Origin of the sequence: Arthrobacter sp. NPDC057388 (genome assembly GCF_042668165.1) — a bacterium.
In the GTDB taxonomy this organism is placed as follows: domain Bacteria; phylum Actinomycetota; class Actinomycetes; order Actinomycetales; family Micrococcaceae; genus Arthrobacter.
This window is the reverse complement of record NZ_JBHVBL010000039.1, coordinates 1-44,031: the sequence shown is the minus strand read 5'-3', so window position 1 is coordinate 44,031 and position 44,031 is coordinate 1. Positions and strand designations below refer to the sequence as shown.

The following is a 44,031-nucleotide window of genomic DNA, read 5'->3' as shown; positions in this document are numbered from 1 at the left end:
CCGGGGGTTCCGGCTCTCGTATGTTCCGCATAACTGTACGAGGGCGTTCCCGGATCCGGGAACGCCCTCTTCTCCTGTTCAGCTACAGCTGCAGCGTCAGCGGCCGCGGGAGCCCATTGACTTCGGTGGCCGGCCACCGCGCATCCAGTGTCAGGACGATCTTGCCGGCCGTGGTCAGCTGCACCGTGTCCTCGATTTTGACGCCCGGGCCGGACGGATTCCAGGTGAAGGTCTGGCGGGGCACCACCGAGTCGTCGGTGGCGGGGGTGGCCCGGGGATCACGGCCTGCGTAGCCGGCCGGCCCGCCCTGGTGGTGCCGCGTCCACTGGTCGGCCCCGAATCCGTGGCGGGCGTAGGCTGCCTGGATCTCGGCGAAGATGCCGCTGAGCCGGGCGCCCGGCACCGTGGCCGCGAAAATGTCTGCCTCAACGGCCGCGATGCGGGCCTCGGCGTCCCGCTCTTCAGGGGTGCCGGCGTCGAACCGCACCCACCTGGTCAGGTTGGCCACCAGACCGTGCCGCCGGGCGCAGACCACGGCCATCGCCCGCCGCCCCAGGGGTGCGTGCGTGGCAAGGGGGTGCCGAAATGTGCTGCGCGCACTGCCGCTGCACAGCAGGACCAGCGGCTCGGCCCCGGCCGCGACGATCCGTGCCGCCAGGGCGGATGCGACCTCGAACTCCGTGGTGTCCGGCGTGGCCCGGGACAGGACCTCGGTCATTGCGCCGGCGGCATCGGCGCACAGCCGCGCATACCGCGCACTCTCGCCGGGCAGCATGGACTGCCGCGCCGCCCGCAGCTCGGCCGCCACGGACTTCTCCGCCAGCGGTACGCCGGCTCCTGCCAGTGCACCGGCGGCGTCGGCCAGCTGTCCGTGCCAGGGAACCGTGTGAAGTTCGACGCCGGGCGGCAGCTCCTCGGCGGCGAGGCGTTCCGCCTCGTTATTGAAGGTGATGAGGTGGTCGCCTGTGCGGTCCACGAGAAGGGCGGCGATCGGGTCTCCGGCCAGGCTGATGTGCACGCGGCTGCCGTCGAGGTACCAGGTAAGGGCGGTGTGGCTGGTCAGGAGCACGGAATCGTTGCCCTTGATGTCCAGTATGTCGAGGACGCGTTGCCGTTTGGCGGCCCGGTCGTCCGGGTTTCCGGGCTGGCTGATGTTCGCAGGTGCCGCCGGTGCCGTGATACCGGGCAGCGCGGTTTCATCCAGGGCGGTTGCAGGAACGTTCATGCGGTTTCCCCCAAAGAGTCAGTGAGCCGTGAGACGTCTGCGGTGCCCAGGATGCCGTCGGCGATCAGGACCGTGACGGTGCGCCGGACCGGCTTGTCCCGGCTTGTGAGGACAGGCCTGTCCCAGGCGAGCGACAGCCCGACGCCCGGGTAGCCGGCCAGCCGCACGAACCATGGATCCGGTGCCTGCGGAGCGGCGAGGAAAACGAGGGTGGCTGCCCCGTCTGTTCCGGACATTCCGGCTGGCCCGAACACGCCGCTGCATGCCAGCCACGGCGCCGCACTTCCGTGCACGTCGTCCTCGCCTTCGGCCGCAGCCGTCCAGACGCGTGCGCCGGTAACAGGCGGCAGGCGCCAGAAGAAGCCGCCGTAGCCGCCATTTTCCCGGCCGTTGGAGCCCGGGCTGCCAAGCGGCACCGGGCCCGGTCCTGCGGGCGACAGTTCAAAGTCGAGGCGCAGCCGCCACACGGACGGGCCGACGGCGTCATACCGCCAGCGCCGCTGTTCGGTCACCAGCGGCGTGCCGTCGGGGCCGAACCAGCGCAGTGACTGAGCCAGGGCCCCGGGGGCCTCGGTTGTATCCGTTATTTCGATGCGCCCGTGGTCGTCCCGCCACACGTAGGCGCCGGCCTCGCGGGTATAGGTCCGCCCGCCCCAGAAGTTCACGCCGGCAACGTCCTGGATGGCCACGCCGGCGCCAAGATGCCATACATGATCGGCGGGCTGGTGGTCGGTCACCACGGTGCCGGCAAGAGTCCGGACCGGATGCAGGTAAGGCCGCGGGGATGAGCTGGGGCGGATGAGGCTGCCGTCCTGATGGCCTGCTACTTCGCGTCCTCCCACGCTGCAAGTGGCTGCCGGCTCCAGCGGCCTGGCCCATGGTGCGCCCAGTTCGGAGAACGTTGCCTGGGCGAGGAGGGCCCGGTCTGTCAGTTCAGCGATTCCCTCGACGACCGCATGGGCGTCATCACCGCTGCCTTCCCACGTGATGTACCGGTCGTCGATCTGCCGGGGTGCGGGTGCCGTGCGGATTGCTTCGAGCACAGCCATGAAGGCTCCGGAGCCGGACAGCGGGCTGAGCAGCTCTCCGCCTGAGGCGCGCACTTCCAGCAGATTCTCCAGCAGGTCCGTGCGGGCGAATACGTCCCGGCGCTCGCCGTGGGCAGTGCGCACCACCAGTTCATCCTCGGTGTAGAAGAGCTCTGCCTTGCCTGCCGTGCCGAAAACAGTCACGGATGGACGTGTCTGCCGGGCGGCGCAAAGGGTCAGCGCGCACGTGAGAACCTGTCCCGCGGACGTGCGCACCCTGACCACCGACGTGTCGTCGCTTTCAGTGGGGTGGGCGCGGTAGAGATCGGTGTCCACATCGGCCACATCCTCCACGGTCCGGGCAGCGGCGATGCTCAGACCCGTCACCACGGCGTGTGCCAGCGCGTTGGTGGCGACGCCGTCAACAACATCGGTTCCATTGATCGCCCGCTTGCCGGCCCACCGTGAGCGCTTGAAGTAGCCCCGCGTCCTGAGCCAGGTTCCTTTGGCGCCGAGTCCCAGCACGTCACCGATGTCCCCGTTCGCGATGAGCCGCCGGAGGGCGGGCAGCGCATCAGATCCCAGGCTTTGGAAGCCAACCTGGACGAGGCGCCCTGCTGACTCGGCGGCGTGCAGCAGTTCCCGGAACTGGTGCAGGGACGCGGCCGGGGGCTTCTCAACATACACGTCCGCGCCGGCGGCTATGGCAGCCATGGCGAGGGGAACATGCGTCTGGATGGGGGTGGCCAGGATGACCACATCCGGAGCAGTGCCGGCCCGAAGGAGATGATCGAGTGTCTCGAAGACGGCTACGGATTCCTTCAGGACCCCCTCTCCGGGAGGGCGGGGGTCCGCTACAGCCACGAAGTCGAGGACTCCGGCGGCCTGCAGCCGAGCCAGGTTGGCCAGGTGCCGGGCGCCGAAACCGTGCACGCCGACGAGGGCGATCCGGGGCACCGGGTTCTGTGGCCTTGGCGGTGCGTCGGTAGGGGAGGGGGCGTAGGCGGAAGATGGCGACATGCGGTTGATCCTTGCCGTTGGGTAACTGCTGGACAGGGAGGAAACGGAAGCACTAGCATCGTACCCGAGAAAACGTTTTCTAACTTCTGTTTCGCGATTCTTTTGCTTGCAGCCCGTCGGGTTCGCGTTGACGGGGAAAGCGTTTTCCAAAAGTTGCGAAATATTCTGTACATCGCCTTGGAAAGCGTTTACCGTTGTACCGACCGCTCCGCAAAAGTGACGAAGGGCACAAAGCCCTCCACCCGACCGAAGCACAAACCGCGGCAAAGAGCGGCCCTGGGACTTTCCGGGACGGACCGCCCCCGCGGGAATGGCCACGATGACCAAAGGAGACCGCATGGCCGCTCAAAACATACCCAAGCCGCAGCGAGCGAGGTGCGCCCCGTGAGTGCCATCACCGAGCTCACGTCCCTCTCACGCCGAAAGGGGCCGAAGACTGCCGAAGAGAAGAAGGCAAACGGCCGCGACAACAAGGCTGCCTATATCTTCCTGCTGCCGTGGCTGGTGGGACTGGTGGCCATCACGGTCGGTCCCATGCTTATGTCGCTCTATCTCTCTTTCACTGACTACAACCTGATTCAGGCCCCGGAGTGGGTAGGCCTGGAGAACTTTCAGCGGATGTTCACCGATGCGAGGCTGCACAATTCGCTCGGTGTGACGTTTACGTACGTGCTCGTCGGTGTTCCGCTGCAACTGGCAGTTGCCCTGCTGATCGCACTGGTGCTCGACAAAGGCCTGCGCGGCCTGCCGTTCTACCGCTCGATCTTCTACTTGCCGTCGCTGCTGGGCGGCTCGGTGGCCATCGCGATCCTGTGGAAGCAGATCTTCGGTACCACGGGCCTGGTGAACCAAGTGCTTGCCCTTGCCGGCGTCGAGGGGCCGGGGTGGATCTCGGACCCGAGCACGGCGCTGGGGTCGATCATCCTGCTCCACGTCTGGACGTTCGGTGCTCCGATGATCATCTTCCTGGCCGGCCTGCGCCAGATACCCAACATGTACTACGAAGCCGCCGAGGTGGACGGGGCCACCAAGCTCCAGCGGTTCTGGCGCATCACGCTTCCGCTCCTGAGCCCCATCATCTTCTTCAACCTTGTGCTGCAGATCATCGGATCCTTCCAGTCGTTCACCCAGGCGTTCATCGTCTCCGGCGGCAACGGCGGCCCTTCGGATTCGACCATGTTCTTCACGCTCTACCTCTACCAAAAGGGCTTCGGCCAGTTCGATATGGGATACGCCTCCGCCATGGCCTGGTTCCTGCTGGTCATCATCGGTGCCTTCACCGCCATCAACTTCATCGCTGCAAAGTATTGGGTTTTCTATGACGACTAAGCTGGAGACGCTGCCCGCACCGAGCAAGAAAGCTCCGGCCGGCAAGCCAACGAACCCCCGACGGCCACGCAAAAACCGTGAATCGCCCGGCACCCTGGCCTTTAGCCGCCAGGCGCGGTCAAAGGCACTGTTCAAGCACGCGATCCTGATCGTCACCGGCGGAGTCATGATCTATCCGCTGCTGTGGATGGTTGTTTCCTCGCTGCGTTCCAATGAGCTCATCTTCCGCGAGCCCGGCCTGTGGCTCAACAGCCTCGAAATGGGCAACTACACCGACGGGTGGTCGGCGCTGACCCACCCGTTCGGCCACTACATGATCAATTCCGCGGTGGTTGTGCTCGGATCCATCCTGGGCAACCTGATCTCCTGCTCCATGGCTGCTTACGCATTCGCGAGGCTCCAGTTCACAGGGCAGAAGATCTTCTTCGGCATCATGCTGCTCACCATCATGCTGCCGTTCCACGTGGTGATTGTCCCGCAGTACATCCTGTTCTCGCAGATCGGCTGGGTGAACACCTTCTGGCCGCTCATCGTGCCGAAACTCCTGGCAACAGACGCGTTCTTCGTGTTCCTCATGGTCCAGTTCATCCGCGGCATTCCCAGGGAACTGGATGAGGCCGCAAGGATCGACGGCGCCGGCCATCCGCGGATCTTCCTGCGCGTGATTCTGCCGCTGATGGTCCCCGCGCTGGCCACCACCACCATCTTTACCTTCATCTGGACCTGGAACGACTTCTTTGGGGCTCTCATCTACCTGACGGACCCCGACATGTTCACGGTTCCCGTGGCGCTGCGGGCGTTCGTGGATTCGCAGTCCGCCACCAGTTGGGGCTCACTGTTCGCCATGTCCATCGTTTCCCTTCTGCCCGTGTTCCTGGTTTTCCTCTTTGGGCAGAGGTTCCTCATCAAGGGAATTGCGACGACGGGCATCAAGTAGGTGCGAACCAATGACTTGCCTGGATTCCGGTAAGTAACCACCCGCAAGTACTTGTAACACAAGATAGCTACTTATATTATTAGTTGGAAAGCGTTTTCCTCATCCTTCAAGATCAAAGAAGATCGGAGTGAACTGTGCAACTGTTCTCCACCAGGCCCGCCCCTGAGGCCGAGCCCGGCCGTCCCAAGGCATCCAAAACCCCGCGAAGGCTGCGCAAGGGGGGAGCCGTTGCTGCCGCAGCCGCCGTCGTCCTTGCACTCAGCGCCTGCGGCGGTGGATCTGGCGCCCAGAGCGCCGATGGAACGGTTGAGCTCCGCTTCTCCTGGTGGGGCAGTGACAAGAGGGCGCAGGTGACCCAGGAAGCCATTAAGGCCTTTGAAGCCGAAAACCCAAACATAAAGATCAAACCGGAGTACGGCGACTGGAGCGGTTACTGGGACAAGCTGGCTACTCAGGTGGCTGCCAATGACGCCCCCGACATCATCCAGATGGACGAGAAGTACATCACCGAGTACTCCAGCCGCGGAGCGCTGCTTGACCTCTCGAAGTACGACATCGACACGTCCAAGCTCGACGAGGCCACTCTCAAGGCGGGGCAGAGCGACGACGGCCTGACGGGTGTCCCGGCCGGCATCAATGCGGCCACCATCCTGGCAAACCCGGCGGTGTTCAAGGCTGCAGGCGTGGCATTGCCCGACGACGCGACCTGGACCTGGGAGGACTTCGAACGGATCTCGGCCGAAGTGACGGCGAAGTCCCCGAAGGGCACCTACGGGGCGGCCGCCTACGGGACCGATGAGGCGTCCCTCGGAGTGTGGCTGCGGCAGAACGGAAAGTCCCTCTACACGGACGATGGCAAGCTCGGCTTCGAACCGGCGGATATCGCCGCTTGGTGGGCGTTCCTCAAGCAGATGAGCGAGGGCAAGGCAGTTCCCTCGGCGTCGGAGGTCGTTGAAGCTGAAGCAGCGCCTCTGGACCAGAGCGGTCTCGCTACGGGTAAGAATGGACTCGCCTTCTGGTGGTCCAACCAGCTTCCCGCCCTGGAAAAGGCCGCAGGCTCCGAACTGAAGATCCTGAGGTTCCCCACAAAGACCGGCTCCGCGGCCGACGCCCAGCTCTGGTACAAGGCCTCGCAGTTCTGGTCGGCATCCGCCAGAACCAAACACCCGGAGGAGGTCGCCAAGTTCATCAACTTCCTGGCGAACGACGACAAGGCAGGCCAGGCACTCCTGGCCGACCGCGGTGTCTACCCGAACACCGATGTGCGCAAGGCGATCTCCGCCAAGCTGACGCCTGCGGACGTCAAGGTTGTGAAGTTCATCGACCAGATCAAGAACGAACTGGGCGAGGCTCCTGCGCCGCCGCCGAAGGGCGCAGGTGCCATCCAGGAAATCATCAAGCGCTACACCTCGGAGGTGCTGTTCAACAGGCTCTCGCCAGATGAAGCCGGCAAGAAAGCGGTGGATGAGATGAGTTCCGCGATCAGCAGCTAGCTCCACCACGGAAATGAAAACCCCGGGCAGTCTCCCAAAGGAGGCTGCCCGGGGTTTTCTGCGCGACGGGATTTTCTCCGCGCAGGCGTGGAGTTTTTGTCCATTTGTCACGACTTCGGGCCCCTTTTGCGGCCATTATCTGTACAAAAACTCGCCAACGGTCAGTCCTCCGCGACCACTGCCACCCCTCCGCCGGGAACGACGCCCGCGAAACGCCCGCCCCCCAGCAGTTCCTCGCCGTCGGCCTTGACTGCCGCGTCCGCCCGGCCGTGGTTGATGGCGAACAGGAAGCGGCGCCCGTCGGCGGTGACCCGCCGGGTGAGTTCGACGCCGGCAGCCGCCTCCGCGGTGGCCGCCACTCCCGCTTCGGCCAGGAGCTTGTCCAGGAGGTTTTCGATGCCGTCGCGGTCCGGAAGCGTTGCCAGGTACCAGGCCGAGCCGCGGCCGGCGCCCCGCCGGGTCAGTGCCGGCACCCCGGTGAGCGGATAGCCGGTGAAGGTTGCCAGCGCCTCGGCCCCGGCAAGGTGGACGTGCTCGCTCCAGACCCTGCCGGTGGTGCCGTCGCTCAGGGCAACCTGGTAGTCCTCGAGCAGCGGGTGGAACTCCTCCGTCCGGATCCCCAGCAGTTCCCGGAAGGCGCCCGGGTAGCCGCCCAGCCGGACGTGGTCGCGCTCATCCACAATCCCACTGAAGTAGCTGACCAGCACCGTGGCGCCGGCTTCCGCCGCGGCGGCGATGTTGGCCGCAGCGGCATCGGTGACGCAGTACAGCGTGCACACCAGGACCAGGCTGTAGCCCGTCAGGTCCGCGGCGGGATGGACGAAGTCCACGCCGACGCCGCGCAGGAACAGGGAACGGTGGAATTCACGCATCAGGTCGAGGTACTTCACATCGACGCTCGGGTGCGAGTCCAGTTCGCTGGCCCACCAGGCCTCGTAGTCGAACACGATGGCCACGCGGGATTCGACGGTGGAACCCTTGACCGGGCCGAGTTTCCCGAGGGCTTCGCCCAGGGCCACCACTTCGCGCCACACCCGGGTGTCGCGGCCGCCGTGCGGCACCATGGCCGAGTGGAACTTCTCGGCGCCGGCAACGCTCTGCCGCCACTGGAAGAACATGACGGCGTCGGCGCCGCGGGCCACGTGCGCCAGGGAATTGCGGAGCATCTCGCCGGGCATCTTCGGCTGGTTGCGCGGCTGCCAGTTCACGGCCGACGTCGAGTGCTCCATCAGGATCCAGGGCCGGTTGCCCGCCACGCCGCGCGTGAGGTCCGCGCTGAACGCCAGTTCGATTTCCCGCTCCGGGTCGGCGGCCACCAGGTAGTGGTCGTTGGCCACCACGTCCAGGTTCTGCGCCCAGTCGAAGTAGTCCAGGGGCTTGGTGGCACTGGAAACCATGAGGTTGGTGGTGGCCGGAACGTCCGGGGTCACCTCCCGGATGACGGCGAGGAGGCTGCGGCAGTAGTCCATCAGCGCCCAGGAGCTGAACCGCTGGAAGTCCAGCCGCTGCGTCGGGTTGAGCGTGGTGGGGGCGGACCGCGGCGGGATGATCTCCTCGAAGGAGGCATAGTGCTGGGACCAGAATGCCGTGCCCCACGCCTCGTTCAGCGCCTCGATGCTGCCGTAGCGCTGTTCCAGCCAGCGCCGGAACGCCGCGGCGTCCTCCTCGCCATAGAATTCTGACACGTGGCAGCCCAGTTCGTTGTCCACGTGCCACAGGGCCAGGGCCGGGTGGTCCTTGTACCGTTCGGCCAGCTTCCGGGTGATGCCCGCCGCATACCGGCGGTAAACAGCGGACGACGGCGAGTAGTGCCGCCGGGAGCCCCGTTCCAGGACGGTGCCCTCCGCCGTGACCGGCAGGATTTCCGGATGCTTCCGCACGAGCCAGGCTGGGGGAGCGGCCGTTGCCGTGGCGAGGGCAACCCTGATGCCGGCGCCGGCCAGGTTGTCCAGCACCTCATCCAGCCAGCCGAACTCGTATTTGCCCTCCCGCGGCTCCAGCAGCGCCCAGGAAAAGATGGCCACGCTCAGCAGGGTGACGCCGGCCTCCTTCATGAGCCCGATGTCCTCCAGCCGCACCTCCGCCGGCCACTGTTCGGGGTTGTAGTCGCCGCCGAACGCCAGACCGGCGCCGCTGTTCCAGGCAGGAAGTTGGGAAGGGGCTTGGTGCTCGGGCATGGGCGCTCCTTTGTGGGGACGGTGGTCAGCCTAGTCCTTGTGCCGGGAGGCCACCAGCGATTCGACGGCGGCCGGCGACAGTTCGCCGTCGCACACCCACACGCTCAGGCTCCGTCGGAGGGTTTCTCCGGCGACCAGTGCCACCGGCCTGTCCCACGCCAGGGCGGAACCGACGCCCGGGTAGCCGGAGGACCGGACGAACCACGGATCATCCGCCTCGGCCGGGGCACTGAAGACAAGGGTCGCAGCCTGCCCGGAGCGGATCCCCGGGACTTCGCCGAAGGAGGCGGTCCATGCCAGCCACGGCGCGACGGAACCATGGACGGCCGGTTCGCCCTCGGCGTCGGACGTAAAAATCCGGGCACCGCTGCAGGCCGGCAGGCGCCAGAAGAAGCCGCCATATCCGCTGCCGGCGGCTCCGTTGGAGCCGGGACTGCCCAAGGAAACGTCGACGACGGCGGCCAGCTCGCTGCGCAGGTCCAGGCGCCACACGCGCTCGCCCAGGATCTCACGGCTGACGGTGCGCTGTTCGGTCAGCAGCGGCTGTCCGCCGGCGCCGAGCCAGCGGAGCTGCCGGGTCTTCGGCCCATCGGGTGCCGGGTCTTCCGACGCCGGCCCGTCCGACGCCGGGTCTTCGGCGTTGGCGGCCGGCTCGATCCGGCCGTGGTCCTGCCGGGAGACATATGCCCCGGCGTCGCGCACATACGTCCTGCCGCCCCAGAAGTTGGTCCCGTTGACGTCCTGGAGCGCGAAGCCTGCACCCAGATGCCAGGGGTGGTCGGCGGGCAGGTGGTCCGTCACCACGGTTCCGCCCAACGTGGTGACGGGGTGCAGGTAGGGGCGCGGGGAGAGGCTCTGCTGAAGCATGGCGCCGGTGCGCTCGACCGCCAGCGGCCTGCCGCCTGCGTCGAACAGGACGCCGGTCCCGGCGTCGGAGCGCCGCGCCCACGGCAGGGCCAGCTCGCTGAAGGTGGCGTGGGCACCGATCGCCCGCTCCAGCGCGTCCTCGATGCCGGGAACCACGGCCCGGGCGGCGTCACCGGCTCCCTCCCAGAGCACGTGGGCGGGGCCGATCAGCGCCGGCGGCCCGGCCGTCCGGACAGCCTCGAGAACCGTCATGAACGCTCCGGAGTCGTTGAGGGCACTGGCCAGTTCCCGGCGTCCGGCCAGATGCTCCAGCAGGTTTTCAGTCAGGTCGTCGCGGCCGAACTCCAGAGACTCCTCTCCGTCGGCGGTGCTGATATGCAGCCGGTCCTCCGTGTAGTGGAAGACGGCCGTTCCTTCCGAACCCTGAAGCGTGATGTAGGGCTCCACGGACTCCGAGGCGCAGAGCGTCAGGGCGCAGGTAATTGGCGGGCCCCCGGCAGTGCGGATCCGGATGACCGACGTGTCGTCGGATTCAATGTCGTTCACCCGGTACAGGTCCGTCTCCACGGAGGCCACATCCTCCACGGTTCGGGCACCGGCGATCCGCAGGGCGGTGGCGATGGCATGCGCCAGGGGATTGGTGGCCACGCCGTCCACCACGTCAACGCCGTCGAGGCTGCGCTTCCCGGCCCAGCGTGAGCGCTTGTAGTAGGCGCGGTCCCGCACCCAGCGACCGGTTGCGCCGATTCCCTGAAGGGTGCCGATGGTGCTGTCCCGGATGAGCTTGTCGATGGCGGCCAGCGCCTGCGAACCCAGGCTCTGGAAGCCGATCTGCACGCTGCGCCCGGATGCCTCGGCTGCCTCCTGCAGCCGCCGGAAGTCGGCCAGGGATGCCACCGGCGGCTTTTCCAGGTAGAGGTCAGCGCCGGAGGCAAGGGTGGCGAGCGCCAGCGGAGCGTGGGTCTGGATGGGGGTGGCCACGATGACCACATCCGGTCTGTGGCCGCCCGCCAGGAGCGACTGCAGGTCGGGGTGAATTGCGGCGGTGCCGGCCAGCGCGCCGGGGGCCGGGGGAGTCGGGTCCGCCACGGCAACGAGCTCCACCTTGCCGTCCTGCTGCAGCCGTTCGAGGTTCTTCAGATGGATGGCGCCGAAGCCGTGGACGCCGACCAGGGCCACCCGCGCGGGACCGGTGCGGTCAGCGGACGGCTCGTCCTGCGGCCGGATGTTCGCTGCCTGCGCTTGGGGCGAGGTCTCCATCGTGCTCCTGTCCGGCGCTGCGGGCTGCGGCGACGCCATCGTCAAACGGTGCCAGGGAAGCGGATGCAGGGCAGAATCAGCAAGCGCTTTCCTTGGCTGTTCTGGCCAGTGTACTCCTTCAAAGGCACCTTATGGAACGTTTCAAAATCCCGGGCCCGCAAAATCCCGGGCCCACGGGCGGTGTTGCTCCTAGGCGGGGGCTGCAGCGCCCGCTGTGCTCTGCCGGACCACCAGCTCCGGTGTGAACACGACGGCGCGGTGCCGCGGGTGCTGGGCGTCCAGTTCCTCCGTCAGCAGTTCGACGGCCGTCCTGCCGATTGCTTCGGTTGGCTGGCGGATGGAGGAGAGCGGAACGACGGCGGACACTGCGAAGTCGATATCGTCATAGCCGATCAGGGCCACGTCGTCGGGGATGCGAACGCCGTTCATCATGGTCAGCGACTGCATGACGCCGAGGGCCAGCAGGTCGTTGGCGCAAAAGATGCCGTCCGGCATCTTCCCGGCTTCCCGCTCCACGAGGCTGTCGCCCACGCCGCGGCCGGCCAGCACGGACTGGCCGTCGGAGTCCAGTACTTCCAGCGCCGCGCCGTCCACTTCGGCCACCGCGCGCCGGGCACCGCCTAGGCGGTCGGACACCTGGCGGATGGACAGTGGCCCGCCCACGAAGGCCAGCCTCCTGCGCCCAAGATCAAGGAGGTGCCGGGCAGCAAGGTACCCGCCGGCGTCGTCATCCACTGAAACGGAACTGAAGCGGTCCTCCTCAGCCAGCCGGTCTACCAGGACCGTCGGGACCCCGCGCTGCCGCAGTGCATCGAGCCTGTCGGCGACGTCCCCGACGGGGGAGATGAGCAGGCCCTGGACCCGCTGTTCCTGGAAGAGGTCGATGTAGTGCGATTCGCGTTTGGCGTCGTGGCCGCTGTCGCCCAGCAGCACGGCGCTGCCGTTCACGGCAGCCGCATCCTCTGCCGCACGTACCAGCGAGGTGAAGAACGGGTTGCCGACGTCCAGGACCACGACGCCGATGGTGCGGCTGTGCCCGGCGCGCAGCTGCCGTGCGGCGTCGTTGCGCACAAAGCCGAGTTCGTCGATGGCTTTCAGCACCCTGTCCTTGGTCCGCGCGGAGACGCGGTCAGGATTGTTGAGGACGTTGGAGACCGTTCCCACCGCAACCTGCGCATGGTTGGCCACATCCTTGATGCTGGCTGCCCTCGACATTCTGCTGTCCTCCGAAAGGTCGGTCGCTTGGGGGATGTGGCGCTGCGATCCTCCTAGGGCCAGCGTACTTCGCATCGCGTTGATTAACGATTCAAAACGGTGTGAACTGCACCGGAGCGGCCTTGATCCGGGGATCCTCGCACGCTCTTGACACGATTCACGGCATCCCCTAGCGTGTGAGGAGATTCACAAATGAATCGATTCATACAAAGGAGTATAGGCCATGGACGACTACGACGTCGGCCTCCGGAGCAGCCCTGACAGCGCAGCCAACAGTGTTCCTGTGCTGGAGCTGCGGGATATCCATAAGTCTTTTGGTGCCGTTAAGGCCCTGCAAGGAGCGAACCTCAGCCTGCACAAGGGCCAGGTCACGGCACTGGTCGGTGAAAACGGCGCCGGCAAGTCCACCATGGTCAAGACCCTCGCCGGCCTGCACCAGCAGGACCGCGGGCAGGTCTTCCTGGACGGTGAAGAAGTGTCCTTCCGCGACCCCCTTCACGCCCGCGAGGCAGGGATCGCGGTGATCTACCAGGAGCCCACCATGTTCCCCGACCTGACGGTCGCGGAGAACATTTTCATGGGCCGCCAGCCGGTCCGGTCACTGAGGCGCATCGACCGGAAGGCCATGCGCCAGCAGGCCCTTGAGCTCTTCCGCCAGCTCGGCGTGAAAATCGATCCCGACCGGGCTGCCCAGGGCCTCTCCATCGCCGACCAGCAGGTGGTGGAGATCGCCAAGGCCATCAGCCTCAACGCGCGCGTGCTCATTATGGATGAGCCCACGGCGGCGCTCTCCGGAGTGGAGGTTGACCGACTGTTCGCGGTGACGCGCACCCTGCAGGAACGCGGCGCGGCCGTTCTCTTCATTTCGCACCGCTTCGAGGAGGTGTTTGCGCTGGCCGACTGGATCACGGTGATGCGTGACGGGGCGCATGTTGCAACGTCGCCTGCCGCCAGCCTCGCTGTCGATGAGGTGATCCGGCAGATGGTCGGCCGCGACGTCGCCTCGCTCTTCCCCAAACAGGAAACCGTCATCGGTGATATCGCCCTGGATGTCAGGGGACTCAGCCGGAAGGGCGTGTTCTCTGACATCTCCTTCAACGTTAAGGCAGGCGAGATCGTGGGACTGAGCGGCCTCGTCGGAGCAGGGCGGTCTGAGGTTGCCCGGGCAATCTTCGGCATCGACAAGTACGACTCCGGCACAGTCCAGGTCCGCGGCAAGGGATTGAAACCCCTCTCCCCGCGCGACTCCATGGCGGCGGGCCTGGGCTTCGTCCCCGAAGACCGCCGCAAACAGGGTCTGGTCATGGAACTGAACGTCAGCCGCAACCTGACCCTGACGCTGCGCAGGAAACTCAGCCGCTTCGGGCTATTGACCAACCAGGCAGAGGCCCAGTCCACCAAGGAATGGGCCAGGAAGCTGCAGATCAAAGCCGGCGCACCGACGTCGCCCATTTCCACCCTCTCCGGTGGCAACCAGCAGAAGGTCGTCCTCGGCAAGTGGCTGGCCACCGGCCCCAAGGTCCTGATCATCGACGAGCCCACCCGGGGCATCGACGTCGGCACGAAATCCGAAGTGCACCGGCTCATCTCCGAACTCGCCGGGACTGGCCTGGCCGTTCTGATGATTTCCTCCGAACTACCGGAGATCCTGGGCATGTCCGACCGCGTCCTGGTCATGCACGAAGGCAGGATCACGGCCGAACTCAGCCGCAGCGAAGCGACCGAGGAAACCGTGATGACGGCAGCCACCGGTGCTGATCCATCCACCCAGGAGACTCCAGCGTGACAACACTAGCCCTCAACCGCCAGCCGTCCGCGGCATGGCTGGGAACACTGACCCGTTCGCGCGAATTCAGCGTCTTCCTGGCCCTGGCGATCCTGGTCGCTGCAACCGTGGCAGCCAACCCGAGGTTCCTCAGCGCCCAAAGCACCAAGGACCTGCTCCTGAATTCCTCGATCCTGGTGATCCTCGCCGTCGGCCAGGCCGTCGTCATCGTCACCAAGAACGTGGACCTGTCCGTCGGATCTGTCCTGGGGCTGACAGCCTTCGCCACCGGCAAGATCTTCATCGCACTGCCCCAGCTGCCCGTCATCGCCATGCTGGCCATTGGCATCGGTCTCGGGGTCATCCTCGGCGCCGTCAACGGGGCACTGATTGCGGTAGCCAAGGTCCCCTCGCTGGTGGTCACGCTCGGTACCCTATACATCTTCCGGGGCGTCGATTTCGCCTGGGCGCAGGGCCAGCAGATCAGCCCCTCGAATCTGTCCCCGTCCTTCCTGGACTTCGGCAGCGGGGCCGTCCTCGGTCTGCCCTACCTGGCCCTCATCGCCCTGGCTGTCGTCATTGCCTTCGGCCTCTACCTGCGGAACTACCGCTCAGGGCGCGAGTTCTACGCCATCGGCTCGGACGTCCTGGCCGCACGGCTGTACGGAATCGGCGTCGGGCGGAAGGTTTTCACCGCGTTCGCCATCTCCGGAGCGCTCGCCGGCCTGGCCGGCGTCATCTACGCAGCCAAATACGGCAACCTCGACGCGACCGCGGGGCAGGGCCTCGAGCTGAACGTCGTGGCCGCCGCCGTCGTCGGCGGTGTCGCCATCGCCGGCGGCGTGGGCACTGTGTACGGGGCGGCCATTGGCGCCGTCCTCCTGACCACCATCACCTCGGCGCTGCCTGTCCTGGGAGTCTCGCCGTTCTGGCAGCGGGCCATGATTGGCGCCCTCATCCTGGCGTCCATTGCCCTCGACCGTTACCTGGCCCTGCGCACCGAGCGCCGCCTGAGAGGACACGACAAACATGCTGGCTGAAACAACACGGCCCGCGCCCGTGCGTGACACGGCCCCGCGCCTTGGTTTTCTCCGCAGCTGGGACACCGCGATCATCGCCGCAGTCCTCCTCAGCATCGCCGTCGCCGCGGCAACGGTGACGGGCTTCGCCTCACCGCGCAACACCGGATTCCTGCTCATCGACCTGATCCCCATCCTCCTGCTCGCCCTCCCCATGACCCTGATCATCCTCACCGGGGAAATCGACCTGTCGGTGGCCAGCGTTGCCGGATTTATCAGCTGCGTCTTCGGGGCACTTTGGAGCGCGGGCATGTCCCTGGAGCTCATTGTTCCCCTGTGCCTGGTCCTGGGCGCGGTCTCGGGCGCGGTCAACGGCGTCCTGGTTTCCGTGCTGGGGCTGCCTTCGCTCGCCGTCACGATCGGTACCCTGGCGCTGTACCGCGGACTGGCCTTCGTGGTTCTCGGCGACCAGGCCGTCACCAGCTTCCCCAGGGCCATCACCAGCGGCCTGCAGGCCAAGATCGGCGCCTCCGGCATCCCGGTATGGATCATCCCCGTGATCATCCTCGCCATTATCTTCGGGGTGATCCTGCACTTCACCGGCTTCGGGCGGTCCCTGTTCGCCATCGGCTACAGCGAGGAGGCTGCCCGGTTCGCCGGCATCCGCGTGGCGCAGACCAAGTTCTGGCTCTTCATTGTGTCCGGTGCGATGGCTGCCCTGGTGGGTGTCTGGTGGACCCTGCGCTACGGCAGCGCCCGCGGTGACAACGCCACAGGCCTCGAACTCTCAGTCATCGCAGCCGTCCTGCTCGGCGGGGTGTCAATCTTCGGCGGCAAGGGCAACCTTCCCGGCGTCATCGCCGGGGTGGTCCTCCTGGGCATCCTGCGCAACGCCCTCCAGCTGGCCCGCGTTCCCGAGGACACGCTGTCCATGCTCACCGGCGGGCTGCTGATCCTTGCCGTGGTGGCCCCGAACGCCATTGCCTGGAGCCGAAGCCTGGCCCGTACACGGCGAAGTTCCTAGCCCCCTCTTTTTATAGCAACAACAGTGAAGTTGAGTTGAAAGGCAAACCCATGAAATTCCGTTCCAAGGCGGGCCACCGTCAGGCTGCACCGCTCCTCATCACCCTCGTGACGGGCCTGACCCTGGCGCTCACCGCCTGTGGTGGCACCACCGTCAATTCAGGATCCACCGCGGGGAGCGGCGGATCCAGCCCGTCCGCCTCCGCCAACCCGGATGCACCGCTGAAGGAGGGCCTTAAGGTGGCGTTTTTGCCCAAGCAGCTGAACAACTCCTACTTCACCGTCACCGACCGTGGCGGCAAGACGGCGGTTGAGGAATTCAAGGGCTCCTTCTCGGAAGTGGGGCCGTCGGAGGCCAGCGCCTCCAGCCAGGTCAGCTACATCAACACACTCACCCAGCAGGGTGCGGACGTCATCGCGACGTCGGCCAACGATCCGAAGGCCATCTGTTCGGCACTGGACGAGGCGCGCACCGGCGGGGCCAAGATTGTCACCTTCGACTCCGACACTGACCCGGAATGCCGTGACATCTACATCAACCAGGCCACGGCCGAAGGCATCGCCGCCACCCAGATCAAGCTGATCTCCGAGGCCATCGGAACCGACGGCGGCGACATCGCCATCCTGTCGGCCACGGCCAACGCCACCAACCAGAACGCCTGGATCGCGCTCATGAAGAAGGAACTGGAGAAGCCCGAATACTCCAAGCTAAAGCTGGTGGCCACCGTCTACGGCGACGACAACGCCCAGAAGTCGCAGCAGGAAGTCCAGGCCCTCCTGCAGCAGCACCCCACGCTCAAGGGCATCATCTCCCCGACCACCGTGGGTGTCGCGGCCGCGGCCCAGTACCTGGCCGGCTCCGAGTACAAGGGGAAGGTCCAGCTCACCGGCCTCGGCTTCCCGAGCCAGCTCAAGGAATTCGTCAAGAACGGCACCATGAAGTCGTTCGCGCTGTGGGATGTCGAGAAGCTCGGCTACCTCACCGCCTACGCCGGCGCAGCGCTCGCCTCCGGCCAGATCACCGGGGCCGAAGGCGAGAAGTTCAAGGCCGGCGACATGGGCGAATTCACCGTGGGGGCCGACGGCGTCGTCCTGCTCGGCGACCCGACGGTGTTCACCGCAGACAACGTGGACAAGTTCAACTTCTAAACCACCCGGCGTCGAACCGACTGGGGACGCTCGGGCCGGGGCCTCTTCCGGGGCTCCGGCTTGAGCCTGTTTCTAGCCCGGTCCCGTTTTCCAACGGGTGCAGCCCTTGACACCCCTCAGCAGTAACCAGTAGCTTTGAAACGTAATAATGAAACGATTCAAGACTTTCCCTCCGACCACAACGCCGTCCAGGAGTACACCATGAGAGTTTGCTTCCGATCCTCCGTCCAGCCGGAGCTGCTGGCGGAGTACCGCCGGCGCCACGCTGCCGTCTGGCCGGAGATGCTGACAGCGCTCAAGGACGCCGGCTGGAACAACTACTCGCTGTTCCTCGACGAGGACGGGTTGCTCGTCGGATACCTCGAATGCGACGACTTTGACGTGGTGCGGGCCCGGATGGCCCTCACGGACGTCAACTCCCGCTGGCAGGCCGAAATGGCCACGCTCTTCCGGGAGAGCGATCTTCCGCCCGATCAGGGCTTCCGGGTGCTCGACGAGGTGTTCAACCTCGACCAGCAGCTGAGGGCGGCCGCCGACGGCGACCCGAATGCCGGTACTCCCGGGCACTGAAACTTCCAACAACAGACACTGCCCGCGCAGGCACTGCCAAACAAACACACACTTTCCAACCTGACGAAAGAATGATCATGAACAACACAGCATCGGCGCTGGGCCGGCTTTCGGAGCTGGCGATTGAGGTCCCGTCGTGGGCTTATGGAAACTCGGGCACGCGGTTTAAAGTGTTCGGCACCCCCGGTACTCCGCGGACGGTCCAGGAGAAGCTGGCGGACGCGGCCAAGGTCCACGAGCTGACGGGTCTGGCCCCCACTGTGGCCCTGCATATCCCGTGGGACAAGGTGGACGACTATGCCGCGCTGAAGGAGTACGCGGCCGGTCTGGGTGTGGGGCTGGGCACGATCAATTCGAACACGTTCCAGGATGACGAGTACAAGTTCGGTTCGCTGACGTCCTCGGATCCGGCCGTGCGTCGCCGGGCGATCGACCACCACTTTGAATGCATCGACATCATGCACGCCACCGGGTCGCGGGATCTGAAGATCTGGCTCGCTGACGGCACCAATTATCCGGGCCAGGATGACATGCGCGGCCGGCAGGACCGCCTGGCTGAGTCGCTGCAGGAGATTTACGCCCGCCTGGGTGAGGACCAGCGCCTGGTGCTGGAGTACAAGTTCTTCGAGCCGGCGTTCTACCACACCGACGTTCCGGACTGGGGCACCTCCTACGCCCAGACCCTGGCCCTGGGGGAGAAGGCGTTCGTCTGCCTGGACACCGGCCACCACGCGCCGGGCACGAACATCGAGTTCATCGTGATGCAGCTGCTGCGACTGGGCAAGCTGGGTTCGTTCGACTTTAACTCCCGCTTCTACGCCGATGATGACCTGATCGTGGGGGCGGCGGATCCGTTCCAGCTGTTCCGCATCATGCACGAGGTGATCCGCGGCGGCGGGTTCGGCAAGGATTCCGGTGTCGCGTTGATGCTGGACCAGTGCCACAACCTGGAGGAGAAGATCCCGGGCCAGATCCGCTCCGTGCTGAACGTGCAGGAGATGACCGCCCGCGCCCTGCTGGTGGACACCGCGGCCCTGAACGAGGCCCAGCGTGCCGGGGATGTCCTGGCCGCGAATGCGGTGTTCACCGACGCGTTCTACACCGACGTCCGGCCGGTCCTGGCCGAGTGGCGTGAATCCCGAGGCCTGCCCGCAGACCCGATCGCTGCCTACAAGGCCAGCGGCTACCAGAAGAAAATCAACGAGGACCGCGCAGGCGGCCAGCAAGCCGGATGGGGCGCATAAGAGTTATGACCACGAACAAGACTGTTGAAGACCTGATCACCCGTTCCAACCGGCTGGGCGCGGACAAGCGGAACACGAACTTCGCCGGCGGCAACACCTCCGCCAAGGGTTTCGAGAAGGACCCGGTCACGGGCGAGGACGTTGAACTGCTGTGGGTGAAGGGCTCCGGCGGTGACCTCGGCACCCTGAAAGCCCAGAACCTTGCGGTGCTGCGGCTGGACCGGCTGCAGGCGCTCAGGAACGTCTACCCCGGCGTCGAGCGCGAGGACGAGATGGTGGCCGCGTTCGATTACTGCCTGCACGGCAAGGGCGGCGCCGCGCCGTCGATCGACACCGCCATGCACGGCCTGGTGGACGCAGCCCATGTGGACCACCTGCACCCGGACTCGGGCATCGCCGTCGCCACCGCCGCGGACGGTGAGGCGCTCACCGCCAAGATCTTCGGGGACAAGGTGGTCTGGGTTCCGTGGCGCCGGCCCGGGTTCCAGCTGGGCCTGGACATCGCCGCGATCAAGGACGCCAACCCGCAGGCCATCGGCACCATCCTGGGCGGCCACGGCATCACCGCCTGGGGCGCCACGTCCGGGGAAGCCGAGGCCAACTCGCTCTGGATCATCGACCAGGCCGAACAGTACATCCGCGAGAACGGCAAGGCCGAACCCTTCGGTCCCAAGCTTCCCGGCTACGGAGCCCTGCCCGAAACAGAACGGCGGGCGAAGGCCGCAGCGCTGGCCCCGGTGATCCGCGGCATCGCCTCCGCCGACAAGCCGCAGGTTGGCCACTTCAGCGACGACCCCGCCGTGCTGGAATTCCTCGAAGCCGCAGAGCACCCCCGCCTGGGCGCTTTGGGGACCTCGTGCCCGGACCATTTCCTGCGCACCAAGGTCAAGCCCCTCATCCTGGACCTGCCCGCCGGCGCCACCATCGAAGAGTCCGTGGCCCGGCTTAAGGAACTCCACTCCGAATACCGGACGGACTACCAGGCCTACTACGACCGCCACGCGGACGAAAACAGCCCGGCGATCCGCGGTGCGGACCCGGCCATTGTCCTGGTCCCCGGTGTGGGCATGTTCTCGTTCGGCAAGGACAAGCAGACCGCCCGGGTCGCCGGGGAGTTCTACCTGAACGCCATCAACGTGATGCGCGGCGCCGAAGCGATCTCCACCTACGCCCCGATCGATGAGGCCGAGAAGTTCCGGATCGAGTACTGGGCCCTGGAGGAAGCCAAGCTCGCCCGGATGCCCAAGCCCAAGTCCCACGCCACCCGCATCGCCCTGGTCACCGGTGCCGCGTCGGGCATCGGCAAGGCCATCGCCACCCGCCTCGCCGCGGAAGGCGCCTGCGTGGTCATCGCGGACCTGAACCTGGAAAACGCCCAAGCCGTTGCGGAAGAGCTCGGCGGCCCGGACGTCGCCGTCGGCATCCAGGCCGACGTCACCGACGAAGCGCAGGTCGCCGCCGCCATCGACGAGGCGGTGCTGGCCTTCGGCGGCCTCGACCTGGTCGTGAACAACGCCGGCCTGTCCATCTCCAAGCCGCTGCTGGACACCACCGAGAAGGACTGGGACCTGCAGCACAACGTGATGGCCAAGGGCTCCTTCCTGGTGGCCAAGGCCGCCGCGAAGGCCATGATCAACCAGGGCCTGGGCGGGGACATCATCTATATCTCCTCCAAGAACTCTGTGTTCGCCGGCCCCAACAACATCGCCTACTCCGCCACCAAGGCCGACCAGGCCCACCAGGTCCGCCTGCTCGCGGCGGAACTGGGGGAGTACGGCATCCGTGTCAACGGCATCAACCCCGACGGCGTGGTCCGCGGCTCCGGAATCTTCGCCGGCGGCTGGGGCGCCAAACGCGCCGCGGTCTACGGCGTGGACGAGGAAAAACTGGGCGAGTACTACGCCCAGCGCACCCTGCTCAAACGCGAAGTCCTCCCCGAACACGTCGCCAACGCCGCGGCCGTGCTCACCAGCAACGAACTCTCCCACACCACCGGCCTCCACATCCCCGTGGACGCCGGCGTCGCCGCGGCATTCCTCCGGTGAGCACCCTGCCAACTGCCGATGTCGACGGCGGCCTGTTCGCCGGCGGCGTGTTCGCCGCCGTCGATATCGGCGCCTCCTCCGGGCGCGTCATCCTGGGACGGATCAGTGCCGGGACGGCGGAGATGGAAACTGTCCACCGGTTCCCCAACGGTGTACTGGAGATCGACGGCGGCCTCCGCTGGGACTTCAACGCCCTCTTCGCCGAGGTGCTCACCGGCCTCGCTGCCGCCGGCAAGGCGGCGGGGGAACGCGGGCAGACGGTCACCAGCATCGGCATCGACACCTGGGCCGTGGACTACGGACTGGTGGCCGCCGCCGGGAACCTGACCGCGCAGCCCTACAGCTACCGGGACGAACGCAGCCGCGCCGCCGTCGCCCGGGTCCACGAAAAACTGGAGCCGGCCCGGCTCTACGCCACCAACGGCCTGCAGTTCCTGCAGTTCAACACCATCTACCAGCTCGCCACCGAACCCGGCCTGGACGGCCTCCAGGCACTGCTCATGCCGGACCTGATCGCGTTCCTGCTCACGGGCGTCCGGCGGACCGAGGCCACCAATGCTTCCACCACGGGCCTGCTCGACGCCACTACCGGAGAATGGGCCGCGGAGTTCTTCACGGCACTGGGTCTGCCGGAGGACCTCTTCCCGCCGCTGATCCAGCCGGGCGAAACCGTCGGCACCCTGCTGCCCGGGATGGCCGAACGGACCGGACTGCCCGTAGCAACGAAGGTGGTGGCCGTCGGCTCGCACGACACCGCCTCCGCCGTTGCGGCCGTCCCCGCACGCCGGGAGAACTTCGCCTATATCTCCTCGGGCACCTGGTCCCTCGTGGGGCTCGAACTGAAGCATCCGGTGCTCACCGAAGCCAGCCGCGCCGCGAACTTCACCAACGAAGGCGGCGTGGACGGAACCACCCGCTACTTGCGCAATGTCGGCGGCCTCTGGCTGCTCAGCGAATGCCAGCGCACCTGGGCGGCAGAAGGATTCCGGCCGGAGCTGACGGACCTGCTTGCCGGGGCGGCAGCCCTGCCGCCCGGCGGGCCGCAGATCAACCCCGACGACCCCGCCTTCATCGCCCCCGGGAACATGCCGGACCGGATCCGGGCCGCCGTCGGGGCCGCCGGTGCCGTCCTTCGCGACGGGCCTGTGGCGATCGTCCGGTGCATCCTCGACAGCCTGGCGGCCGGCTACGCGCGCACGATCGCCGACGCCGAACGCCTCGCCGGCGTGCCGGCCGACGTCGTGCACATCGTGGGCGGCGGTTCACAGAACAAGCTGCTATGCCGGCTCACCGCCCAGGCAACCGGCAAGCCGGTCATCGCCGGCCCGGTCGAGGCGACGGCCCTGGGCAATGTGCTGGTCCAGGCCCGGGCGGCAGGTGCCGTCACCGGCGGACTCGGCGCGCTCCGGGAGCTGGTCCGCGCGTCACACAGGCTCGACAGGTTCGAGGCCGCGCTGGTCTGATAGGACAAAGCCGCTGCCCCACCGGGGAACTGACCGGCCCAGGAAGAACGGAAATCCATGCCGCTGTTTGATCTGCCCCTCGAGGAGCTGCGCCGGTACACGTCCGCAGTGACACTGCCGCCCGACTTCCAGGCGTTCTGGGACCGCACCGTGGACGAGGCGCGCGCCTTTCCGCTGGACGCCGTCTTTGAACCCGTGGAAAACTACCTGGCCGTCGTGGACACCTTCGACGTCACATTCGCCGGCTACGGAGGCGCGCCCGTAAAAGGGTGGCTGCACCTGCCGGTGACCCGGGAAGCCGGAACCCGGCTGCCTGCCGTCGTGCAGTACGCCGGCTATTCCGGCGGCCGCGGGCTGGCCAACCAGGACACCCGGTGGGCGCAGGCAGGCTACGCGCACTTCATCATGGACACCAGGGGCCAGGGCTACCGCGGGGCGGTCGGTGAGACCGCGGACCCGCACCCGTCGGCAGGGGAGGTGGCATATGCGGGCCTGATGACCCGGGGCGCGGCCAGCCGCGAGGACTACTACTACCGCCGGGTGTACATTGACGGGTTCCGCGCCGTTGAAGCGGTGCAGGCGCATCCGGACGTGGACGCTTCCCGGGTGGTGGTGGCCGGGGTCAGCCAGGGCGGCGGCATCACCGTCGCCGTGGCTGGGCTCGCCGCCGGAAGGCTCGACGGCATCGTCGCCGCACTGCCGGACGTCCCGTTCCTCCAGGACTTCCCGCGTGCCATCGACATCGCGCCGCGCGGACCGTATCCGGAAATTGCCGGCTTCCTGGGCCGGCACCGCGAGAAATATGAAGCCACGCTGGCCGTGCTCAACTACTTCGACGGCGTCAACCTGGGCAGGTCAGCGACGGTCCCGGCGCTGTTCTCCGTTGCGCAGATGGATGACGTCTGCCCGCCGTCCACCGTCTTCGCCAGCTTCAACGCGTACGGGGCGGATGCGGGTCCAACAGCCGCCGGCGGGGGAGTCGCCAAGGACATCGAGGTGTACCGCTTCAACAACCACGAAGGCGGCCAGGAGCACCACTGGATCCGCCAGCTGCAGTACCTCCGCAAGCTCCTGGGCTGAGGCCCCCGCCTCCCAGCTGAGCGCGAACGTACACTTGTGGCCCTTGGAAAGCGTTTCCTAAGGGCCCCAGGTGTCCGTTCGCGCTTACCCGATTTGCGGCGCCGGTGAGCCCCCGGCTATGGTGTGGCTATGACTAACCGTTGGTATGCGTATTTTTCGTTGGCTCTGGAGGGGCCCGCGTCTAACTGACACGCATCCAACTTTTCCTTCAGAGCCAACAGGGCAGAGATCATTCTCTGCCCTTCGCCATATCTGCGGCGGGTTCTGACCAGGGGCCCGCTCCCACCCGGAACAGGACCCCCACATGAGCGCAACAGCCACCGAAACCCAGCAGCCGACGTCGGAACGCCAGTCCACGTCCAACCTGAGGGTCAGCGAAATCACTGCCCTGCCCACGCCCCAGGAGATGATCGCGGAACTGCCGCTGGACGCGAAGGCGGCCGACGTCGTCGAACGCGGCCGTGACGAAGTCCGGGCCATCATGGACGGCGTGGACGACCGGCTGCTGGTGATCGTCGGCCCGTGCTCCATCCACGATCCCAAGGCCGGCCTGGAATACGCCCGCCGGCTGGTGAGCCAGGCCGAGAAGCACAAGGAAGACCTGCTGATCGTCCTGCGCGCCTACTTCGAGAAGCCGCGGACCACCGTGGGCTGGAAGGGCCTCATCAACGATCCGCACCTGGACGGCAGCCACGACATCGCCGCCGGCCTGCGCGCCGCCCGCAGCTTCCTGCAGCAGGTCACCGCGCTGGGGCTCCCCACTGCCACCGAATTCCTCGAGCCCATCAGCCCGCAGTACATGGCCGATCTCATTTCCTGGGGCGCCATCGGTGCGCGGACCACGGAAAGCCAGATCCACCGCCAGCTCGCTTCCGGCCTCTCCATGCCCATCGGCTTCAAAAACGGGACCGACGGCGACCTGCAGGTGGCGGTCGACGCCTGCAGCGCCGCCGCCTCCGCCCAGGCGTTCCTCGGGATCGACGGCGACGGACGGGCAGCGCTGGTGTCCACCGCCGGCAACCCCGACACCCACGTGATCCTCCGCGGCGGCCGGAAGGGCCCCAACTACTCCTCGGCCGACGTCGAGGCGGCATCGGCGAAGCTCGCGGCCAAGAACCTCAATCCGCGGCTGATCGTGGACGCCAGCCACGCCAACAGCGGCAAGAGCCACCACCGCCAGGCCGAGGTGGCGCTCGAGATCGGCGCCCAGCTCGAAGACGGCGGAACAGCCGCCGGAGCGATCGCCGGCGTCATGCTGGAGAGCTTCCTGGTGGGCGGCGCGCAGAACCTGGACGTGGCCGAGCACGCCGCCGGCCGCTCGGAACTGGTCTACGGCCAGAGCGTCACGGACGCCTGCATGGAGTGGGATGTGACGGCGTCCGTCCTCGAACAGCTGGCGGCGTCGTCGCGGAAGCGGCGGGCTTTCACAATGGCCACGTGAGCATCTAGAGTAACTAGAACACGGTTGTTCGATGGCTCAGCATCGGCGCACACCGCAGATAGACCGGCGTCGTTGCTGAGAGCAAAGGAATATGGGTAATGTCCGCAGAGTCGAACTTCTCGAACGCCAAGTTCTTGACCGTGGCCGAGGTGGCTGAGGTAATGCGTGTCTCTAAAATGACCGTATACCGCCTTGTCCACTCGGGGGAGATGCCCGCCGTCAGGTTCGGCCGCTCCTACCGCGTCCCGGAGGCCGCCGTCGAACAGTACCTTAAGGGTGCTGTCGTGGACGGTCACACGGGCACCGCCTGACGGGACCCGGCTGACCGCACCGATCCCGTGGTTCTGCAGCCGCCTTGGGGGCCGCTGCACGCCACGGGAGCTGTGCTGGTCAGGGGGTGCTCCGGATAGGCGGTACCCTGTTAAGGAACGTTTTACGTCATTGTAAGAATCTGTCAGTTGTTCAGTCTGTTGCTCAGTCCACGGACCTTCTCCATCAGACAGGTACTGCATCTAGTTTGTAAGGAACTTTCGTGGGTTCAGTTATTAAGAAGCGTCGCAAGCGTATGGCCAAGAAGAAGCACCGCAAGTTGCTTCGTAAGACCCGCCACCAGCGCCGCAACAAGAAGTAGAGTCCGCTCTGCGCGTCAATGCCCGTTCCCTTCCGGGGGTGCGGGCATTTTTGCGTCCTGCGGCGCGGCCCACGGGCCTGTCAGACCCGGGGTCCGCGGAAACGGGTGTAGCCGCGCCACAGGCCATAGACCGCGCCGCCTGCGGTGGCTGCCTTCAGCCCCAGCGTGGCCGCGCGCCGGCCGGACCGGAAGTCGTAGACCGGCCAGTTGTGTTCGCGGGCGTGCTTGCGCAGCCGGCCGTCGGGGTTGATCGCCACCGGGTGGCCCACCATGGTCAGCAGCGGGATGTCGTTGTAGGAGTCGCTGTAGGCCCAGCACCGTTTCAGATCGAGGCCGTGCTGGTCCGCGATGCCCTGGACGGCCACGGCCTTGGCGGCGCCGTGCAGGATGTCCCCGACGAGCCTTCCCGTGTAGAAGCCGTCCTTGGTTTCGCCCACTGTTCCGAGGGCGCCGGTGAGGCCCAGCCTGGTGGAAATGACGGTGGCCACCTCGATCGGCGTGGCGGTGACGAGCCAGACCTTCCGGCCCACGCGCAGGTGCTGCTCGGCCAGGGCCTTGGCGCCGGGCCAGATCCGGGAGGCGATCATCTCGTCGTAGACTTCCTCGCCCAGCGCCTTGATGTCCTCTTCGGTGATGCCTGCGGCGAGCCTCAGCGCTGAATCCCGCACTGCGTGGACGTCGTTGAGGTTTTCGCCGCGAAGCACGAACTTGAGCTGCTTCCACGCCATGCCCGCCGCCTGCGCAAGCGTGAAGGCTCCGCGCTGGTGCATTTTCCTTGCCACGTGGAACAGGCTTGCGCCCCGCATGAGGGTGTTGTCGACGTCGAAGAAGGCAGCCTCGCCGTGTTGCTGCTTCGCAACCGGACGGTGGGCCACAGCGACGTACTTCTCCTCGGGCATGCCACTGAGTCTAGTCAATGCAGTGCGCCACATCTGACGGCGTCCGCGTCGCTCCCCGCCGTCAACGGCGATACGGTTGAAGCATGGCAAACCCCGACGTCGTTCTCCTCACCAAAGCTGACTGCCACCTGTGCGCCGCGGCGCGCGACGCCGTCGGAAGGGTAACTGCCGGGCTGGGGCTGACGTGGTCGGAACGGCAGCTGGACGCCGACGACGAGCTGCGCGACCGCTACGCCGAGGAGATCCCTGTGGTGCTGGTGGACGGCGTTCAGCGTGACTTCTGGAAGATCGACGAGGCCCGCCTGGAGCGTGTCCTGCGCCGGGCCATGGCGGGGGATTAGCCGATTTCGAACAACGGCATTGGCTTTGTTGACATAACTGATGGGGATCTAGAGTGGACTCACAACGCGACGCAACGGAGCAGATAGTGACTTCGCTCGATTCACCTCCCCAGGCTGTGCCCGGGCCCACCGGGGCTGCCGGAAAGCAGATTCCGCCGGCGGCCGTGGCCCGGCTGACGATCTACCTGCGCGCGCTGAACTCCCTGCTGGCCGAAGGCACCGAGCGGGTTTCCTCCGAGTCGCTGGCTGAACTTTCCGGCGTCAGCTCCTCGACCCTCCGCAAGGACCTGTCCCACGTCGGCTCCTACGGCACGCGGGGAGTCGGCTACGAGGTGCAGTACCTGAGCCGGCACATTGCCGCAGCCCTGGGCCTCACCCATGACTGGAAAGTCGCGATCGTGGGCGCGGGCAACCTGGGCAAGGCGCTGGCACGCTACGGCGGCTTCGAATCCAGGGGTTTTGACGTTGTTGCCATCTTCGACGCCGACCAGATGGTGGTGGGCAACGAGGTGGGATGGCTGCGCGTCAGCGACGTTGCGGACCTCGAAACGGTCCTGGAACGGACCGGCACCAATATGGTGGTGCTGGCGCTGCCGGCCGCCGTGGCGCAGAGCGTGTGCGACAGGGTGGTAAATGCAGGCGTCCGCAGCATCCTCAGCTTTGCGCCCGTGATGCTCCAGGTGCCCGACGGCGTGACGCTGAGGAAGGTGGACATGGCCACCGAGCTGCAGATCCTCGCTTACCACGCGCAACGGGCGCAGACTCCCGGCCAGCCGGAGTAACTCCGGCGCTCCGGGAATCAGCGCCCGCTGGGTCTTTACTTGATGGTGCTGACGTTCTGCCCGCCTGTTACCGGCCGTAGGGGCCAGGCTGCGAGTAAGGGTTGGCGAACGGCTGCCGCTTCTGGAAGTACGGCGCCGATGCCGGCAAGTACAGCATCACGATCGCGGCGATGCCAAGCAGGCCCACCAGGGTGTTCAGGCCCGGCGGGAACAGGCTGAATACGGAGAGTGCGGCGAACACGGTACCGAGGATGCGCGCCCAGTTCTTGCCCTTCCGGACATTGAAGGCCACCAGCGCGTAGAGGCCGGCGCCGACCAGGGCAAAGACCACCATGGTTCCGATGATGAAGCCCTTGACGTCCTCGAACTGAATGTTCTGGCCGCTGCTGCGCAGCTGCTCCTCGAAGGTGCTTCGCATGGCCGGGTCATCCAGCGACGGGATCGTGACCAGAATGGACAGGATCGACAGGACACCTGCAGCGATGATCATCCACAAGGAATAGTTGACCAGCTTCGGAACGCCGTCGCCCGTGGTTGCCTGGGCCTGTTCCGACGGGTACTGCCCGTAGGGGGACTGGCCATACGGGCTCTGGCCGTACGGGGACTGTCCATACTGCGGAGTGCCCTGTCCGCCCTGGCCGTATTGCGGCGGGTTTTGCCCGTACTGCGGCTGCCCGTACTGCGGAGCGTTCTGGCCGTACTGCGCCTGTCCGTACTGGGGCTGTCCGTACTGGGGAGCGCCCTGCTCACCCTGGCCGTACTGTGGTGTGTTCTGGCCGTACTGCGGCGTGCCCTGCCCGTACTGGGGCGAGTCCTGGCCGTAGCGGGGCTGCCCGCCGGCCGGCTGCGAGCCGTTGTCCGGCTCATTGGAGCCGGGGTCATTGGAGTGCGGGACTGGAGGATTGCTCATGAGCGGTCCTTTGCGTAGTGACGTCTGAATCGGCTACCGGTTCAGACGCCTGCCCTCCCCAGCATGGTTCACTTCCCACCGTACCCCTCGGCGGGTGTGCAGTGGATCATTCCGGAGAGGTATTCCAAAAGCCGTGCCAACCTGCAGAAACGCCGTCCGGCGGGGGAGTGCCGGGCCAGGGATTTGCCAACTGGAAAACGTCCCGAAACGCCGAACGCCCCGCCTGCGGAAAGTCCGCGGACGGGGCGTTTCGAGCCAGCAATCGTGGCTGCGCAGAAACCTAGGCTGCAGGCGCGATGAAGGCCAGTTCAAGGTTGATGGCAACCTTGTCGCTGACCAGGACACCGCCGGCTTCCAGCACGGCGTTCCAGGTCAGGCCGAAGTCCTTGCGGCTGATGGTGGTTTCGGCGGAAACGCCGGCGCGGGTGTTGCCGAAGGGGTCAACGGCAACACCGTTGAATTCGGTCTCGAGGGAGACCGGGCGGGTGACTCCCTTGATGGTCAGGTCGCCCTGGAGTTCGTAGCTGTCACCGTTGGCAACGAGGCCGTTGGAGACGAAGGAGATCTCGGGGAACTTTTCGACGTCGAAGAAGTCTTCGCCGCGGACGTGGCCGTCGCGGTTGGCGTCGCCCGAGTCGAAGCTGGCGGTCTGGATGGTGGCCTCAACCTTGCTGGCCGTCACGTCCTCGGCGAGGTCCAGGGTGGCGGTGGCGTCCTTGAACTGGCCGCGGACCTTGCTGATGCCGGCGTGGCGGACGGTGAAGGCGATCTCGCTGTGGGAGTTGTCGAGGGTCCAGGTGCCGCGGGTGAGCTCGGTGGAAAGTGCCATGGTGGTTCTCCTTGTATCAGTAATCGGACGGATGATTGTTGAAGCTTTTGTTGAAGTCTCAACTAACTGCTGCATCCAGTATAAACATGCATTTGCATGTTTTGTTCCCCCTGCGGGGAACTTTTTTGAAAAATTTTGAGTTCTACTCGATGTAGAAGATTTCGTCATTGCCCCTGCCCTTTGAGAAACTGGTAGACATGCCCCAAGCCACTGTCCATTTGCTCCGCCACGGCGAGGTCCATAACCCCGAGGGTGTCCTGTACGGCAGGCTGCCTGAGTTCCACCTCTCCGAACTTGGCCGGCAAATGGCGCAGACCCTCGCGGAGCACTTCCGTGAACGCGCATCCCAGGGCGCCAACATCGTGTACCTCGTGGCGTCACCGCTTACGCGCGCCCAGGAAACGGCGCAGCCCACCGCGGACGTGCTGGGGCTGGAGATCCACACGGACGGCCGCATCATCGAGGCGGAGAACCACTTCGAAGGGCTGAAGGTCACCCGGGCGGAGCTGCGCAAGCCGAAGCACTGGCGGCACCTTGTCAACCCCTTCCGCCCCTCCTGGGGCGAGCCCTACAAGCTGCAGGCAGCCCGCGTGACCGAGGCCGTCCAGGAAGCCCGCGCCAAGGCCATCGAGCTGGGCGGCGACGGTGCCGAGGCCATCCTGGTCTGCCACCAGCTCCCCATCTGGGCCACCCGGCTCAGCGCCGAGGGAAAGCCTCTGTGGCACGATCCCCGGAAACGCGAATGCACCTTGACCTCCCTGACCTCCCTGGTTTTCGGCGACGACGGCGCCCTGCTGCGCGTGGAGTACAGCGAGCCCGCCGCCGCCCTTCTTCCCGGTGCCTCAAGCACCCCCGGAGCCTAAGTTATGACTGATACACCCAAGAGTTCCCGCCGCAGCGTCCTCGCCGCCGGGGGCCTGGCCCTCATCACGATGGGCCTGTCCGCCTGCGCCCAGGAGGACGCCCTGGCCAAACAGGCCAAAGCCGGGGACAACAAGAACTACGTGGCCGGCGACGGCTCCGTCACCGAGTTTGCCGCATCCGAGCGGAAGTCCGGCATCCAGATCCAGGGCACCCTGTTCGACGGCACCGCCGTGACCCCCAAGGACTTCCAAGGCAAGGTCACCGTGCTGAACTTCTGGTTCGCCGCCTGCGCGCCCTGCCGGGTGGAGGCGCCGTCGCTGGAAGCGCTCCACCAGGAGTTCAAGGGCAAGGGCGTGCAGTTCTTCGGCGTGAACCTGCGCGATGAGAAGGCCACCGCTGACGCCTTCGACAAGACTTTCGGCCTCACCTACCCGAGCTTCGACGACAAGGACGGCAGCGTCCTGCTGTCCGTTTCCGGTCTGGTGCCTCCGGGCGCAGTCCCCACCACGCTCGTGGTGGACAAGCAGGGCCGGGTGGCGTCGCGCGTGCTGGGGGAGATCGAGAAGGGCACACTCAAAGCCCTCATCCAGTCCGCCGTGGCAGAGTAACCTCCCGTGAACAGCCCCTTCGCCGAAGCCATCCTGAACGGTTCGCTGCTGCTCGCTATCCCGGTGGCACTGCTGGCCGGACTCGTGTCCTTCCTTTCCCCGTGCGTGCTCCCGCTGGTGCCCGGATACCTGGGCTACGTCACGGGACTCACGGGCGTGGACCTGCAGAAGCAGAAGCGCGGCCGCATGCTGGCCGGCATCGGCCTGTTCGTGCTGGGCTTCTCGGTGATCTTCGTGCTCCTCGGCGGGGCGTTCGGGCAGCTGGGGTCGCTGATCTCCGGCGGGCAGAACGCCTGGATCACGCAGGTCCTGGGCGTCCTGGTGATCCTGATGGGCGTGGTGTTCATGGGCGGGTTCTCCTGGTTCCAGCGTGACGCCAAGATCCATGCCAAGCCGCCTGCGGGCCTGTGGGGTGCACCGCTGCTGGGAATCACATTCGGCCTTGGCTGGGCGCCCTGCATCGGACCCACCTATTCCGCTGTCCAGCTCCTCAGCCTTTCCGGCGGCTCCTCCGCGGCGAAGGGCGCGTTCCTGGCCTTCGTCTACAGCCTTGGGCTGGGCATCCCGTTCCTGCTGATCGCCCTCGCGGTGCGCCGCGGCGCGGGCGTGATGTCCTTCTTCCGCAAGCACCGGCTGGCCATCCAGCGCACCGGCGGCGGAGTCCTGATTGCCCTGGGCATCCTGATGGCCACAGGCCTGTGGGGCGCCTGGGTCACCGAATTGCAGTACTGGTTCCAAACCGACGTGAAGTTGCCGATCTGATGAGCGAGCGTGTGAAGTCAACCGAGAAATCCCCGGCCGGGGACGTCCCGCAGCCAGGGTCCAACCAGCCCGGCCAAAGTGACGCTGACCAGAAAGCCGTACCTAACGACGCCCTGAAGGCTGCCAAGGCCGGGGCCGCCGTGCCGTCCCTGGGCTTCGTGGGCATGCTCCGCTGGGCCTGGACGCAGCTGACCAGCATGCGCACCGCGCTGTTCCTCCTGCTGCTCCTGGCAGTGGCGGCGGTGCCGGGATCGCTGTTCCCGCAGCGGCCCGCCAACCCTTCTGTCGTCACGCAGTACATCAAGGACCACCCCGACTACGGCAAGCTGCTGGACTCGCTCCAGCTGTACGATGTCTACTCGTCGGCCTGGTTCTCGGCGATCTACATCCTGCTGTTCATCTCGCTGATCGGCTGCGTGGTGCCCCGCGCCATCGCCCACTACAAGGCCATGCGTTCGCAGCCCCCGCGCACCCCGAAGCGCCTCTCGCGCCTGCCGGAGTACGGCACCCTGGTGGTGCCCGCGGACGCCGGGATCCCGGCGTCGGACGCCATTGAGGACGCAGCGGCGCTGCTGAAGAAGCGCGGGTACCGCGTTGAGGTAAGGCACGACGGCGGGGCGCGGCCGTCTTTGGGGGCCGAGCGCGGCTTCCTGAAGGAAGTGGGAAACCTTGTTTTCCACACCTCGCTGATCGGCGTGCTGGTGTCCGTGGCCATCGGCGGCCTGTTCGGGTACAGCGGCCAGCGGATCCTGGTGGAGGGCGACACGTTCGTGAACACCCTGGTGGGCTATGACCAGTTCAATCCCGGCACGAACTTCCAAAGCAGCCAGCTCCAGCCGTACTCGATCCAGCTGGACAAGTTCCAGGCCACGTTCGACCGGGAATCCCAGGGCAAGTTCGGCCAGCCCATCGACTTCACGGCGGACGTCACCACCAAGGAAAACCCCGGTGCCCCGGCCAAGAAGGAAGTCCTCAAGGTCAACGATCCCGTCACGCTCGGCGGCACCAGCATCTACCTGACCGGCAACGGCTACGCGCCCGTGGTCACTGTCCGCGACGGCAACGGCAACATCGCCATGCAGGGTCCTGTGGTGGCCAAGCTGCAGGGGGACAACTACTACTCCTCCGTGGTGATCAAGGTCCCTGACGCGAAGCCCGACCAGCTGGGCTTCGCCGGCTTCTTCCTGCCCACCGCGTTCGTGACCGACCAGGGGATCTCCTTCAGCGGCGATCCTGAGCTCATCAACCCGCAGCTGAGCCTGAACTCCTTCTACGGTGACCTTGGCCTGGACAAGGGTGCCCCGCAGAACGTCTTTGAGCTCGACGTCAAGAACCTCAAGGAACTCAACAGCCGAAACCTCAAGGCCGGCGGCATCACGCTCGCGCCGGGCAACACCTACACGCTGCCGGAAGGCAAGGGTTCCATCACGTTCGACGGCGTGAAGAAGTACGTGGGCGTGGACATCCACCACAACCCCGGGCAGCTCTCGGCGCTGATCTTTGCGCTGATTGCAGTGGCCGGGCTGATCGTCTCGCTTTACGTGAACCGGCGCCGCGTCTGGGTCCGCACCGGCACCCACGAGGACGGCCGGACCATGGTGGAATACGGGCTCCTGGCCCGCGGCGAGGACCACCGGCTGGCCGGCGAGGCGGCCGCGCTGCGCGACCTCCTGTCCCGCCAGTGGAACCTGGCCGCCGACACCCCCGAAACAGCACCTTCCAACTCCTCATCAGCAGGCTCGCCTGAGCCGAAGAAGGACCAGTAATGTTCCCCATCAACGAGACCATGGGCCAGTACAGCGAGCTCTTCATGCTGCTTGCGGCCGGCACCTACACCGTCGCCTTCATCGCGTTCGCGTGGGACCTGGCCAGGAGCAGCAAAGCCCTGAAGGCGATCGACCTCAAGGCCGCAGCCGCAGACTCTCCGGCGGCTTCGTCCGCCAAGGTTCCGGTGGCGGCAGGCGCACCGGGCGCCGCGTCACAGTCGGCGGGCAGCGGCGGGGACCGCCTGGCCGGACCGGCAGACCGTGCCGAGCGGCCGTCGTCGTACTCTGCTGTTTCCGGTGCCGCCGGGCAGACCGCCGACGACAGCATGCGCTACGGTGAGCGCCGTGCACCTGCCCGCGTGGCGGTGGCGCTGACCGTCCTGGGCGCCGCAATCCACGCCGCAGCCGTGCTGACCCGCGCAGTGGGCGCCGGCCGTGTCCCGTGGGGCAACATGTACGAGTTCCTGACCACCGGCGCGTTCGTGGCTGTGGCCGTGTTCCTCGTGGTGCTGGTCCGCCGTGACCTGCGCTTCCTCGGCACGTTCGTGGTGGGCCTGGTGATCATCATGCTGGTGGCCGCGTCCGTGGCGTTCTGGACTCCGGTCGGCCACCTCGTGCCCGCGCTGCAGAGCTACTGGCTCATCATCCACGTCTCCATCGCTGTGCTGTCCTCGGCGCTGTTTACGCTGACGTTCGCGATGTCCGCGCTGCAGCTGGTCCAGTCGCACCGGCAGAAGACCATTGCTGCAGGCGGAGCCGACAAGCTGGGGTTCATGCGCCTGGTGCCGTCCGCGCTGAGCCTGGAGAACCTGTCCTACCGCATCAACGCGATCGCCTTTATCGGCTGGACCTTCACGCTCATGTTCGGTGCGATCTGGGCCGAGAAGGCCTGGGGCCGCTTCTGGGGCTGGGACACCAAGGAAGTCTGGACGTTCGTGATCTGGGTGGTGTACGCCGGCTACCTGCACGCCCGCGCCACCCGCGGCTGGACCGGGACCCGCGCGGCCTGGCTGTCCATCGTGGGCTACCTGTGCGTGGTCTTCAACTTCACCATCGTGAACCAGTTCTTCAACGGCCTGCACTCCTACTCGGGGCTGTAGGGGTTTCCTTCGGGTTGCTTCGGCGCCTCGCCTGCGGGCTGTGGTGCCTTCCGGGGCCCGCAGATTTACCACAAAGGGCCGCATGGGCTCGTCGATTTACCCAAAAGGGCCGCTCAGCTTGCTTGCTGGGCGGCCTTTTTTGGTGAATCTGTGAAGCCGCCAGCCGATCGCCGGGCTTTGCAGGACGGAGCCGGCCGGGCGAGGTCCTGAGCGGAGGGCGAAACGTCAAAGGTCAGCGTGATGGTTTCCAGCCGCGGCTCGACAGGGCCTTGCGGACCTTGGCGATGGCCGTGGGTTCTTTGCCTGGCACCATGGGATCGAGGTCCAGCTGTGTCAGGAGCAAGACGAGCCAGCCCAATCCACGCGCGCGCTCATCACGGTAGATGTCGCTCCTCCGCTGGGCGGGGGTGGCATGGTGGCCGCCGTCGTACTGGATGGCAATCTTGAACTCCTCGTAGGACATGTCGGGGTCCTCGACCCAGCCGCCGGTTTCGTCGAGCATGGGCACGTTGATGGCCGGTTCAGGCAGCCCGGCTTCGACCAGCAGCAGTCGCACTTCGGTCTCCTTCGGTGAATCGGTGTTGGCCCGGATGAGAGCCCTGGCCTTCATTGCTTTGGGGTACCCAGCCCGGCCCTGCTTCCCAGCGAGGAAGGCGTCCAGTGCCTCCTGGGATGAAAGGGGATCCTTGCGGCGCAGAAGGAAGTCGCCGGCAATGACCAGGTCCTGCAGAGACAGAAGTCCGGCCAGGTCGAACCACGTCCGAAGCGGCGACGTGCAGGCCACGTAACGGCCATTGAAGATCTCCTCTTCCGGAAGCGGAAGCCGGTGGCCGCAGACGTTCTTCCTTCGCACAGCCCTGGCGCCGTCCCGGCTGGTCAAATGGATGACAACCTGGTCCTCGAAGCGCAGAGGGAGAGGGAAGCCCCAGAGCGCAGCGGCTGACAGGTGACTGACAACGGCTCCGGTTGCGAGTACCAGCGCCCGCACCCGGACGAGGTGCGTGATCTCCACCGCAGCCGGCGTACGTACCCCGTGGCAGGGGCTCGCCAGGTCGAGGGCCCGTGCCCGCCTGCGGGTGAGACCGGCAGCAGTGGCCTGGCGGATGGTGAACGGCTGTGCCTGCAGTGCGGGCGGAAGAGGGCGTGGACGAGGCATGGAAGCATTCTGCTGCCCGGAGCGGCCCTGCAATGCGTTATCCACAATTTTGGGCCGGTGTGGAGGGATAGTGCTGTTGCCATGCGGATGCATCCTGCTGCAATGCATCCAGCTGCACCTGCATCCTGCTGCGCCGCGTTGCCACAAAGGGCCGCCTGCTGATGCCCTGAAGCGGCCGTTTTTGGTAAACCGACCCAGGGGAGCGGCCATTTTGGTAAATCGGTGCAAAGTGGCGGCGGCTGAGCCGCGAGGGGCTCCCCTGCGCCGCGTTGCCACAAAGGGCCGCCTGCCGATGCCCTGAAGCGGCCGTTTTTGGTAAACCGACCCAGGGGAGCGGCCATTTTTGGTAAATCGAGACGGCGCGCCGCAGAAAAGATGCGCGACGGCGTCCACGTAGCAAAAGGGCCGCTCAGCCTGCTGCCGGGCGGCCCTTTCTGGCGACAGAGATGCGGGTGAGGGCTACTTCGCTTCGGGGTTGCCTTCGGCGTTGGCCTCGCCCGCGGCGCCCGGCTTGCGCGGCCCCGGTTCGCCTGCACTGGAACTGCCGCTGCTCGTGCTGCTCGTGCCCGGAGCGGCACCCGTAGCGCCCGAAGTTCCTGTGGCACCCGTGCGGTGCGGGCCGGCGTCGGCCTGGTTCTTCCGTGCAGCGTCGTTCCGCAGCTTGCGGAGGCGCTCCGCCTCGGCCTGACGGCGGCGCTGCTCGAGGTTGCGCAGGAAATCGGGGTCGTCGTCGGGGGCGGTGGGGTGCTGCGGATAGGCGGGCTGCGCCACGGCCGATGCGCGGGGGCGGCCGATCAGGAACCACAGCGCGGCTCCGATGAGAGGCAGGAGGATCACCATGATGAGCCACGTTGTTTTGGAGAACCCGCGGGTGAGACCCTTGTCAGTGCGGATAACGTCCACCAGTCCATAGACGTAGATGGCGAGGACTGCGACTGCGATGGCGACACGAGGCATGCAATCAGTCTAGCTGTCGAATGCCCCGGCGGAGATTACAGTATGCCCACAGTAATGCGCTAGCAAAACGCCGAACCGGATCCGCAAATGACGCAGGCTACGCTCAGGTAGGACGGCTAAACTTGGATGGTGGCTTTTCTGAAATACACCCTGATCCGGTTCGCGATCTTCCTGCCCCTGTTTGTGCTGTTCGTCTTTCTGCAGCTGGGGTGGTTTCTGGCCGTCGTCTGTGCAGGGCTGATTTCCTTCGCCATCAGCTACCTCTTCTTCCAGAAGCAGCGCGATGCCGCGACGGCGTCACTGCACGCCCGCTTCTCCGGCCGCGCCAAGCCCATCCGCACCGCCGGGGAGATTGACGATGCCCGCGCCGAGGACCACCTCGTGGACACCCACCCGGACGTCACCATCCGCAACGACATCAAGAAGCGCGAACCCCGCGGCGAAGGCGCTTAGGCCCGCAGCCGGGCAGGCCTAGAATCCGGTGCTCAGCACGAGTCCCAGCGAGAAGAGCAGGGCGTAGCCGAGGTTGATGAGGCCAGTCTGCTTCAGGACCGGGATGAGGCTCTTGCGCTTCCGCCCGTTGATCATGAGCCAGGCCGGCATCAGGCAGGCCGGGATCAGCAGCAGCACGATCAGCATCCACGGCCGCGTGGGCGCCAGGATCACCACGAGCAGGATGGCCACGGCCAGCATCAGGACGTAGCTTTCGCGGGCGTGCTTGTCGCCCAGCCGCACCGCCAGGGTCTTCTTCCCGGCCTGGATGTCCGACGGGATGTCCCGCACGTTGTTGGCCATGAGCAGGGCGCAGGCGATCAGGCCTGTTCCGATCGCACCGATCACCGCGGGCAGGCCGATCTGTCCCGCCTGCGTGTAGGTGGTGCCGAGGGTGGCCACCAGCCCGAAGAACACGAACACGAAGACGTCGCCCAGTCCCATGTAGCCGTACGGGTTCTTGCCTCCCGTGTAGCCCCACGCCGCCATCACGCAGCCCACGCCCACCAGCAGCAGCCACCAGGTCTGGGTGATGATCACCAGGACCAGCCCAACCAGCATGGCCAGGCCGAAGGCGCCGAACGCGGCATACTTCACGTGTTCGGGACGGGCAGCGCCGGAACCCACCAGCCGCAGCGGCCCGACGCGGTTCTCGTCCGTCCCGCGGATCCCGTCCGAGTAGTCGTTGGCGTAGTTGACGCCCACCTGCAGCAGCAGCGCCACGAGGGCCGCCAGGACCGCGTTGAGCAGCAGGAAGGAACCCATCTCATAGGCCGCTGCCGAGCCGATCAGGACAGGTGCGATCGCAGCCGGCAGGGTGCGGAGCCGGGCGCCTTGGATCCATTGTGCGGCTGTTGCCACGGTAAGTACCTCGTGTTGGGTCGGTGAAATGTTCGAAAAGCATGGGCGTGCGCTGGACACGCCGAAGCCGCAGCGGCGCGGCAGAACTACTCTATTTTCCCTGATGCAGCGCGTTGAGCCGTTCAATCATCGCCAGCCGGTCCGGTTTGCCGTTGGGCAGCATGATCAGCTCACTGGCCGGCAGCACCGTCTTGGGGGCGAGCAGCCCCAGTGTGCGGTGCCATTCCTCCGCCCACGCGGCCCCGTCCCGTGCGGCGGAAGAGGCGGGGGAGCCCGAAGCGGACCCGGCGATGGCCACATAGGCTGCCACGGCCTGGCCCCATTTGGCGGAGGTGACGCCTGCCACGAAAGCCGCCGTGACGCCGTCGGACTTTTCCAGCTCAGCCTGCACGTGCGCGGCCGAGACCTTCACGCCGCCGGTGATGATGACGTCGTCGGCGCGGCCCAGTACGGTCAGCCGTCCGTCGGCGTCCAGCATGCCGAGATCGTTGGTCCGGTACCAGCGGGTGCCGTTCTCCTCGACGAAGGCCTCCGCCGTCTGCCCCGGCGCGTCCAGGTAACCCGCCGCGAGGGTGGCCCCGCCCAGGTGGATCCGGCCGTCCTCGGCGAGCCGCAGGGCCACGCCCTCAAGCGGATACCCGTCGTACACGCAGCCGCCGCAGGTTTCCGCGGCGCCGTACGTGGTGACCACCCGCAGGCCCGCGTCGCGCGCGGACTCGAGGAGTTCGGCAGAGGCCGGCGCGCCGCCGAGCAGGATGCCGTTGAAGCGGCGCAGCACGGCAAGGGTGTCCGACGACGGGTCGGCGAGCAGGCGCTGCAGCTGCGTGGGCACCAGTGATGTGAAGCGGATGTTGTCGGTCAGCTCCAGTGCGGCCGCCGTGAAGGCGTCGGCGGTAAAGCCTTCGGACAGGTCCATCGCCCAGGGCCGGGTGCCCGCGAACAGCGACCGGACCAGCACCTGCACGCCGGCCACGTACTGCAGCGGCAGGGCCAGGAGCCACTGCCCCTCGCCCTTGAGCGCGAATGCAGTGGCCATCGACGACGCCGCCAGCGCATCAACCGTCAGGACCGTCGCCTTGGGTGTCCCGGTGGACCCGGACGTGCGGACCACAGCGACAGCGTCCTCAAACGCGGGGGTCGGGACCGGCGTCACCACCGGCTCGCCGTCCGGTCCGGCAGAGAGTTCGACGGCGGGACCCTCACCGTGGAGGGCGGCCGCCAGCGCCTTGAGGGCCGGCTCGATATTCACTGCGCGCCCCTGTGGTGTGGGGGCTTGGGGAGTGCGGGCCTGGGGAGCATTGGGGGTGCCTTCCGACGGGTGCGGGCTTAGAAGTAGTACGGGAACTTCGACCAGTCGGGGTCGCGCTTCTGCAGGAACGCTTCCTTGCCCTCCACGGCTTCGTCCGTCATGTACGCCAGCCGGGTGGCTTCACCGGCGAACACCTGCTGGCCGGCCAGGCCGTCGTCGGCGAGGTTGAAGGCGAACTTGAGCATCCGGATGGCCTGCGGGGACTGCCGTGCGATATCCGCGGCGTACTCCAGGGCCACCTCCTCGAGGCGCTCGTGGTCCACGGCCTTGTTCACGGCGCCCATCCGAACCATGTCCTCGGCGGAATACTCACGGGCGAGGAAGAAGATTTCCCGCGCGGCCTTCTGGCCGATCTGGCGGGCCAGGAGCGCCGAGCCGTAGCCGGCGTCGAAACTGCCCACGGTCGCATCCGTCTGCTTGAACTTCCCGAACTGGCGGGAGGCGATGGTCAGGTCCGAGACCACGTGCAGGGAATGCCCGCCGCCGGCTGCCCAGCCGTTGACGACGGCGATGACCACCTTGGGCATGGTCCGCATGAGCCGCTGGACCTCCAGGATGTGGAGCCGGCCGGCGCGGGCAGGGTCGATGGTTTCCTGGGTCTCGCCGTCGGCATACCGGTAGCCGTCCCGCCCGCGGATCCGCTGGTCCCCGCCGGAGCAGAACGAATGCCCGCCGTCCTTGGGGGAGGGCCCGTTGCCCGTCAGCAGCACGGTGGCCACATCCGGCGTCATCCGGGCATGGTCCATGGCGCGGTACAGCTCGTCCACCGTGCCCGGGCGGAACGCGTTGCGGACCTCGGGCCGGTTGAAAGCGATGCGGACGGTGGGCAGGTCCCGCGTCACGGTGCCGTCGCCGGACCGCTCCACCTGCCGGTGGTAGGTCAGGTCCTGGAAGTCGTCGAAGCCGGACACGGTGCGCCAGCGGGACGGGTCAAAGACGTCGGATACCTTGGCGGGGAATTCGTTGCTCACCGTCCAAGTCTAGTAATCGGCTCAGCTGATGCAGAACTCGTTGCCCTCGGGGTCGGCCATGGTGTGCCATTCATGCGGCCCCTGGCTGGCGGTCCACAGGAAGGTGGCGCCGCGGGCCTCGAGCTCGGCGCGGACCTCGTCTTTGTCCCGGCCGTTGAGACGCACGTCCCAGTGCACCCGGTTCTTGATGGTTTTCTGCTCGGGCACGGTCTGGAACAGGAGGCGCCGTTCCGGTGCCTTGGCATCGAGTTCCTCCGTGGGCCGGATCGCCGCGCCGTCCCGCCACACGAGCCTGCCGTTGTGGGTCATGGTCTGGTCCTCGGTGGCGAAGCCCTGGCTGATCATGGACCGGATGAAGCCCTCGTCCTGCGGCTCCACGGACCAGTCCAGCGTTTCGGCCCACCAGTCGGCGAGGTCGTGCGGGTGCTTGCAGTCGATGGCGATCTGAATGTTGAGTCCCATGGCACCAAGCTACGGTGCCTTGGCCGTCCCCGGATAGGGTCTCGGCTTGCTAGCCCTGGACGCGCTGCAGCTGGTCCAGGAGTTCGGGCGGGATCGTGTACAGGAAGATGGCCGCCAGCAGGTTCTTGGCTGCATGGACGAAGTAGGAGAACATCAGGTTCCGCCCCGTCCACATGTAGACGAACACCAGCGTGCCGCCCATGGCCAGGTACGGCATGAGCGCCTGGAGGGTGAGGGCCTCCTGGCCGACGATGTGGAGTGCGGCGAAGAGGAGCACGGACAGCGCGCAGCAGATCCAGATGTTGACGCGCCGGCTCAGCTTCCCGATCAGCAGGTGCCGGAACACGTACTCCTCGACGAACGGCCCCACCACAACAATCAGCGGCACCATCAGCCAGGCCGGCACCTGACGCATGAGGGCCTGCAGCCCGGCCTGGTTCGCGGACGTCTCGGTGGTTCCCGCCACGGCCACCAGGAGGGCGGTGACGATCATCATGACGACGACGGCCAGCGGCACCATCGCGAGGGTGAACCACGGGCGGGTGGCCAGCACTTTGAGGTCCCGCGACACCACGCCCCGGGCGGCGAACAGTGCCAGGGCGCCCACGCAGCCGTAGAACAGGAGATTCACGCTGTAGGATGCGGCGGCCGGCGTCGGGGCCAGCTGCCGGAGCAGGGGCAGGATGAGTTCCCCGGCCAGCGCGAAGAAGGCTGCGACGGCCACGTAAAGCGCGACGGCGGTGAGGTCCAGCGGCGAAAACCGGTAGAGATCCGGCCGCGGAGCAGGAAGCATGCGTCTGGTGTTCACCATGCTTCCAGCGTAGTGCGCCCGACCAGGCGCGAACGGACAGTTGTGGCCCCAAGTGAGCGCTCATTCAGGGCCACAACTGTACGTTCGCGCTTGCCGAGTGGTGCCTCTGGGTGCCCGTGAACCTTGACGGGTCCGCCCGCCGGCGGGCAGGCTTGACCCATGAAGTCCTAATCCACGACGCCGGCACCGCCCGGCGTCGGTCGTGTTCCGGCCTTTCTCCAGTGCGGATGGGGCCACAGACAAGGCCCCGTAGAGCAGCGCGCTGAAAGAACATGCAGCCGGCTCCGGGACCGCCCAACGGACTGCGAGGACTTCCCATGACTGAACCAAATTCCCATACCGGGCAGCTGCGCCTGTCCGGCGTCTCCCACGGCTACGGGGACCGTGAGCTTTTCACCGCCGTCGACCTGGTCATCAGCGCAGCGGAACATGCCGCCGTCGTGGGTGAGAACGGCGCCGGCAAATCCACCCTGCTCCGGATCCTGGCGGGACTCGAACAGCCGGCCGAAGGCACGGCCCGGCGGCAGGGCCGGGTGGGGTACCTGGCGCAGACCACAGGACTTCCCGCCCGGCTGACCGTTGCCGATGCGATCGACGATGCGCTCCGTGCACTCCGGGATATGGAAGCGGAGCTCGAACGGCTGGAAGCGGGCCTCGCGGCGGCGGAGGCGGACGATCTGGAGGCCTACGGGAACCTGCAGACGCAGTACCAGTTGCGCGAGGGCTATGCCGCGGAATCCCGGGTGGAGGCCGCCCTGGACCGGCTCGGCCTGGGCGGCGTGGACCGGAGCCGGACGCTGGGGTCATTGTCTGGCGGGGAACAGGAACGGGTTGCGCTGGCCTGCCTGCTGGCCGACCCCGCGGACATCCTGCTGCTGGACGAGCCCACGAACCACCTGGACGCCAGCGGCACCGCCTGGCTCGAGGACCGCCTCGCAGCCCACCGGGGCGCCGTGGTGGTGGTCTCGCACGACCGGGTCCTCCTGCGGAAGGTCGCCGCCGCCGTGATCGAGGTCGACGCCGAGCGCCGGACGGTGAACCGCTACGGCAACGGCTACGACGGGTACCTGAAAGAGAAACGGGCCGAACGCCAGCGCTGGGTGCAGCAGTACCACAGCTGGCTCGACGCCATGGCTGCAGAACGCAGGCAGGCGGACACTGTCTCGGACCGGATGGGATACGCCCGGCGCCGGGACAACGACAAGGCCGGTTTCGACTTCAAGACCGGAACCTGGGAGCGGGCCGCCGCCAGCAAGATCCGCAATGCGCAGGAACGGCTGCGCCGCCTGGAGGACAACCCCGTCGAGCGGCCGCCGGAGCGACTGAAGCTCGACGCCGGGTTGGATGGGGCGTTCGACGGCGGTCCGGACGGTTCCGGGGCAGGCGCCGGCGAACCGAACCAGGGCAGTGCCCGGGGATCGGCCGGCCGGGTCCTGCACGCCCGCAATGCCCGCGTGCCTGGCCGGCTGGACGTTGCAGAGTTCCGGGTGGACCGCGGGCAGAAGATCCTCATCACGGGGCCCAACGGGGCGGGGAAGTCCACCCTGCTCTCGGTCCTGGCCGGGACCCTTGAACCGGAAGGGGGCCAGGTGGTGCGCTCGGGCCGGATCGGTTACCTGCAGCAGGAACTGGAGCTGCCGGAGCATCCGTCCCTGCGGCTGCTGCCCGCCTTTGCCGCCGGTCTGGGCGGGAACATCGACGACCACGCCGAGGCGCTTCTTCGGCTGGGTCTCTTCCGCACCAGCGAGTTCCACGTTCCGGTGGGCGCCTTGTCCGCAGGGCAGCAGCGCAGGCTGGCGCTCGCCCGGCTGCTGCTCGGCCACAACGAGATCATGCTCCTGGACGAGCCCACCAACCACCTGGCCCCCGCGCTGGTGGAGGAACTGGAATCAGCGCTCGCGGACTTTGGCGGAACGGTGGTGATGGTCAGCCACGACCGCGCGCTGGGCGTGTGGTTTGACGCCTGCGCGGAGCGATCCCGCAACCGGGCCGGGGAAGGTGCTCCCGGCATGTGGCTCAGGTACGCGATGGCGGACGGCGCCGTGGAGCAGGTCGCCGTTCCTGCCTGAGCGTGCAGAAGCGTGGAGGGGAGGTGCATCTCTGGCCTGGCCCCGGAAATGCCGGCAATGAAGAAAGCTGGGAAAGAGAAACCCGGGCCCGGCATGATGCC

General features: G+C 66.7%; 39 protein-coding genes. 24 read left to right on the top strand and 15 right to left on the bottom strand.

Going from position 1 to position 44,031, the window contains the following annotated elements:
- Window positions 1–82 precede the first annotated feature (82 nt).
- Entirely contained in the window at window positions 83–1,225 is a 1,143-nt protein-coding gene (locus ACFUTU_RS16765; RefSeq protein ID WP_377966248.1) for a M24 family metallopeptidase, read from the bottom strand.
- Entirely contained in the window at window positions 1,222–3,273 is a 2,052-nt protein-coding gene (locus tag ACFUTU_RS16760; protein ID WP_377966246.1) for a DUF6807 family protein, read from the bottom strand. The genes ACFUTU_RS16765 and ACFUTU_RS16760 overlap by 4 nt, the downstream gene beginning before the upstream one ends.
- A 384-nt stretch (window positions 3,274–3,657) precedes the next feature.
- Here ACFUTU_RS16760 and ACFUTU_RS16755 point away from each other — a divergent pair, with 384 nt between their 5' ends.
- From ACFUTU_RS16755 to ACFUTU_RS16745, 3 genes are all read left to right on the top strand, one after another.
- Window positions 3,658–4,602, top strand: a complete 945-nt coding sequence (locus tag ACFUTU_RS16755; protein WP_377957511.1) for a carbohydrate ABC transporter permease — start codon at window positions 3,658–3,660, stop codon at window positions 4,600–4,602.
- On the top strand, window positions 4,592–5,539 hold the full coding sequence (locus ACFUTU_RS16750) for a carbohydrate ABC transporter permease (RefSeq protein ID WP_377966244.1): 948 nt from the start codon (window positions 4,592–4,594) through the stop codon (window positions 5,537–5,539). The genes ACFUTU_RS16755 and ACFUTU_RS16750 overlap by 11 nt, the downstream gene beginning before the upstream one ends.
- Before the next feature lie 134 nt (window positions 5,540–5,673).
- Complete coding sequence (locus ACFUTU_RS16745) at window positions 5,674–7,032, top strand: ABC transporter substrate-binding protein (RefSeq protein ID WP_377966242.1); 1,359 nt, start codon at window positions 5,674–5,676, stop codon at window positions 7,030–7,032.
- Window positions 7,033–7,193: 161 nt separating this feature from the next.
- Here ACFUTU_RS16745 and ACFUTU_RS16740 read toward each other — a convergent pair whose 3' ends face one another.
- The 3 genes from ACFUTU_RS16740 to ACFUTU_RS16730 all read right to left on the bottom strand — a co-directional run bounded on the left by ACFUTU_RS16740 (window position 7,194) and on the right by ACFUTU_RS16730 (window position 12,551).
- On the bottom strand, window positions 7,194–9,209 hold the full coding sequence (locus ACFUTU_RS16740) for a beta-galactosidase (RefSeq protein WP_377966240.1): 2,016 nt from the start codon (window positions 9,207–9,209) through the stop codon (window positions 7,194–7,196).
- Window positions 9,210–9,239: 30 nt separating this feature from the next.
- Window positions 9,240–11,336 carry a DUF6807 family protein gene (locus ACFUTU_RS16735; protein ID WP_377966238.1) on the bottom strand — a complete coding sequence of 699 codons (2,097 nt, stop codon included), beginning with the start codon at window positions 11,334–11,336 and terminating at the stop codon, window positions 9,240–9,242.
- A 189-nt stretch (window positions 11,337–11,525) separates the two neighbouring features.
- A complete protein-coding gene (locus ACFUTU_RS16730; protein WP_377966236.1) occupies window positions 11,526–12,551 on the bottom strand; it encodes a LacI family DNA-binding transcriptional regulator in 1,026 nt (341 codons plus the stop codon).
- Window positions 12,552–12,774: 223 nt separating this feature from the next.
- Between ACFUTU_RS16730 and ACFUTU_RS16725 the strand changes: the two genes are divergently transcribed.
- The 12 genes from ACFUTU_RS16725 to ACFUTU_RS16670 all read left to right on the top strand — a co-directional run bounded on the left by ACFUTU_RS16725 (window position 12,775) and on the right by ACFUTU_RS16670 (window position 25,981).
- Window positions 12,775–14,337, top strand: a complete 1,563-nt coding sequence (locus ACFUTU_RS16725) for a sugar ABC transporter ATP-binding protein (RefSeq protein WP_377966234.1) — start codon at window positions 12,775–12,777, stop codon at window positions 14,335–14,337.
- Window positions 14,334–15,356: an ABC transporter permease gene (locus ACFUTU_RS16720; protein ID WP_377966232.1), complete on the top strand. Its 1,023-nt coding sequence runs from the start codon at window positions 14,334–14,336 to the stop codon at window positions 15,354–15,356. The genes ACFUTU_RS16725 and ACFUTU_RS16720 overlap by 4 nt, the downstream gene beginning before the upstream one ends.
- A complete protein-coding gene (locus ACFUTU_RS16715; RefSeq protein WP_377966230.1) occupies window positions 15,346–16,359 on the top strand; it encodes an ABC transporter permease in 1,014 nt (337 codons plus the stop codon). Before ACFUTU_RS16720 ends, ACFUTU_RS16715 begins: the two co-directional genes overlap by 11 nt.
- Before the next feature lie 50 nt (window positions 16,360–16,409).
- A complete protein-coding gene (rhaS, locus tag ACFUTU_RS16710) occupies window positions 16,410–17,507 on the top strand; it encodes a rhamnose ABC transporter substrate-binding protein (RefSeq protein WP_377966228.1) in 1,098 nt (365 codons plus the stop codon).
- Window positions 17,508–17,708: 201 nt separating this feature from the next.
- On the top strand, window positions 17,709–18,077 hold the full coding sequence (locus tag ACFUTU_RS16705) for an L-rhamnose mutarotase (RefSeq protein WP_377966226.1): 369 nt from the start codon (window positions 17,709–17,711) through the stop codon (window positions 18,075–18,077).
- A 77-nt stretch (window positions 18,078–18,154) separates the two neighbouring features.
- Window positions 18,155–19,321 (top strand): L-rhamnose isomerase, encoded by a 1,167-nt coding sequence (gene rhaI, locus ACFUTU_RS16700; protein WP_377966224.1) that lies wholly within the window; start codon window positions 18,155–18,157, stop codon window positions 19,319–19,321.
- A gap of 5 nt (window positions 19,322–19,326) precedes the next feature.
- Entirely contained in the window at window positions 19,327–21,366 is a 2,040-nt protein-coding gene (locus tag ACFUTU_RS16695) for a bifunctional aldolase/short-chain dehydrogenase (RefSeq protein ID WP_377966223.1), read from the top strand.
- A complete protein-coding gene (locus ACFUTU_RS16690; protein WP_377966221.1) occupies window positions 21,363–22,829 on the top strand; it encodes a rhamnulokinase family protein in 1,467 nt (488 codons plus the stop codon). The genes ACFUTU_RS16695 and ACFUTU_RS16690 overlap by 4 nt, the downstream gene beginning before the upstream one ends.
- Window positions 22,830–22,886: 57 nt before the next feature.
- The gene (locus tag ACFUTU_RS16685) at window positions 22,887–23,909 is read left to right on the top strand and encodes an acetylxylan esterase (protein ID WP_377966219.1); all 1,023 of its coding nucleotides are present in this window, start codon (window positions 22,887–22,889) and stop codon (window positions 23,907–23,909) included.
- A 304-nt stretch (window positions 23,910–24,213) separates the two neighbouring features.
- Complete coding sequence (locus ACFUTU_RS16680) at window positions 24,214–25,350, top strand: 3-deoxy-7-phosphoheptulonate synthase (RefSeq protein WP_377966217.1); 1,137 nt, start codon at window positions 24,214–24,216, stop codon at window positions 25,348–25,350.
- A gap of 98 nt (window positions 25,351–25,448) precedes the next feature.
- Entirely contained in the window at window positions 25,449–25,661 is a 213-nt protein-coding gene (locus ACFUTU_RS16675; RefSeq protein ID WP_377966215.1) for a helix-turn-helix domain-containing protein, read from the top strand.
- A 221-nt stretch (window positions 25,662–25,882) separates the two neighbouring features.
- The gene (locus tag ACFUTU_RS16670) at window positions 25,883–25,981 is read left to right on the top strand and encodes a 30S ribosomal protein bS22 (protein ID WP_003792170.1); all 99 of its coding nucleotides are present in this window, start codon (window positions 25,883–25,885) and stop codon (window positions 25,979–25,981) included.
- 80 nt (window positions 25,982–26,061) lie between these two features.
- Here the strand turns inward: ACFUTU_RS16670 and ACFUTU_RS16665 are convergent, their stop codons facing one another.
- On the bottom strand, window positions 26,062–26,880 hold the full coding sequence (locus ACFUTU_RS16665; protein ID WP_377966250.1) for an HAD family hydrolase: 819 nt from the start codon (window positions 26,878–26,880) through the stop codon (window positions 26,062–26,064).
- A gap of 83 nt (window positions 26,881–26,963) precedes the next feature.
- On the opposite strand from ACFUTU_RS16665, the gene ACFUTU_RS16660 reads away from it, so the two are divergent.
- Together ACFUTU_RS16660 and ACFUTU_RS16655 are read left to right on the top strand one after the other, a co-directional pair.
- Entirely contained in the window at window positions 26,964–27,221 is a 258-nt protein-coding gene (locus tag ACFUTU_RS16660) for a glutaredoxin family protein (protein WP_377966213.1), read from the top strand.
- 86 nt (window positions 27,222–27,307) lie between these two features.
- Window positions 27,308–28,003, top strand: coding sequence for a redox-sensing transcriptional repressor Rex (locus ACFUTU_RS16655; RefSeq protein ID WP_377966211.1), 696 nt, complete (start codon window positions 27,308–27,310; stop codon window positions 28,001–28,003).
- Between the two features lie 67 nt (window positions 28,004–28,070).
- Here the strand turns inward: ACFUTU_RS16655 and ACFUTU_RS16650 are convergent, their stop codons facing one another.
- Both ACFUTU_RS16650 and ACFUTU_RS16645 read right to left on the bottom strand, forming a co-directional pair.
- Window positions 28,071–28,913, bottom strand: a complete 843-nt coding sequence (locus tag ACFUTU_RS16650; RefSeq protein WP_377966209.1) for a hypothetical protein — start codon at window positions 28,911–28,913, stop codon at window positions 28,071–28,073.
- A gap of 280 nt (window positions 28,914–29,193) precedes the next feature.
- Window positions 29,194–29,742, bottom strand: a complete 549-nt coding sequence (locus ACFUTU_RS16645) for a YceI family protein (RefSeq protein ID WP_377966207.1) — start codon at window positions 29,740–29,742, stop codon at window positions 29,194–29,196.
- Between the two features lie 197 nt (window positions 29,743–29,939).
- Between ACFUTU_RS16645 and ACFUTU_RS16640 the strand changes: the two genes are divergently transcribed.
- The 5 genes from ACFUTU_RS16640 to ccsB are packed head-to-tail and all read left to right on the top strand — an operon-like array spanning window position 29,940 to window position 34,842.
- Window positions 29,940–30,605: a histidine phosphatase family protein gene (locus tag ACFUTU_RS16640; RefSeq protein WP_377966205.1), complete on the top strand. Its 666-nt coding sequence runs from the start codon at window positions 29,940–29,942 to the stop codon at window positions 30,603–30,605.
- A 3-nt stretch (window positions 30,606–30,608) separates the two neighbouring features.
- Window positions 30,609–31,214 (top strand): TlpA family protein disulfide reductase, encoded by a 606-nt coding sequence (locus ACFUTU_RS16635; RefSeq protein ID WP_377966203.1) that lies wholly within the window; start codon window positions 30,609–30,611, stop codon window positions 31,212–31,214.
- 6 nt (window positions 31,215–31,220) lie between these two features.
- Window positions 31,221–31,976 (top strand): cytochrome c biogenesis CcdA family protein, encoded by a 756-nt coding sequence (locus ACFUTU_RS16630; protein WP_076800534.1) that lies wholly within the window; start codon window positions 31,221–31,223, stop codon window positions 31,974–31,976.
- Complete coding sequence (locus tag ACFUTU_RS16625; RefSeq protein WP_377966201.1) at window positions 31,976–33,742, top strand: cytochrome c biogenesis protein ResB; 1,767 nt, start codon at window positions 31,976–31,978, stop codon at window positions 33,740–33,742. The genes ACFUTU_RS16630 and ACFUTU_RS16625 overlap by 1 nt, the downstream gene beginning before the upstream one ends.
- Entirely contained in the window at window positions 33,742–34,842 is a 1,101-nt protein-coding gene (gene ccsB, locus ACFUTU_RS16620; RefSeq protein WP_377966199.1) for a c-type cytochrome biogenesis protein CcsB, read from the top strand. Before ACFUTU_RS16625 ends, ccsB begins: the two co-directional genes overlap by 1 nt.
- A 232-nt stretch (window positions 34,843–35,074) precedes the next feature.
- Here the strand turns inward: ccsB and ACFUTU_RS16615 are convergent, their stop codons facing one another.
- Together ACFUTU_RS16615 and ACFUTU_RS16610 are read right to left on the bottom strand one after the other, a co-directional pair.
- Window positions 35,075–35,998, bottom strand: coding sequence for a hypothetical protein (locus tag ACFUTU_RS16615; RefSeq protein WP_377966197.1), 924 nt, complete (start codon window positions 35,996–35,998; stop codon window positions 35,075–35,077).
- A gap of 459 nt (window positions 35,999–36,457) precedes the next feature.
- Complete coding sequence (locus tag ACFUTU_RS16610) at window positions 36,458–36,955, bottom strand: PLD nuclease N-terminal domain-containing protein (RefSeq protein ID WP_377966195.1); 498 nt, start codon at window positions 36,953–36,955, stop codon at window positions 36,458–36,460.
- Window positions 36,956–37,081: 126 nt separating this feature from the next.
- Between ACFUTU_RS16610 and ACFUTU_RS16605 the strand changes: the two genes are divergently transcribed.
- On the top strand, window positions 37,082–37,408 hold the full coding sequence (locus ACFUTU_RS16605; RefSeq protein WP_377966193.1) for a DUF4229 domain-containing protein: 327 nt from the start codon (window positions 37,082–37,084) through the stop codon (window positions 37,406–37,408).
- A gap of 18 nt (window positions 37,409–37,426) precedes the next feature.
- On the opposite strand, the gene ACFUTU_RS16600 is transcribed toward ACFUTU_RS16605, so the two are convergent.
- The 5 genes from ACFUTU_RS16600 to ACFUTU_RS16580 all read right to left on the bottom strand — a co-directional run bounded on the left by ACFUTU_RS16600 (window position 37,427) and on the right by ACFUTU_RS16580 (window position 41,861).
- On the bottom strand, window positions 37,427–38,308 hold the full coding sequence (locus ACFUTU_RS16600; RefSeq protein WP_377966191.1) for a 1,4-dihydroxy-2-naphthoate polyprenyltransferase: 882 nt from the start codon (window positions 38,306–38,308) through the stop codon (window positions 37,427–37,429).
- Between the two features lie 91 nt (window positions 38,309–38,399).
- The gene (locus tag ACFUTU_RS16595) at window positions 38,400–39,557 is read right to left on the bottom strand and encodes an AMP-binding protein (protein WP_377966189.1); all 1,158 of its coding nucleotides are present in this window, start codon (window positions 39,555–39,557) and stop codon (window positions 38,400–38,402) included.
- Between the two features lie 77 nt (window positions 39,558–39,634).
- Entirely contained in the window at window positions 39,635–40,588 is a 954-nt protein-coding gene (locus ACFUTU_RS16590) for a 1,4-dihydroxy-2-naphthoyl-CoA synthase (protein WP_377966187.1), read from the bottom strand.
- 21 nt (window positions 40,589–40,609) lie between these two features.
- On the bottom strand, window positions 40,610–41,050 hold the full coding sequence (locus ACFUTU_RS16585) for a VOC family protein (protein WP_377966185.1): 441 nt from the start codon (window positions 41,048–41,050) through the stop codon (window positions 40,610–40,612).
- A gap of 49 nt (window positions 41,051–41,099) precedes the next feature.
- Window positions 41,100–41,861, bottom strand: coding sequence for a CPBP family intramembrane glutamic endopeptidase (locus tag ACFUTU_RS16580; RefSeq protein WP_377966183.1), 762 nt, complete (start codon window positions 41,859–41,861; stop codon window positions 41,100–41,102).
- A gap of 317 nt (window positions 41,862–42,178) precedes the next feature.
- On the opposite strand from ACFUTU_RS16580, the gene ACFUTU_RS16575 reads away from it, so the two are divergent.
- Window positions 42,179–43,930 (top strand): ABC-F family ATP-binding cassette domain-containing protein, encoded by a 1,752-nt coding sequence (locus ACFUTU_RS16575; RefSeq protein WP_377966181.1) that lies wholly within the window; start codon window positions 42,179–42,181, stop codon window positions 43,928–43,930.
- Window positions 43,931–44,031: the final 101 nt, after the last annotated feature.

Excerpts from the sequence above, each read along its gene's own strand:
- ACFUTU_RS16765 (WP_377966248.1), bottom strand. The coding sequence starts at position 1,225 with ATGAACGTTCCTGCAACCGCCCTGGATGAAACCGCGCTGCCCGGTATC.
- ACFUTU_RS16760 (WP_377966246.1), bottom strand. The coding sequence starts at position 3,273 with ATGTCGCCATCTTCCGCCTACGCCCCCTCCCCTACCGACGCACCGCCA.
- ACFUTU_RS16750 (WP_377966244.1), top strand. The coding sequence starts at position 4,592 with ATGACGACTAAGCTGGAGACGCTGCCCGCACCGAGCAAGAAAGCTCCG.
- ACFUTU_RS16740 (WP_377966240.1), bottom strand. The coding sequence starts at position 9,209 with ATGCCCGAGCACCAAGCCCCTTCCCAACTTCCTGCCTGGAACAGCGGC.
- ACFUTU_RS16735 (WP_377966238.1), bottom strand. The coding sequence starts at position 11,336 with ATGGAGACCTCGCCCCAAGCGCAGGCAGCGAACATCCGGCCGCAGGAC.
- ACFUTU_RS16730 (WP_377966236.1), bottom strand. The coding sequence starts at position 12,551 with ATGTCGAGGGCAGCCAGCATCAAGGATGTGGCCAACCATGCGCAGGTT.
- ACFUTU_RS16725 (WP_377966234.1), top strand. The coding sequence starts at position 12,775 with ATGGACGACTACGACGTCGGCCTCCGGAGCAGCCCTGACAGCGCAGCC.
- ACFUTU_RS16715 (WP_377966230.1), top strand. The coding sequence starts at position 15,346 with ATGCTGGCTGAAACAACACGGCCCGCGCCCGTGCGTGACACGGCCCCG.
- rhaS (WP_377966228.1), top strand. The coding sequence starts at position 16,410 with ATGAAATTCCGTTCCAAGGCGGGCCACCGTCAGGCTGCACCGCTCCTC.
- ACFUTU_RS16705 (WP_377966226.1), top strand. The coding sequence starts at position 17,709 with ATGAGAGTTTGCTTCCGATCCTCCGTCCAGCCGGAGCTGCTGGCGGAG.
- rhaI (WP_377966224.1), top strand. The coding sequence starts at position 18,155 with ATGAACAACACAGCATCGGCGCTGGGCCGGCTTTCGGAGCTGGCGATT.
- ACFUTU_RS16695 (WP_377966223.1), top strand. The coding sequence starts at position 19,327 with ATGACCACGAACAAGACTGTTGAAGACCTGATCACCCGTTCCAACCGG.
- ACFUTU_RS16685 (WP_377966219.1), top strand. The coding sequence starts at position 22,887 with ATGCCGCTGTTTGATCTGCCCCTCGAGGAGCTGCGCCGGTACACGTCC.
- ACFUTU_RS16680 (WP_377966217.1), top strand. The coding sequence starts at position 24,214 with ATGAGCGCAACAGCCACCGAAACCCAGCAGCCGACGTCGGAACGCCAG.
- ACFUTU_RS16675 (WP_377966215.1), top strand. The coding sequence starts at position 25,449 with ATGTCCGCAGAGTCGAACTTCTCGAACGCCAAGTTCTTGACCGTGGCC.
- ACFUTU_RS16665 (WP_377966250.1), bottom strand. The coding sequence starts at position 26,880 with ATGCCCGAGGAGAAGTACGTCGCTGTGGCCCACCGTCCGGTTGCGAAG.
- ACFUTU_RS16660 (WP_377966213.1), top strand. The coding sequence starts at position 26,964 with ATGGCAAACCCCGACGTCGTTCTCCTCACCAAAGCTGACTGCCACCTG.
- ACFUTU_RS16650 (WP_377966209.1), bottom strand. The coding sequence starts at position 28,913 with ATGAGCAATCCTCCAGTCCCGCACTCCAATGACCCCGGCTCCAATGAG.
- ACFUTU_RS16645 (WP_377966207.1), bottom strand. The coding sequence starts at position 29,742 with ATGGCACTTTCCACCGAGCTCACCCGCGGCACCTGGACCCTCGACAAC.
- ACFUTU_RS16640 (WP_377966205.1), top strand. The coding sequence starts at position 29,940 with ATGCCCCAAGCCACTGTCCATTTGCTCCGCCACGGCGAGGTCCATAAC.
- ACFUTU_RS16635 (WP_377966203.1), top strand. The coding sequence starts at position 30,609 with ATGACTGATACACCCAAGAGTTCCCGCCGCAGCGTCCTCGCCGCCGGG.
- ACFUTU_RS16625 (WP_377966201.1), top strand. The coding sequence starts at position 31,976 with ATGAGCGAGCGTGTGAAGTCAACCGAGAAATCCCCGGCCGGGGACGTC.
- ccsB (WP_377966199.1), top strand. The coding sequence starts at position 33,742 with ATGTTCCCCATCAACGAGACCATGGGCCAGTACAGCGAGCTCTTCATG.
- ACFUTU_RS16615 (WP_377966197.1), bottom strand. The coding sequence starts at position 35,998 with ATGCCTCGTCCACGCCCTCTTCCGCCCGCACTGCAGGCACAGCCGTTC.
- ACFUTU_RS16610 (WP_377966195.1), bottom strand. The coding sequence starts at position 36,955 with ATGCCTCGTGTCGCCATCGCAGTCGCAGTCCTCGCCATCTACGTCTAT.
- ACFUTU_RS16605 (WP_377966193.1), top strand. The coding sequence starts at position 37,082 with ATGGTGGCTTTTCTGAAATACACCCTGATCCGGTTCGCGATCTTCCTG.
- ACFUTU_RS16585 (WP_377966185.1), bottom strand. The coding sequence starts at position 41,050 with ATGGGACTCAACATTCAGATCGCCATCGACTGCAAGCACCCGCACGAC.
- ACFUTU_RS16580 (WP_377966183.1), bottom strand. The coding sequence starts at position 41,861 with ATGGTGAACACCAGACGCATGCTTCCTGCTCCGCGGCCGGATCTCTAC.
- ACFUTU_RS16575 (WP_377966181.1), top strand. The coding sequence starts at position 42,179 with ATGACTGAACCAAATTCCCATACCGGGCAGCTGCGCCTGTCCGGCGTC.